Annotated in this window: 55 protein-coding genes, 1 tRNA gene and 1 other RNA gene (1 of these 57 cut by a window edge); 38 read left to right on the top strand and 19 right to left on the bottom strand. The window is 68.9% G+C overall.

What is annotated here, in order from left to right; translation table 11 throughout:
- Positions 1–274, bottom strand: partial view of an iron-sulfur cluster carrier protein ApbC gene (gene apbC, locus LJE69_RS13785; RefSeq protein ID WP_296925984.1) — the start only. The gene continues 818 nt to the left of window position 1, outside the view; the window shows 274 of its 1092 coding nt (coding positions 1–274); it begins with the start codon at positions 272–274; its stop codon lies beyond the left edge, outside the window.
- A gap of 462 nt (positions 275–736) precedes the next feature.
- On the opposite strand from apbC, the gene LJE69_RS13780 reads away from it, so the two are divergent.
- From LJE69_RS13780 to LJE69_RS13765, 4 genes are read left to right on the top strand one after another with little or no spacing between them, the layout of a single operon-like run.
- Positions 737–1375 (top strand): BMC domain-containing protein, encoded by a 639-nt coding sequence (locus LJE69_RS13780; protein ID WP_296925982.1) that lies wholly within the window; start codon positions 737–739, stop codon positions 1373–1375.
- Positions 1376–1411: 36 nt separating this feature from the next.
- Positions 1412–1810 carry an alpha/beta hydrolase gene (locus tag LJE69_RS13775; RefSeq protein WP_296925980.1) on the top strand — a complete coding sequence of 133 codons (399 nt, stop codon included), beginning with the start codon at positions 1412–1414 and terminating at the stop codon, positions 1808–1810.
- Between the two features lie 42 nt (positions 1811–1852).
- Positions 1853–2053, top strand: coding sequence for a hypothetical protein (locus tag LJE69_RS13770; protein ID WP_296925979.1), 201 nt, complete (start codon positions 1853–1855; stop codon positions 2051–2053).
- Between the two features lie 12 nt (positions 2054–2065).
- Complete coding sequence (locus LJE69_RS13765) at positions 2066–2260, top strand: hypothetical protein (RefSeq protein ID WP_296925977.1); 195 nt, start codon at positions 2066–2068, stop codon at positions 2258–2260.
- Between the two features lie 121 nt (positions 2261–2381).
- Here LJE69_RS13765 and LJE69_RS13760 read toward each other — a convergent pair whose 3' ends face one another.
- The 3 genes from LJE69_RS13760 to LJE69_RS13750 form a co-directional block, all read right to left on the bottom strand.
- Entirely contained in the window at positions 2382–3332 is a 951-nt protein-coding gene (locus LJE69_RS13760; protein ID WP_296925975.1) for a sulfurtransferase, read from the bottom strand.
- A gap of 277 nt (positions 3333–3609) precedes the next feature.
- Positions 3610–3861 (bottom strand): DUF6489 family protein, encoded by a 252-nt coding sequence (locus LJE69_RS13755; protein WP_296925973.1) that lies wholly within the window; start codon positions 3859–3861, stop codon positions 3610–3612.
- Positions 3862–3907: 46 nt separating this feature from the next.
- Complete coding sequence (locus LJE69_RS13750; RefSeq protein WP_296925971.1) at positions 3908–4384, bottom strand: hypothetical protein; 477 nt, start codon at positions 4382–4384, stop codon at positions 3908–3910.
- Positions 4385–4734: 350 nt separating this feature from the next.
- Here LJE69_RS13750 and LJE69_RS13745 point away from each other — a divergent pair, with 350 nt between their 5' ends.
- Complete coding sequence (locus LJE69_RS13745; protein ID WP_296925969.1) at positions 4735–5571, top strand: metallophosphoesterase; 837 nt, start codon at positions 4735–4737, stop codon at positions 5569–5571.
- A gap of 317 nt (positions 5572–5888) precedes the next feature.
- On the opposite strand, the gene LJE69_RS13740 is transcribed toward LJE69_RS13745, so the two are convergent.
- Positions 5889–6326, bottom strand: a complete 438-nt coding sequence (locus LJE69_RS13740) for a hypothetical protein (protein ID WP_296925967.1) — start codon at positions 6324–6326, stop codon at positions 5889–5891.
- A gap of 285 nt (positions 6327–6611) precedes the next feature.
- Between LJE69_RS13740 and cfa the strand changes: the two genes are divergently transcribed.
- From cfa to trpC, 8 genes are all read left to right on the top strand, one after another.
- The gene (gene cfa, locus LJE69_RS13735; RefSeq protein ID WP_296925965.1) at positions 6612–7826 is read left to right on the top strand and encodes a cyclopropane fatty acyl phospholipid synthase; all 1215 of its coding nucleotides are present in this window, start codon (positions 6612–6614) and stop codon (positions 7824–7826) included.
- Between the two features lie 105 nt (positions 7827–7931).
- Positions 7932–8810, top strand: coding sequence for an Hsp33 family molecular chaperone HslO (gene hslO, locus LJE69_RS13730; RefSeq protein WP_296925963.1), 879 nt, complete (start codon positions 7932–7934; stop codon positions 8808–8810).
- A 188-nt stretch (positions 8811–8998) separates the two neighbouring features.
- Positions 8999–9601 carry an NAD(P)H:quinone oxidoreductase gene (wrbA, locus tag LJE69_RS13725; RefSeq protein WP_296925961.1) on the top strand — a complete coding sequence of 201 codons (603 nt, stop codon included), beginning with the start codon at positions 8999–9001 and terminating at the stop codon, positions 9599–9601.
- Positions 9602–9692: 91 nt separating this feature from the next.
- A complete protein-coding gene (gene hda, locus LJE69_RS13720; protein ID WP_296925959.1) occupies positions 9693–10496 on the top strand; it encodes a DnaA regulatory inactivator Hda in 804 nt (267 codons plus the stop codon).
- A 160-nt stretch (positions 10497–10656) separates the two neighbouring features.
- Positions 10657–11241 (top strand): aminodeoxychorismate/anthranilate synthase component II, encoded by a 585-nt coding sequence (locus tag LJE69_RS13715; protein WP_296925957.1) that lies wholly within the window; start codon positions 10657–10659, stop codon positions 11239–11241.
- A 107-nt stretch (positions 11242–11348) separates the two neighbouring features.
- The gene (trpD, locus tag LJE69_RS13710) at positions 11349–12380 is read left to right on the top strand and encodes an anthranilate phosphoribosyltransferase (protein WP_296926029.1); all 1032 of its coding nucleotides are present in this window, start codon (positions 11349–11351) and stop codon (positions 12378–12380) included.
- Positions 12377–12865: a hypothetical protein gene (locus LJE69_RS13705; RefSeq protein WP_296925955.1), complete on the top strand. Its 489-nt coding sequence runs from the start codon at positions 12377–12379 to the stop codon at positions 12863–12865. Before trpD ends, LJE69_RS13705 begins: the two co-directional genes overlap by 4 nt.
- A gap of 169 nt (positions 12866–13034) precedes the next feature.
- The gene (gene trpC, locus LJE69_RS13700; RefSeq protein ID WP_296925953.1) at positions 13035–13856 is read left to right on the top strand and encodes an indole-3-glycerol phosphate synthase TrpC; all 822 of its coding nucleotides are present in this window, start codon (positions 13035–13037) and stop codon (positions 13854–13856) included.
- A gap of 115 nt (positions 13857–13971) precedes the next feature.
- On the opposite strand, the gene crp is transcribed toward trpC, so the two are convergent.
- Positions 13972–14622 carry a cAMP-activated global transcriptional regulator CRP gene (crp, locus tag LJE69_RS13695; RefSeq protein WP_296925951.1) on the bottom strand — a complete coding sequence of 217 codons (651 nt, stop codon included), beginning with the start codon at positions 14620–14622 and terminating at the stop codon, positions 13972–13974.
- A 214-nt stretch (positions 14623–14836) separates the two neighbouring features.
- Here crp and LJE69_RS13690 point away from each other — a divergent pair, with 214 nt between their 5' ends.
- From LJE69_RS13690 to speD, 3 genes are all read left to right on the top strand, one after another.
- On the top strand, positions 14837–15253 hold the full coding sequence (locus tag LJE69_RS13690) for an OsmC family protein (protein ID WP_296925949.1): 417 nt from the start codon (positions 14837–14839) through the stop codon (positions 15251–15253).
- Positions 15246–16847 (top strand): hypothetical protein, encoded by a 1602-nt coding sequence (locus tag LJE69_RS13685; RefSeq protein ID WP_296925948.1) that lies wholly within the window; start codon positions 15246–15248, stop codon positions 16845–16847. Before LJE69_RS13690 ends, LJE69_RS13685 begins: the two co-directional genes overlap by 8 nt.
- A gap of 129 nt (positions 16848–16976) precedes the next feature.
- Positions 16977–17810 carry an adenosylmethionine decarboxylase gene (speD, locus tag LJE69_RS13680; protein WP_296925946.1) on the top strand — a complete coding sequence of 278 codons (834 nt, stop codon included), beginning with the start codon at positions 16977–16979 and terminating at the stop codon, positions 17808–17810.
- Between the two features lie 567 nt (positions 17811–18377).
- On the opposite strand, the gene coq7 is transcribed toward speD, so the two are convergent.
- Together coq7 and LJE69_RS13670 are read right to left on the bottom strand one after the other, a co-directional pair.
- A complete protein-coding gene (gene coq7 / locus LJE69_RS13675; RefSeq protein ID WP_296925944.1) occupies positions 18378–19022 on the bottom strand; it encodes a 2-polyprenyl-3-methyl-6-methoxy-1,4-benzoquinone monooxygenase in 645 nt (214 codons plus the stop codon).
- A 263-nt stretch (positions 19023–19285) separates the two neighbouring features.
- Positions 19286–20488 (bottom strand): (Fe-S)-binding protein, encoded by a 1203-nt coding sequence (locus LJE69_RS13670; RefSeq protein ID WP_296925942.1) that lies wholly within the window; start codon positions 20486–20488, stop codon positions 19286–19288.
- 210 nt (positions 20489–20698) lie between these two features.
- On the opposite strand from LJE69_RS13670, the gene LJE69_RS13665 reads away from it, so the two are divergent.
- The 5 genes from LJE69_RS13665 to LJE69_RS13645 all read left to right on the top strand — a co-directional run bounded on the left by LJE69_RS13665 (position 20699) and on the right by LJE69_RS13645 (position 24992).
- Entirely contained in the window at positions 20699–21025 is a 327-nt protein-coding gene (locus LJE69_RS13665) for a (2Fe-2S) ferredoxin domain-containing protein (RefSeq protein ID WP_296925940.1), read from the top strand.
- Positions 21026–21213: 188 nt separating this feature from the next.
- Entirely contained in the window at positions 21214–21642 is a 429-nt protein-coding gene (rplM, locus tag LJE69_RS13660; protein ID WP_296925938.1) for a 50S ribosomal protein L13, read from the top strand.
- 131 nt (positions 21643–21773) lie between these two features.
- A complete protein-coding gene (gene rpsI / locus LJE69_RS13655; protein ID WP_296925936.1) occupies positions 21774–22163 on the top strand; it encodes a 30S ribosomal protein S9 in 390 nt (129 codons plus the stop codon).
- A gap of 199 nt (positions 22164–22362) precedes the next feature.
- Positions 22363–22436, top strand: a tRNA-Gln gene (locus tag LJE69_RS13650).
- An 888-nt stretch (positions 22437–23324) separates the two neighbouring features.
- Positions 23325–24992: a porin gene (locus tag LJE69_RS13645; protein ID WP_296925933.1), complete on the top strand. Its 1668-nt coding sequence runs from the start codon at positions 23325–23327 to the stop codon at positions 24990–24992.
- 546 nt (positions 24993–25538) lie between these two features.
- Here the strand turns inward: LJE69_RS13645 and rpiA are convergent.
- On the bottom strand, positions 25539–26198 hold the full coding sequence (gene rpiA, locus LJE69_RS13640) for a ribose-5-phosphate isomerase RpiA (protein WP_296925931.1): 660 nt from the start codon (positions 26196–26198) through the stop codon (positions 25539–25541).
- A 118-nt stretch (positions 26199–26316) separates the two neighbouring features.
- On the opposite strand from rpiA, the gene ilvA reads away from it, so the two are divergent.
- The gene (gene ilvA / locus LJE69_RS13635) at positions 26317–27855 is read left to right on the top strand and encodes a threonine ammonia-lyase, biosynthetic (RefSeq protein WP_296925929.1); all 1539 of its coding nucleotides are present in this window, start codon (positions 26317–26319) and stop codon (positions 27853–27855) included.
- Between the two features lie 170 nt (positions 27856–28025).
- Here ilvA and LJE69_RS13630 read toward each other — a convergent pair whose 3' ends face one another.
- The 4 genes from LJE69_RS13630 to LJE69_RS13615 all read right to left on the bottom strand — a co-directional run bounded on the left by LJE69_RS13630 (position 28026) and on the right by LJE69_RS13615 (position 29386).
- Entirely contained in the window at positions 28026–28625 is a 600-nt protein-coding gene (locus LJE69_RS13630; protein ID WP_296925927.1) for a 5-formyltetrahydrofolate cyclo-ligase, read from the bottom strand.
- Between the two features lie 31 nt (positions 28626–28656).
- A non-coding RNA gene (gene ssrS, locus LJE69_RS13625) (6S RNA) lies at positions 28657–28840 on the bottom strand.
- 13 nt (positions 28841–28853) lie between these two features.
- A complete protein-coding gene (locus LJE69_RS13620) occupies positions 28854–29180 on the bottom strand; it encodes a cell division protein ZapA (RefSeq protein WP_296925925.1) in 327 nt (108 codons plus the stop codon).
- Positions 29177–29386: a TIGR02449 family protein gene (locus tag LJE69_RS13615; protein ID WP_296925923.1), complete on the bottom strand. Its 210-nt coding sequence runs from the start codon at positions 29384–29386 to the stop codon at positions 29177–29179. The genes LJE69_RS13620 and LJE69_RS13615 overlap by 4 nt, the downstream gene beginning before the upstream one ends.
- 239 nt (positions 29387–29625) lie before the next feature.
- On the opposite strand from LJE69_RS13615, the gene LJE69_RS13610 reads away from it, so the two are divergent.
- The 5 genes from LJE69_RS13610 to LJE69_RS13590 all read left to right on the top strand — a co-directional run bounded on the left by LJE69_RS13610 (position 29626) and on the right by LJE69_RS13590 (position 35017).
- Positions 29626–30195, top strand: coding sequence for a YecA family protein (locus LJE69_RS13610; RefSeq protein ID WP_296925921.1), 570 nt, complete (start codon positions 29626–29628; stop codon positions 30193–30195).
- Between the two features lie 50 nt (positions 30196–30245).
- Complete coding sequence (locus tag LJE69_RS13605; RefSeq protein ID WP_296925920.1) at positions 30246–31583, top strand: aminopeptidase P N-terminal domain-containing protein; 1338 nt, start codon at positions 30246–30248, stop codon at positions 31581–31583.
- Between the two features lie 171 nt (positions 31584–31754).
- Positions 31755–32999 (top strand): 2-octaprenyl-6-methoxyphenyl hydroxylase, encoded by a 1245-nt coding sequence (ubiH, locus tag LJE69_RS13600; RefSeq protein WP_296925918.1) that lies wholly within the window; start codon positions 31755–31757, stop codon positions 32997–32999.
- Positions 33000–33108: 109 nt separating this feature from the next.
- Positions 33109–34350 (top strand): UbiH/UbiF/VisC/COQ6 family ubiquinone biosynthesis hydroxylase, encoded by a 1242-nt coding sequence (locus LJE69_RS13595; protein WP_296925916.1) that lies wholly within the window; start codon positions 33109–33111, stop codon positions 34348–34350.
- 28 nt (positions 34351–34378) lie between these two features.
- The gene (locus tag LJE69_RS13590) at positions 34379–35017 is read left to right on the top strand and encodes a DUF3299 domain-containing protein (RefSeq protein ID WP_296925914.1); all 639 of its coding nucleotides are present in this window, start codon (positions 34379–34381) and stop codon (positions 35015–35017) included.
- A 149-nt stretch (positions 35018–35166) separates the two neighbouring features.
- Here LJE69_RS13590 and LJE69_RS13585 read toward each other — a convergent pair whose 3' ends face one another.
- On the bottom strand, positions 35167–35583 hold the full coding sequence (locus LJE69_RS13585; RefSeq protein ID WP_296925912.1) for a SufE family protein: 417 nt from the start codon (positions 35581–35583) through the stop codon (positions 35167–35169).
- Between the two features lie 301 nt (positions 35584–35884).
- Here LJE69_RS13585 and LJE69_RS13580 point away from each other — a divergent pair, with 301 nt between their 5' ends.
- Positions 35885–36469, top strand: coding sequence for a hemerythrin family protein (locus tag LJE69_RS13580; RefSeq protein ID WP_296925910.1), 585 nt, complete (start codon positions 35885–35887; stop codon positions 36467–36469).
- Positions 36470–36643: 174 nt separating this feature from the next.
- Here LJE69_RS13580 and LJE69_RS13575 read toward each other — a convergent pair whose 3' ends face one another.
- Complete coding sequence (locus LJE69_RS13575) at positions 36644–37960, bottom strand: glycosyltransferase (RefSeq protein WP_296926026.1); 1317 nt, start codon at positions 37958–37960, stop codon at positions 36644–36646.
- 55 nt (positions 37961–38015) lie between these two features.
- Between LJE69_RS13575 and LJE69_RS13570 the strand changes: the two genes are divergently transcribed.
- Positions 38016–38414, top strand: a complete 399-nt coding sequence (locus LJE69_RS13570; protein ID WP_296925909.1) for a hypothetical protein — start codon at positions 38016–38018, stop codon at positions 38412–38414.
- 74 nt (positions 38415–38488) lie between these two features.
- Here the strand turns inward: LJE69_RS13570 and LJE69_RS13565 are convergent, their stop codons facing one another.
- A complete protein-coding gene (locus LJE69_RS13565) occupies positions 38489–40636 on the bottom strand; it encodes a translation factor GTPase family protein (RefSeq protein ID WP_296925907.1) in 2148 nt (715 codons plus the stop codon).
- A gap of 42 nt (positions 40637–40678) precedes the next feature.
- Here LJE69_RS13565 and LJE69_RS13560 point away from each other — a divergent pair, with 42 nt between their 5' ends.
- On the top strand, positions 40679–41644 hold the full coding sequence (locus LJE69_RS13560) for a L,D-transpeptidase family protein (protein ID WP_296925905.1): 966 nt from the start codon (positions 40679–40681) through the stop codon (positions 41642–41644).
- A 483-nt stretch (positions 41645–42127) separates the two neighbouring features.
- On the opposite strand, the gene LJE69_RS13555 is transcribed toward LJE69_RS13560, so the two are convergent.
- Positions 42128–42325 (bottom strand): alanine-zipper protein, encoded by a 198-nt coding sequence (locus LJE69_RS13555; RefSeq protein WP_296925903.1) that lies wholly within the window; start codon positions 42323–42325, stop codon positions 42128–42130.
- 252 nt (positions 42326–42577) lie between these two features.
- Entirely contained in the window at positions 42578–43102 is a 525-nt protein-coding gene (locus LJE69_RS13550) for a TrmH family RNA methyltransferase (protein WP_296925901.1), read from the bottom strand.
- A gap of 276 nt (positions 43103–43378) precedes the next feature.
- On the opposite strand from LJE69_RS13550, the gene LJE69_RS13545 reads away from it, so the two are divergent.
- The 7 genes from LJE69_RS13545 (at position 43379) to LJE69_RS13515 (ending at position 50937) form a co-directional block, all read left to right on the top strand.
- The gene (locus LJE69_RS13545; RefSeq protein ID WP_296925899.1) at positions 43379–43963 is read left to right on the top strand and encodes a chorismate pyruvate-lyase family protein; all 585 of its coding nucleotides are present in this window, start codon (positions 43379–43381) and stop codon (positions 43961–43963) included.
- Positions 43964–43969: 6 nt separating this feature from the next.
- Positions 43970–44695 (top strand): RDD family protein, encoded by a 726-nt coding sequence (locus LJE69_RS13540; protein ID WP_296925897.1) that lies wholly within the window; start codon positions 43970–43972, stop codon positions 44693–44695.
- 178 nt (positions 44696–44873) lie between these two features.
- Positions 44874–45878 carry a stage II sporulation protein M gene (locus tag LJE69_RS13535; RefSeq protein WP_296925895.1) on the top strand — a complete coding sequence of 335 codons (1005 nt, stop codon included), beginning with the start codon at positions 44874–44876 and terminating at the stop codon, positions 45876–45878.
- A 6-nt stretch (positions 45879–45884) separates the two neighbouring features.
- The gene (locus tag LJE69_RS13530; protein WP_296925893.1) at positions 45885–47393 is read left to right on the top strand and encodes a DUF4129 domain-containing protein; all 1509 of its coding nucleotides are present in this window, start codon (positions 45885–45887) and stop codon (positions 47391–47393) included.
- A complete protein-coding gene (locus LJE69_RS13525) occupies positions 47386–48615 on the top strand; it encodes a DUF4350 domain-containing protein (RefSeq protein WP_296925891.1) in 1230 nt (409 codons plus the stop codon). Before LJE69_RS13530 ends, LJE69_RS13525 begins: the two co-directional genes overlap by 8 nt.
- Positions 48612–49598, top strand: coding sequence for a MoxR family ATPase (locus LJE69_RS13520; protein WP_296925890.1), 987 nt, complete (start codon positions 48612–48614; stop codon positions 49596–49598). The genes LJE69_RS13525 and LJE69_RS13520 overlap by 4 nt, the downstream gene beginning before the upstream one ends.
- A 31-nt stretch (positions 49599–49629) precedes the next feature.
- A complete protein-coding gene (locus tag LJE69_RS13515; RefSeq protein WP_296925888.1) occupies positions 49630–50937 on the top strand; it encodes a DUF58 domain-containing protein in 1308 nt (435 codons plus the stop codon).
- Positions 50938–51061: 124 nt separating this feature from the next.
- Here the strand turns inward: LJE69_RS13515 and LJE69_RS13510 are convergent, their stop codons facing one another.
- Positions 51062–51808: a choice-of-anchor E domain-containing protein gene (locus LJE69_RS13510; RefSeq protein ID WP_296925886.1), complete on the bottom strand. Its 747-nt coding sequence runs from the start codon at positions 51806–51808 to the stop codon at positions 51062–51064.
- 472 nt (positions 51809–52280) lie between these two features.
- Between LJE69_RS13510 and prsT the strand changes: the two genes are divergently transcribed.
- Positions 52281–55220, top strand: coding sequence for an XrtA/PEP-CTERM system TPR-repeat protein PrsT (gene prsT, locus LJE69_RS13505; RefSeq protein ID WP_367114680.1), 2940 nt, complete (start codon positions 52281–52283; stop codon positions 55218–55220).
- Positions 55221–55483: the final 263 nt, after the last annotated feature.

Here is a 55483-nt window from a genome sequence, read left to right as displayed (position 1 = left end):
GGGCCTTCTGCACGGAGTGGGACTTGATCTCCCAGTCCACGCTCACGTCCGCGGCGGAGACGCCGTCCACGCCCTCCACCTGCTGCTTGACGGCCTCGGCGATGGCGGCCGCGGCGCCCTTGGCCGGGAAGCCCAGGGTCACCTGGACCTTGACCTGGTCACCCTCGATGTCGATGGACTTGATGGACTTGGTGCTGACGAGATCCCGGCCGAGATGGGGTTCGACATAGGCTTTGATGGCGGCCTCGACGGCCTCTTGGGTGGGTGCGGACATGGGTAACTCCGTTGTCTGTGGGACCGCCCGACGCCGGAACGGTCGGCCGGGCGGGTCGGTTGCATCTTGTCGGCCACCCGCGCGGGGGGGCACAGGTGCGTATATGGTGCGCGCTGAACTGGTATCAGCGAATGCTAATTCAAGGTAGGACGGCCTCGCCCCGGGGCAGCGAGCCTTCGCTGTCGGCTCAGTACCCGGGCTCGTGCGCGGCGACGACTCGATTGCGCCCCGCGTCCCTGGCACACGTCCCGCTCAACGCCGGCGCCGCGCGCCAAGACAGGGACGGCCCACACTGCCCGCAGCGCTGCCTGCCGCTCCGGGCGGCCACCTGGATCGACTGCGCCAGGCGGTGATGCAGATCCAGGTCCCGCTGCGCTCCAGCGATCGACTGTACAATCTGCGCCTGCACATCCGATGTCTGCAACGGAAACCGGCAAGCGACGGCAGCGACGCTGCGACCCTATGATCAAGCTCCGCACCTACATCTACATCGACTCCCTGCAACCTCAACTGGCCGAGTACATGGCCACGGTCTCGCAGGGCTTTCTGCCAATTCCCGGCGACGCCTGCCTCTGGGTGGAGGTCTCGCCCGGCATGGCCATCCACCGACTCACCGACATCGCGCTGAAGGCGACGCGGGTGCACCTGGCCCAGCAGGTGGTCGAGCGCGCCTTCGGCTCCATGGTGATCCACCAGCGCGACCAGAGCGACGTGCTGGAGGCGGGCCGCATCCTGCTGGACAACCTCGGCGCCCGGCAGAACGACCGGCAAAAGTGCCGCGTCGCCTGGAAGGAGATCATCCGCGCCATGACGCCGGACCACACGGTGCTCATCAACCGCCAGAACCGGCGCGGCTCGATGATCCTGCCGGGGCAGAGCATGTTCATCCTGGAAACCGAGCCCGCCGGCTACATCGTCTACGCGGCCAACCAGGCGGAGAAGGCGGCAAACATCACCATCATCGACGTGCGCGCCGTCGGCGCCTTCGGCCGGCTCACCCTGTCCGGCACCGAGGCGGACGTCGACGAGGCCGGCGCCGCCGCGGTGGCGGCCGTGGAGAGTCTGTCCGGACAGGACCGGCCGGTCGTCGCACACCATTAACGAGCGCACCGCCACCCAGGAGAAGCGGGGCAACACATGATCGCCGGTGCATCCCGAATCGTTACGGCAGCGACCGCGGCCTTCGCGCTGACGCTGATTCTTCCGGCCCATTCGGCGGCGCCGCCGCGGGACGCAGTCATCTCGATCGACGGCCAGAACTATCACCTGGAGATTTCGGGGCATGCCGGACCGGCAGTGGTCTTCGAAGCGGGTCTCGGCAACGACCTATCGACCTGGGATCTCGTCGCGGAGCCCATCGCGAAATTCGCGCGGGTCGTGCGTTACGAGCGTCCCGGCTTGGGGAAGAGCCTGCCGATGCTGAGCCACGACCCCGTAACGGCGGGACAGGTCGCCGGCAATCTGCGCAAGCTGCTGAATGCGGCCAAGATCCGCCCGCCCTACATCCTCGTCGGTCATTCGCTCGGCGGTCTCTAAGTCCAGCTGTTCGCGAAGAAATTTCCGAGTGAGGTGTCGGGCGTGGTGCTGCTCGACGCCGCCAGCCCCGATGCGCCTGATGAACTAAAGACCCGCGCCCGGCTCGCGCCCGGCTCCGCGGCATTCCTAGAAGAGCGAGGCATCCCGCAAAGCAACGCGGAGGTCAAAGCCGCCGGACCCTTCCCCGATATTCCGGTGGCAGTGATCGCGGCGACGGATCACGGCCCCTATTTCAGGCAATGAGAGCCCACGCTGATGCGCCTGCAAGAGCAGCTAGCGACGCTGTCGCCGAAAGCGCACCTGATCATTGCCGAGGGCAGTGGACATGACGTGCAGATCGATCGGCCGAAATTGGTCGTCGACGCCGTGGCGCAAATGGTATCAGGCACAGACAAGGCTCCGACTCGTGCACGTGCCCATGGTTCGCAGAAGAAGGACCGCGATCAATAGGGCCACCACCCCTCGTGAACCAACGCCGCGTGGGCCACCTGTGCGCCCCAAGCCAAGCCATTATGCGCTTCGGCCGAATTCCCACTGCCAATGGCTACAGAGGATTCCGGATCGAATTGGTTCAGCAGGCGTCGCAGAGCTCGATCTCGGTGGCGATGGGCAGGTCCTTGCGCTGCGCCCACTCCATCATGGAGCCGTCGTAGAGCTTCGCGTCGTGATTGCCGAGCACGGCGTAGCTCGCGAACCAGGTGAGCGCCGCACGACTGCCGCTGTGGCAGAAGTGTACCTGCGTGCCCTCGGGATCGATGCCGCGCGCCGTAAACAGCTCCCGCAGCGCGCCGGGGCTGCGCATGCGCCCCGAGCCGTCCGCGGTGACCCAATCGTAGGGCAGGTTCCTGGCACCGGGGATGGTGCCCGGACGCTCGTCGTTGTCGCCGGTATAGATGCCGACGAACTCGCCCTCGCTGCGGGCGTCCACCGGCTGCGCGCCCGCCGCGATGAGCGTCTGCACGCCCGCGGCGTCCGGCACCATGTCCGGCCTGAGCTTGGCCTTAAAGAGCGTGGGCGCGCGCCGCTCGGTGCCCTGCACCAGGCGCCTGCCGGCCTTGGCATAGCCCACCAGACCGCCGTCCAGCACGCTCACCGCGTCGTGGCCAAGCACCTTGAAGGTCCAGTACACACGCGCGGCCGATGCGAGGTCGCCGGCACCCTGGCCGGTGGCGGCGATGACCACGTGATCGTCGTCGCCGATGCCGGCCGCGCCGAGCATGGCGGCCAGCCGCGCCGGCGGTGGCAGCATGGACTCCAGCACCGACGGATCCTTGTTGCCCTTGGGCGCGTGCGTGCGCCAGACGGCGTAGGGCAGGTTCACCGAGCCCGGGATATGGAAGCTCTCGAAGGCCTTCGGTGCCTGAAGATCCACCACCACGACATCCTTGCGGTGGGTCTCGAGCCAGGCCACGTCCACCAGCGCCGGCACTTCGCCCGTGGCCGCCACGACCGGCACCGCGGCATCGGCGGCAAGCGGCGCCGCGAGCACCAGCGCGGCGAGCAGAATCCAGGGTCTGATCATGAACTAACTCCCGGCCGCAAAGGGCCAATAGATCATGGTTATCGTCGCGTGGTGGCCGCCTTCGCGGCGATCGCGGCGGGGACGCCGCTGGCCCATCACCCATCGCGGCGCCGACGCCGCCCCCACCGGCACGCGCGGCTGCGCCGTGGGAGCGCCGTCTTCGGCGCGATGTATCCTCGCGAGGCTGATCGCGGCGGGGACGCCGCTCCCACGGGTAAAGGCATTACGCGGCAGCGCCGGCGCGTACGACGGCATTGTTGGGCGCCGGCGGGCAGGATCAGCCCTTGCCGCCGTCCTTGTCCGCGGCACCCAGGCCGGCGGCGAAGAGCTTCTGCATCATCTCCATGCCTTTGATGCTGCTGGCGAGGTAGGGCTGGAAGAGCTGCAAAGGATCGTAGCCCTCCGCGCCCTCGCGCATGCGGGTGCGGATGTCGTCCAGCAGCTGCTGCTGGAAGGCGTCCACGTCCGGCAAGCCCATCAGCTTGCGCAGCTCTTGCGGGGTGATATCGAGGTCGACGTGGATCTTCATGGTGTTTCCTGACGCCTGTGGTACGCCCATCCGCGCTGGTGGGCACTCAGTGACGGCTGGCCCGCGGCGGCAGTTCCTGCGGCAGCGGTTCCTCCACCGCCAGCCCGCGGTGCACGCGGCGGCCGAGCAGCACGCAGGCGCGCTCGAAGGTGCGCTCGGCTTCGCGCAAGTGCCAGTTCCAATCCAGGGGCGCCGCGTTGTTGCGCACGGAGAAGTGCCCGGTGGTGATCACCCGGCCGATCCGCACTTCCACCGCCCAGTCGTGCCAGACGGCGTCCGGCTCCTCCTCGTCGGCGAATTCCTGCTCCACCAGACGCACGGCGGCGCTGCCGGTGTCGTCCATCACCACGAGCTCGGAGAGCACCATGGACTCCTCCACGCAGCTCTCCCAACCCGTGTGCACGCCCGAGGCATTGGCCATCAGCGCGTGCACCAGCAGCGCCGGGGTGATGCGCAGGCTGAGCGGCATGTCCCAGTCGGGATCGGCGGTTTCGGAGAAGGCAGCGGGGTTGTTCTCGGTCATGAGGCAGTGGATCGGGCAAACGATACAGGCGTGGAGAGTGGCGTCGTTTCGAGGTGCGGCCGGCTCCGGCGGCCGGGATAGGTGCGTCAGGGACGCCGCCGTGCGAATGGGCCCAGACACGGCCAACTGAAACGCGCGTGCGGCTTTGGCCCTTGGCCCTTGGCCCTTGGCCCTTGGCCCTTGGCCCTTAGCTTAAACCCCAAGCTACGCCGCTGTCGCCCGACTTGTCCGAACCGTCCCGAGAGTTTGGCACCGTGCCGGCGGCTTTCGCGTAAAGTGCCGCGCTTGCTGCGCCGGCCCCACTCGGCCGACCGAGAACATCAGGTGCGACCAACGCAGGAGCAACAAACATGAAGGTAGCGGTCTTTTCGGACGTGCAGGCGGTAGTGCCGGCGCTCGAGGCGGTCATCGAGCACATCGACGCCTGGCGCCCGGAGCTGGTGATCATGGCCGGCGACCTGGTGAACCGCGGCCCGGACAGCGGCGGTTGCCTCACGCTGTTCGACGCGATGCGCCGCTCCCACGGCTGGCTGCCTGTCAACGGCAACCACGAGGCCTGGGTGCTGCGCTGCGGCGACACCGCGCCCAAGTCCGATGGCGATCGGGACCTCCGCCGCTTCACCGACTGGGCATGGCGCCAGGTGGCCGCGCAGGCCGACCGGCTGCGTGGCTGGCCGGACCACCTTTGTTTGCATCCGCCGGGCGCCGACGCCTGGCTGCATGTGACCCATGGCACCATGGCCGGTAACCGCGACGGCATCACGCCCGGCACCCCGGACGAGTCGCTGCAAGGCAAGCTGCCGGAAGGGGTCGCGTTGTTCGTCTCCGGCCACACCCATCGCACCCATCAGCGCCACACCCAGGGGATGGACGTGGTGAACGTCGGCTCCGTGGGCTCGCCCTTCGACGGCGACGTGCGCGGCAGCTACGGGCGCTTCACCTGGCGCGGCGGGCGCTGGCACACCGAGCTGGTGCGCTTCCCTTACGATCGCGAGCGCGCGGCACGGGACTTCGAAAACTCCGGCTTCCTCGACGAGGGCGGGGCGTTGGCGCGGCTGGTGTACCTGGAATGGCAGCGCGCGGAGCTCCTGATGTCCGGCTGGCGGTGCCGCTACGAGCAGGCAGTGCTGCGCGGCGAGGTGTCGCTGGAGGCGTCGGTGACGCGCTATTTGCGCGACTGCGCCTAGCGCTTCGCTGCGGAAATTTCGAGACTGGGCTCCCTCGTGGTCGCGGTCGTAATCGAATATCCGGACGGTTGCGATCACGATTACGACCACGACCACGACCACGACCACGAAAGCAGAGTTGGGAGAAACGCCGCACTGGCGCAACCGCGCCGAAACGCGACGAACCACTGGTTACCGGTACACAATGGAAATCGGGATCGGGATCGGGATACCGACCAAGATGGCAATCGATGACGCTCCCCGTCCCGATTTCGATCCCGACACGTCTGTCGCCATTGGTCGCACGAAGCTTGGCGCAAGCGCACTGACCCTGCCGGTCAGTTCCACCCCACCACGTCGTAGCCCCGCTCGCTCAGGCAGCGATCAACGTAGCGCTTGAAGGTGTCGCTCGGCTCGCTCGCGCGTGTCGCCCCGCGGATCAGCCCCACCGCGGCGCCGGCGGCCGCACCCGCCGCGGTGCGGTTGCCGATGTCGCTGTAGCCGCGCACTGCACCATAGACGCCGGTGGCGGCACCGCCCATGGCGGCGCCGACGGCCGTGTCCTTGGCCATCTCGCGGCCATTACCGCCGCCAGCGCCCGCCTGCCGGGCCAGGCGGCGGCACTCGTCGATGTCGGCCTGTGCCACGTGACCGCCGCCGTAGACGACGGGCTTTGACGCACAGCCGGCGAGCGCTCCGCCGCCGAGCACGAGCCCGGCGCAAACGAGCCCGACAGCCGCCGCGCGGGACTGCCCGGGAAAGGCGCGATGGACCATGGCGAAGAACTCCATATTGCAGAGAAATGACCGATGAATCGCCCGGCGCATTCGACGACAGGCATAGGAGAACCCGCAAGCATACCCAATACGAAAAAACGGCGGTCGGGCCTTTGCAGGGAGTCGCTTCCCGGATGCCCCTATTGCGTCCGAGAACGGGATGCGTTGTCATCAAACCCCATCGGAAACGAGCCTAAATTGCCCCAAACTTCACTCCTTCGGGGGCGGCGACAACAAAGCTCCATCCATCGGCTGGCCGGGCACTACCCGGCGGGAGTCAAGACCATGGCACAGGTACAGACTCAGCACACCCAGGCATCTCCGGCGCAGCGCGCAGACACCCTACCACCGGGCCGCACCGAACGCCCCTCCGCGGCGCAGCGTTTCGTCGAGGGCCTGCTCGAGCCCGCCGACATCCGCATCAATGGCAACCGCCCCTGGGACATCCAGGTGCACGACACCAGCGTCTACCAGCGGGCGGTGCGCGACGGCTCGCTTGGCTTCGGCGAGGCCTACATGGCCGGCGCCTGGGACAGCGAACAACTGGACGAGACCATCGCGAAGGCGCTCGGCTGCGACCTGGACGACGCCCTGAACCATGAGGCCAAGTTGCACTACGCCTTCCATTGGCTCAAGGAACGCGTCATCAACCGCCAGTCCCGCGCCCGCGCCTTCACCGTCGGCGAGCGCCACTACGACATCGGCAACGATGTCTACGAGGCCATGCTCGACCCCACCATGAGCTATAGCTGCGGCTATTGGGCGGAGGCCGACTCGCTGGAGGCCGCGCAACTCGCCAAGCTCGACCTCATCTGCCGCAAGCTGGAGTTGGCGCCCGGACAACGGCTGCTGGACATCGGCTGCGGCTGGGGGGGCCTCGCCGCCTATGCCGCCGAGCACCACGGCGTCGAGGTGGTGGGCGTCACCGTCTCGCGCAACCAGGTATCGCTGGCCAAGGAGCGCTGCCGAGACCTGCCCGTGGACATCCGGCTCATGGACTATCGCGACCTGCCCAACGCAGTGGGCGGCAGCTTCGACCGCATCGTCTCCGTCGGCATGTTCGAGCACGTCGGCGTGCGCAACTACCCTGCTTACTTCGACGTCGCACGGCAGATGCTCACCGACGACGGGCTTTTCCTGTTGCATACCATCGGCAACACCCGCACTGCCGCCATTACGGATGCCTGGACCGACACCTACATCTTCCCGAACGGAAAGATCCCCTCCGCGCAGGAGATTGCCCGCCACCTGGAGGGCCGGTTCATCATGGAGGACTGGCACAATTTCGGACCGTACTATGACCCAACCCTGATGGCCTGGTGGCAGCGCTTTGACGCGGCCTGGCCGGAGCTACGCGCCAACTACGACGATGTTTTCTACCGCATGTGGAAATACTACCTGCACGCGTCGGCGGGCTTCTTCCGCTCGCGGCAGGGGCAGCTCTGGCAGATCGTCCTGGCCAAGCGCACGCGCTCGGGCGTTTATCGCTCCGTGCGCTGACCACATCCCGACAGTCCCCTGCCGCACCGCGCCCGCCCTGGCGGGCCGGTCAGAGGAGCCGTGCCCGGGCAACCGGCACCCATATGAGTCGCACGAGGCCGCCCGGTGAGCGGACCGCAGCCCGACAGCCTGCACCGTTTTCTGTTCGAGCGCCTGGGCGTGCGCGGCGAGCTGGTGTGCCTGGATGCGGCCTACCAGGCGGTGCTCTCGCGCCATTCCTACCCTGGCCCCGTACAACGCCCATTGGGCGAAGCGCTGGCCTGCGCGCTGCTGCTCACCGCCACGCTCAAGTTCGAGGGCAAGCTGACCCTGCAAGCCCAGGGCAGCGGCCCCATCCGCACCCTGGTGGTGCAGGGCACGCACGAGGGCACGGTGCGCGGCCTCGCCCGCTGGCACGGCGAGGTGCCGCACGGTGACCTGCAACGGCAATTCGGCGCCGGCCACCTGGCGCTGACGCTGGAGCCCAGCCGCGGCGAGCGCTACCAGGGCATCGTGCCGCTGGAGGGCTCGGGGCTGGGCGCCGCCATCGAGACCTACTTCGGCCACTCCGAGCAGTTGCCCACCCGGCTCTGGCTGGCGGTGGACGGCGCCCGGGCCGTGGGACTGATGCTGCAGCGCCTGCCCGGCAGCGTCGAGGATGCCGACGGCTGGAACCGCACCGTCACGCTCGCCGACACCGTGCGGGACCACGAGTTGCTGACCCTGCCGGTGCAGAACCTGCTGCGGCGGCTGTTCCACGAGGAGGACGTGCGACTGTTCGAGCCGGACCCGGTGGCCTTCCGCTGCGGCTGCTCGCGCGGTCGCATCGCCGAGACCCTGCGGGCGCTCGGCCAGCCCGAGATCGACGCCATCATCGCGGAGCAGGGCGACGTGGCCGTGACCTGCGAGTTCTGCAACCGCGACTACCGCTTCGACGCCGTGGACGCCACGGCGCTGTTCAGCGACGCCGTGGTGCCTGCCGGCACACAGGATTCGACCCACTGACCGCACCCGAACGGCCGGCCTCACATCGCCGCCGGAGCCATCGGTCTGCAGGACACGCCACCATTAGCCGCGGCGGCGCGACGCGCGGTATGCTGTGCCGCGCCTGGGCTGCCAGCCCGGTTCCCCACGAATTCGCCCGCCGGCCGCGATGCCCCCGAGCCTCCCGGCAAGCCCCCAGGATGCGCACCATGCCCGAAACCTCGCCTCACGTCCTCGTCCTGTACTACAGCCGCTTCGGTGCCACCGCAGAGATGGCCCGGCAGGTGGCCCGCGGCGTCGAGGAGGCCGGCCTGGAGGCGCGGCTGCGCACGGTGCCGGCGGTGTCCACCGTCTGCGAGGCAGTCGAGGACAGCATCCCGGACAGCGGCGCGCCGTACGCGGAGCTCGACGACCTGCGCGACTGCGCGGCGCTCGCGCTCGGCAGCCCTACCCGCTTCGGCAACATGGCCGCGGCGATGAAGTACTTCCTGGACGGCACCTCGCCGCTCTGGCTGAGCGGCGCCCTCGCCGGCAAGCCCGCCGGCGTGTTCACGTCCACGTCCAGCCTGCACGGTGGGCAGGAGACGACGCTCACCTCCATGATGCTGCCGCTGCTGCACCACGGCATGCTGGTGCTGGGCCTGCCCTACAGCGAGACTGACCTGCTGCACACCGATGCCGGCGGCACGCCCTACGGTCCGTCGCACTTGGCCGGCATCGACAACGACAAGCCGGTGACCGACATCGAGAAGCGCTTGTGCCGCGCGCTCGGGCGGCGCCTCGCCGAGACTGCCGCGACCCTCAACCGCTGAGTCGTCGCCCAGACCTGCTGTACCCAAACTGCTGCACCGATTTGCTGCACCGACTCGCCGCCCTGACCTGCTGCACCGACGCGCCCCACACATGCCCCGACAGCTCGCACAGGACATCGAGGCACCGCCCGCTGCAACAGACGCGGCAGCCGCCGTGCACCCCGGCGCCGCCCAACTCCCGCTGCCGCTGCGCCCACCCGGTGCCGGCGACTTCGACAGCTTCGTCGCCGACGGCAACACAGAGGTGATCGCCATACTGCGCCACTGGGCCAACGACGCCGCGGGCGGCAACGTGCTCCTGCACGGCGAGCCCGGCAGCGGCAAGAGCCACCTGCTGCACGCGGCCTGCCGCGCGGCGCAAGAGACCGGCGCCGCGGTGGGCTTCGTCGCGCTGGACATCGGCACGCTGCCGCCGGCAGTGCTGGACGGCCTGGAGGCGCGCGACGCCGTGGTCATCGACGCGGTGCAGGCCGTCGCTGGGGAACCCGCGTGGGAGCTGGCGCTCTTCAACCTCTACAACGCCCTGCAGCTCAGCGGTGGCCGCCTCTTGCTCGCCGCGCGCGCGCCCGCGGCGCGGCTCGGTCTCGGCCTGCCGGATCTGACCTCGCGGCTCTGCGCCTGCGCCACCTACGCGGTGCACCCGCTGGACGACTCGGGTCATGAGCGCCTGCTGCGCAACGCCGCGGCCGCGCGCGGCATGCGGCTCGACGATGCGACCCTCGCCTACATCCTCAAGTACAGCCAGCGTGATACCGTGGCGCTGTTATCGCTGCTGGAGGCGCTCGACCGCACCTCACTGGCCCGGCGCCGCGCGCCGAACCGCCGCTTGGTGGGAGAGCTGTTGGAACGGCGCCGCGGACAGCGCGGAAGCAAGGCCGACGACGCGGCGCCCTGACACCCACCGGCGTCGACGCCGGCCTGTCCCAAGGGCTCGCGCTGCGCGACAATGGCGGTGGCCGGCCGCCCCCGACGGCACCCCGGCCGGCCAGCGGTCCTACCGCTGACCCAACCGAACAGACCCAACCGAACACCGCCCGAGGCACAGGACCGCACCCATGGTGCTGATGATCGACAACTACGACTCCTTCACCTACAACCTGGTGCAATACCTCGGTGAGCTCGGCGCCGAGGTGCGCGTGCTGCGCAACGACGAGACGAGCGTCGAGGACGCCCTGGCGCTCGCGCCCGAGCGCATCGTCATCTCGCCTGGGCCTTGCACGCCGGATGAGGCCGGCATCTCGGTGGCGCTGATCCGCGCCGCGGCGGGCCGCGTGCCGGTGCTCGGCGTCTGTCTGGGGCATCAGTCCATCGGCCGCGCCTTCGGCGGCGAGATCATCCGGGCGCGCGCGGTGATGCACGGCAAGACCTCGCCCATCCACCACGCCGGCGAGGGCGTCTTCGCCGGCCTCGAGACACCCTTCGAGGCCACCCGTTACCATTCGCTGGTGATCGACGCCGAGCGGCTGCCGCCGGCGCTCGAAGTCACCGCCTGGACCTGCAACGACGACGGCAGCCGCGACGAGATCATGGGCGTGCGCCACCGCGAATTGCCGGTACAGGGCGTTCAGTTCCACCCGGAGTCGATTCTGACCCGGCACGGACACGAGCTGTTAAAGAACTTTCTCACCGATCAAGTCTGAACGAACGGCCCAGTTCCTCGGTCCTAGGCGCTCGTCCCTGCTGCAACAGTGCCGAGGACCAAGCGCCAAGCGCCTCCGCCAGCGACACAACCCCGATGACCACCGGAATCGATATCAAACAAGCCCTAGCCCGCGTCATCGACGGGCACGACCTCAGTAGCGCCGACATGACAGCGTGCATGCGCACCATCATGACCGGCGGCGCGACACCGGCGCAGATCGCAGGCTTCCTGGTGGCGCTCCGGCTCAAGGGCGAGGCGGTGCCGGAGATCGCCGCCGCCGCGGCGGTGATGCGCGAGCTGGCCACCGGTGTCGACATCGGCGACCTGCCCCACGCCATCGACATCGTCGGCACCGGCGGCGATGCGGCCGGCACCTTCAACGTCTCAACTGCCAGCACCTTCGTCGCCGCGGCCGCCGGCTGCCACGTGGCCAAGCACGGCAACCGCTCGGTCTCGTCGAAATCCGGCAGCGCGGACCTGCTCGAGGCCGCCGGGGTCAAGCTCGACTTGACGCCGGAACAAGTGGCCCGCTGCGTACATGAGGTCGGTGTCGGCTTCATGTTCGCGCCGGCCCATCACGGCGCCATGAAGCACGCCATCGGCCCGCGCCGGGAGCTCGGCGTGCGCACGGTCTTCAACGTGCTCGGGCCGCTCACCAACCCGGCCGGCGTGCGGCGACAGGTGTTGGGCGTCTTCGCCGCAGGGCTGCTGGAGCCGCTCGCCGAGGTGCTGAAGAACCTCGGCTCCGAGCACGTGCTGGTGGTCCACGCGGAGGATGGGCTGGACGAGATCAGCATCGCCGCGCCGACCAACGTCGCCGAGCTCAAGGACGGCACCATCCGCCGCCATCGGATCACCCCCGCGGACTTCGGCCTGGCGCAGGCACCGCTGGACGCCATCCGCGTGGACGGCCCGGCGCAAAGCCTGCAACTGGTGCGCGCCGCGCTGTCCGGCGAGCCAGGCCCGGCGCTGGACATCGTGCTGCTGAACGCCGGTGCGGCCATCTACGTCGCGGGCGTCGCCGACAGCCTCGGCAGCGGCATCGACGCCGCGCGCATGGCCATCGCGAGCGGCGCGGCGCTGGGCCGGCTGGAGCGGCTCGCGGCGCTTTCCGCCGAGCTCTGCGGCCCGGCATGAACGCGACGGCGCGCCGTTGCAATGGCTGCACCGCCTGCTGCGACGGCTGGGTGCGCATCCTGGTGCAAGGCTTCGAGGCCAGGCCCGGCCAGCCCTGCCCACACAGCACGGGCTCCGGATGCGACGACTACGCCAACCGCCCGGCCGATCCTTGCGTCAACTTCAACTGCGGTTGGGTCGTGCCTCAGAGCCCATTACCGGATTGGATGAAGCCGGACAAGGCCAAAGTGCTGGTACTTTTCAACAAAACGAACTGGCAAGGCGTGCCGGTGGACCTCGCCCTGCCGGTGGGCCGCCGAATACCGGGGCGCTGTCTGGATTGGCTCAAAGCATTTGCGCAGCGCCAGCGCCGGCTCTTGCTGTATGCCGAGCAGGTCAAGGAGCAAGGCCGCTTCAGCGGCGAGCAATTAATCTACGCATTCGGCCCGCCCGCCTTTCGCGCCGCCATTGCCGAGCAGCAACAGCGCGGCGCCGCCCTTTGGTGAGCCGCGCCACGGCCTTGATCGCTAGTCCGTACCCACTGTGGGAGCGTTGTCCTCGGCGCGATGGGCAGCGCGTCGCGGCGAGGACGCCGCTCCCACGGCAGGAAGCCGCTGGCCGGAGTTATGATCAAGGCCCGCGCCACGGCCTGCCCCCTATTGCCCCTGGAGCACCATGGACACCCCGGACATCCTCAAGCGCATCACCGCCCGCAAGGCGGAAGAGGTCGCCGAGCGCAAGCGCCGGCAGCCGCTCGCAGAGCTGACCACCGCGGTCGAGCAGGCCGGCCCCGGCCGGGGCTTCGCCGACGCGCTCGCGGGCCGGATCGCGGCCGGCCGCGCCGCCGTCATCGCCGAGATCAAGCGCGCGAGCCCGAGCAAGGGTCTCCTGCGCGCCGACTTCCGCCCGGCGGACATCGCCGTCTCCTACGAGCGCGGCGGGGCGGCCTGTCTGTCGGTGCTGACCGACCGGGACTTCTTCCAGGGCGACGACGAGTACCTGATGAGCGCGCGCGCCGCCTGCGCCCTGCCGGTCATCCGCAAGGACTTCGTCATCGACGCTTACCAGATCCATGAGGCGCGGGCCATCGGCGCCGACTGCATCCTGCTCATCGCCGCCTGCCTGGACGACGCCGAGCTGGCCGAGTTCACCGCCACCGCCCACGCGCTGGGCCTGGACGTGCTGCTGGAGGTGCACGACGCCGCGGAACTGGAGCGGGCGCTCGCGGTGCCGGTGCGGCTGGTGGGCATCAACAACCGCAACCTGCGCACCTTCGAGGTCAGCCTCGACACGACGCTCGAACTGCTGGCGTGGGTACCGGACGACCGGCTCCTGGTCACCGAGAGCGGCATCCACACCCGCGCCGATGTGGCCCTGATGCGCGAGCACGGCGTGCACGCCTTCCTGGTGGGAGAATCCTTCATGCGCGCCGCGGACCCGGGCGCGAAGCTGGCCGAGTTGTTTCAGGAGCCAGGAACCAGGAGCAAGGCGCTGTAGGTCGGGCCGACGCAGGAGGCCCGACAAGCAAGCGGTTAGGGCACGTGCGGTGTCGGGCTTCGTTCCTCAGCCCGACCTACGGAGCTAGCCCCTAGCCCATCATTTCGCCCCTCATTCACCGCGTTCCGTAGACGACGATCGTCTTGCCCTTGACGCTGATCTGCTCCTGCTCCTCCAGGGCCTTCAGCACCCGCCCGGCCATCTCCCGCGAGCAGCCCACCATCCGCCCCAGATCCTGGCGGGTGATGCGGATCTGCATGCCGTCGGGGTGGGTCATGGCATCGGGCTGCTTGCACAGATCCAACAGCGCGCCGGCGATGCGGCCGGTGACGTCGACGAAGGCCAGGTCACCCACCTTGCGACTGGTGCGCTGCAAGCGCAACGACAACTGCCGGCCGATGGCGTAGAGGATCGGCAGCGCCTGCTCGCTCAGCTCGCGCTCGAGCACCTGCTCCAGTCGCCGGTAGCTGATCTCGGCGACCCGGCACTTGGTGCGGGTGCGCACGACGACGCTGCGCGTCTTCTGCGGCAGGAACAGGCCCATCTCGCCGATGAACTCGCCGGCGTTGATGTGCGCCAGGGTCAGCTCGCGGTGGTCCTCATCCTCGATGAGCGCGGCCACGGACCCCTCCACCAGGTAGTACAGGGTCTCGGCCGGCTCACCGGCGTGGATGAAGTCCACCCGCTTGTCGTATTGCTTGGTGTGGCAGTAGCTCAGGAACGGCTCCAGCCACTCGGGTTGGGCGGGGGGGACGAATCTTTCCATCTGGCGTCGATCGCTGGTTTCGGTGTGATGGCGCGGCGCCATCCTTGCTTGCGCCGCTTCCGTGGTAGCCTGTCGCCGAGCGCTTTCCCCGGCATCGACCACCTACGGACGCAGTCATGCAAGCCAGTACAAGATACGCGAAAAATCCCCATGCCGCAGCGAGGCAAAGCATCCGACATTTAAATAAGGAAATCACTCATCAGGGAAAGCGCCGATGAAGGCGCGCGTCAAGTGGCTGGAAGGCATGGCCATGGTGGGCGAGTCCGGCAGTGGCCATGCCGTGGTCATGGACGGTCCGCCGGACCTCGGCGGTCGCAACCTGGGCGTGCGGCCCATGGAGATGCTGCTCCTGGGGCTTGGCGGCTGCACCCAATTCGACGTGCTGCTGATCCTGCGCCGCGGCCGCGCCCGGGTGACCGACTGCGTCGTGGAGCTGAGTGCCGAGCGCGCCGAGACCGACCCCAAGGTGTTTACACGCATTCACGTGCACTTCATCGTCACCGGCCATGACCTGCAGCCGAAGCAGGTGCAGCGTGCGATTGCGTTGAGCGCAGAGAAATACTGCTCCGCATCTATCATGCTCGGCGCCGTCGCGGAGGTGACCCACGACTTCGAAATCCGCGATGGCTGAGCGTGCGGCCTTCGACGCCCTGGCCCGGGAATTCTTCTCGGTCTGGTTCCGCTATCGGCCAGAGGCGGCGCTGGCGGCCGCGGTGGGCGACTATGGCAGCCTGCCGGCACCACAATCGGACGACGACCACGCGGCGCTCGGCAGTTGGCTGGAGACGCTCGTAGTCGCGCTGGAGGAGCTGAATCACGACGCGCTGGACCCGGCCCGACGCCTCGACGCGGAACTGCTGTTCGCCCTGGCCGTGGTGGAGCACCGCGAGCTGCTGGAACGCGACTGGCGCCACCGCGACCCGCTGCGCTATCTGCCGCTCACCGAGATCCATCGCCTCACGCTGCTGTGCCCGCTATCTTTGCGCGGCGACCTGTTGGGCCTGCTGACGGCAATCCCTGCACACCTGCGCCTGGCCATGACGCAGCTTACCCCTATGGCGGAGCTGATCCCGCCACCGCTGGTGGCGGCCGCCGTCGAGGCCGCGGAGGTGGGCCCCGGCTACCTGCGCGCGCTCGCCCGCTCGCGCTGGCTGCGCACCCAATGCCACGGCAGCGGGCAGATAGAGGATGCCGCGGAGGCTGCCGCCACCGCGCTGCGCCAGTACGCGTCGGGTCTGCGCAGCGTCATCGCGCCGCGGGCGGCGGGCGCCTGTGGCTGCGGTGCCGAGCACCTGCGGTTCCTGTTGCGCCGGCGGCATCAGCTGACGCTGGCCCCGGCCGACTGTGCCCCGCTGCTTGAGCGGCTCGCGCGTCAGCTCAACGCCACCGCCGGCGCCGAACAAGCACTCCCCGGCACCGCGCCGACGTCCGGCGATGGCATCGGCGCAGAGTGTGCGCGGCAGGAGGCGCTGCTGCGCGCGGCCGAGCTCTTCACCCTGCCCGTCGCGCCGCTGCGCGTCGCGGGCGGCCCGGCCTGTCCGCGGCTCGGCGCCGCCACCGACCAGGCCATGCGACCGCTCGACGCGCGCGAGCTCGGCCTCGATTATGTGCCGGACCTGACGCGAGGTCGCGGCATCCTGTATATCGCCGACGGCACCACTGCCGCCGCTGCGCGAGGCCCCCTGTCACAGCCTGGGCGCTGCCTCGAGCTCGGCTGGGGCGGGCTACACACGCTGACCTTCGCCGGCGGCATGGCGGCACGCTCCCTGCCGCGGTTGCTGGCGGGCGGCACCTCGCTCACCCAAGGCTGGCCGTTGTCTCTGGCGGCCTACGTCTGGCCGGAACAGCCAGAGCTGGTGGAGGCGGTGCGTCGAACCGCCGTCGCGCACGCCCGGCTGGACCTGGATCTGCATCTCGGGCGCGTCGGCCTCGCCGATGCACGCGCCCGCGCCGCCGCGCTGGGCAATGCGGACCAAGTGCTCGCGGCGCTCATCCGCAACCCGGGCGACGCCCTGGCTGCCGTGCTCGGCTGGCAGCTCATCGACGCGGGGCGGCGGCAGCTCACGGCCGGCGACAGTGGACCCGTGGCACTGCGCAAGCTCCACGACGGGCTGCTGGGACAAGGCCCTGTCCCCGCCAGCGTGGCCCTGGCCGGGATGCTCGGCGATGCTGCCGTCAGCGCCCTGCTGAACAATCTCATCACCTCGGCAGACGCCACGGTCTGAAACTCGCCGAGACCGGCTCGGCCGGCGCCGCCGGCACTCCCACAAAACGCCTTGAAAACGCCTCGGAGCAAGCGTAGCTTGCGCGCCTTTCCGCGCCCGCCCATCGGCCGAGAGCAGTCAAGAAGCGCCATGTCCACCATGTCCAAACGGCTCAAGCTGCATGGCTTCAACAACCTGACGAAGTCGCTCAGCTTCAATATCTACGACATCTGCTACACGGACTCCGATGAGCAGCGTGCCGCTTACATCGCCTACATCGACGAGGCGTACAACGCCGAGCGCCTGACCGGCATCCTCACCGACGTCGCGAACATCATCGGCGCCAACGTGCTGAACATTGCACGGCAGGACTACGAGCCACAGGGCGCGTCCGTGACCATGCTGATCGCCGAGGAGCATGCGCCGAACGAGTCGCTGATCAAGTCGGCGACGCCCGGCCCGCTGCCGGACGCGGTCGTGGCGCACCTGGACAAGAGCCACATCACCGTCCACACCTACCCCGAGAGTCACCCGCGCAACGGCATCAGCACCTTCCGCGCGGACATCGACGTGTCCACCTGCGGGGTGATCTCACCGCTGAAGGCGCTCAATTACCTCATCCATGCGCTGGAGTCCGACATCGTCATCATGGACTACCGGGTGCGCGGCTTCACCCGCGACGTGAAAGGACGCAAGCTCTTCATCGACCACAACATCAGCTCCATCCAGAACTACCTGTCGCGGGACACCAAGAACCGGTATCAGATGATCGACGTAAACGTCTACCAGGAGAACCTGTTCCACACCAAGATGGTCGTGGACCAGTTCCACCTGGACGACTACCTGTTCTGCATCGACGTCGACACGCTCTCGGAGAAGGAATACGACCGCATCCAGCGGCTGGTGCGCCGAGAGATGATGGAGATCTTCTACGGGCGCAATCTGAATCGGGACATCGAGGGGTGGAGCGAGCCGAGGAGCTAGGAGATAGGGGCTAGGAAACGATTCAAGAACAACTGAAACGTAGCGGCAGCAGGGTAGATGAAGCGAAGAGACCGTGAGCGTATTGCTCGCAACGCAGAAAACGAGCGCATCGTAGGTCGGGTTAGCGCAGCGTAACCCGACGATGGGCGTCGGTAAGCAGTTGATTGTCGGTTTACGCTATCGCTAACCCGACCTACACCGAATACTTCCACGGTCTCGAAGCGCATCCACCGCAACCAAGACGGCGGATGCGCCTTGCTTATCCGCCCTAGTGTGCTCACGTAGTTTCTGAACCATTACCAGGGATACCAGGAGGCTAGAGACCACCAGTGCCGGGGGCAGCCTGGTACGGGCGCTCCAAGATATAGCGAACACAAGGGCGGAACAGCGCACACGCGGTGAAAGTATCTTGCTCACCGCGTTCGAAAGCGTTCTCTTGTGGGTCAGGCCCACGCAGGAGGCCCGGCCCACAGGCGGTTAGATCGCGCGCGGTGTCGGGCTTCGTTCCTCAGCCCGATCTAAGTGGGCTTGCTGCACAAACTTTAAGCCCTGCCGCGCCCAACGCTTTCAGACCCAGTACGCCCCGCGCGTCATTACCTTCGACACCGCCTTCATCGCGAGCTTGACGGGCGCCGGCAGTTCCGCGCCGCCGGCGGCGTGGGCAACGTCGGCGTGGTGGATCTCGTCCGCCTTCATCTGCTCCAGGATGGCGTGAGTGCGCTGGTCGTCGCCCGGAACCTGCGCCATGTGATCGTCCAGGTGATTCTCCACCTGCCGCTCGGTCTCCACGACAAAGCCGAGGCTCCACTTGTCGCCGGCGAGCCCGGCGATGGCGCCCATCGCGAAGGAGCTCGAGTACCAGAGCGGATTCAGCAGGCTCTTGCGGGCGCCAAGCTCTTCCAGCCGCTGCTCGCACCAGGCCAGATGATCGTTTTCCTCCTGGGCGGAGCGTTCCAGGCTCTCGCGCACCTCGCTGAGGCGCGCCGTCATTGCCTGCCCCTGGTACAAGCCCTGGGCGCAAACCTCGCCCGTATGGTTCACTCGCATCAGCCCCCCGACGTGGCGGCGCTCATCCTCGCCTAAGTCCACGTCCGCGTAGTGCTCGGCGGGGTTGGCACGCTCGGTCACGCGCGGACGGCCGAATACGGTGCGCAGCGCCTGGTCGAAGCCCATCAGTGCGCGGTCGGCGGGGGAGTAATCTCTACTGGTCATCGCTGCTGCTCTGGTCGAATTCGGTCGGGTTTGGAAGTGTTGGCGCCAGGCCGGCAAGCCAAGGGCCAAGGGCCAAGGGCCAAGGGCCGAGGGCCGAGGGCCGAGGGCCAAAGAGAATAGCACCCCGCCACCGCATCGAACCCCCTGGTGCGCTTGCGCCAAATTCCTGCGACCGCTGGCTGTGGACGCTTCGGGATGGAAGATGTCGATAGCGATGTCGATGGACTGGAGGTCGTAGATCCGAGGCAACGCATTTCTAGCTCCTAGTCCCCAGCCCCTGAGATCGCGCGGGCCAGCAGCACCACCGGATGCACGACTTCCACGCCCAGGCCGGCGGCCTCGGCGGCGGCGCCCAGATGGGCGGCGCAGCCGGTGTTGGTCGTCACCAGCCAGCGCGGCCGCAGCCCCGCGAGCGCGACCACCTTGTCCGCCGCAAGCGCAAGTGCGGTCTGCGGCTGGTCGAGCAGGTAGGTGCCGGCGGCACCACAGCAAGTCTCGTTGCCGGGCAGCGGCACCACCTCGAGACCGGGGATGCGCGCCAGCAGTTCGTAGACGGCAACCGTATCCCGCAGCTGGTTGCGATGCGAGCAGGGCTCGTGCACGGCGACCACGCCTTGCAGCGGCCGCAGCGCCAGCGTCGCCGGCCAGGGTATTTCCAACAGGGCGCGGCAAAGCTCGGTGGCATTCAGCGCCGGGCGTAGCTCAGCAACACAGGCGCTGGCAATGCCGACGACGGCTGTATCGCCGAACACCGCGCGGTTCTGCGCGAGCAGCGCGTCAGCGGCGTCCGGGAAGCCGTTGTGCCGATGCATGGCGCCGCAGCAGACCTGTTCCTCGGGCGTCATGGTGGACACGCCGAGCCGCGCCAGCACCAGCCGCGCCGCTGCCATCACATCGGGCTCCAGTGCCTGGGCGACACAGCCGCGAAACAGCGCCACGGACCGCGCTGCGGCAACGCCCGCCGCCGCGGACCGCTCTGTCGGCGGGCGGGGCACGCGCAGGCGCAGCGCGAGCCCGTGCAGCACCGCGAGCCGCGGCCGGCGCAGCAGCCCGGTGATGCGCGCCAGCACGGCGCCACCCAGCCGTCGATAGCCCATCCCCAGCAGCGCCAGCAACGGCAGCCACCGCGGTGCGCTCAGCAGGTCCAGGCGCAGCTTCCGCCACCGGCGCAGCGGCGCCGGCAGCCGCGCCACGCGCGCCGCCCGCGCTGCGTCCATCAGGGTGCCGAACTGCACCAGCGACGGGCAGGCCACCTCGCAGGCGCGGCATTCCAGACAGCCGTCCAGGTGCGCGGCCAACCGCGGATTGTCGGGGAGCTGGCCGGTCACCAGGCCCTGAATCAGCGCGATGCGCCCGCGTGGCGAGTCCGCCTCGTCGCGGCGCAGCCGGAAGGTAGGGCAATGGGGCAGACACAGACCGCACTTAACGCACTGGTCCGCGAGGCGGAGAAGCTCTTGATCGTCCAAAGGTCTGCTGCGCGGGTCGCTACGGCTCGATGGCGGATCGGCGAGGAGTTGGAATGGAACGGACGGCGGCCGGCGCAAGCACGGCGCGCCGCCAACTGTGGCATCGGCACGGACCGATATGGCCGGCGCGTCGATCTCGACTTGGTTCGATGCCCGCCGGACGCCACCTTTCGGCCCTGGCGGTTTCCAGCACCGACGGAGCGCGACAGCATGTCCACACCGGCACCCTATTACAAGTACCACGTCTTCTTCTGCACCAACGTGCGCGCTGATGGCAGCCAGTGCTGCGGCCAGTGCGGCGCCCAGGCGTCGCGCGACTACCTGAAGCGGCGCACCAAGGAGCTCGGCCTGAGCGGACCGGGTGGAGTGCGCATCAACACCGCCGGCTGCCTGGACCGCTGTAGCGAGGGCCCCGTCGCCGTCGTCTACCCGGAGGGCACCTGGTATACGTACGTGGACAACGAGGACGTCGAGGAGATCCTGCAGAGCCATCTCATCGGTGGCGAGCCGGTGGCCCGGCTGCAACTGCCCGGCTGACGCGGTGCGGGGCCAGCGCGCAAGCTGATGCCGATCGCGGCGGGGACGGCGCTCGCACATGCGAGTGCCTCTTGCGCACACCGGCAAGGCGCGGGTATGATGCACGGCTTTCTCGGGGATTCCTTCGAGCGTCGCTCGTCGCCGGCCCCTTTCCAATTTCCCTTCGGCTTCTTCCTGGAGCGACGGACATGAGCACAGAAAGCGCAAAGCCGGCGACGGTACGGCGCGCGTGGTACCTGATCGACGCCGAGGGCAAGACGCTCGGCCGCCTCGCCAGCGAGGTCGCGCGCCGGTTGCGCGGCAAGCACAAGCCACAGTACACGCCCCACGTTGACACCGGCGACTACATGGTCGTCATCAACGCGGAAAAGGTGCGCGTCACCGGCAACAAGCTGGCCGACAAGATGTACTACCGCCACACCGGCTACGTCGGCAATCTCAAGTCGCGTACCCTGCAGCAGATGCTGGACGAGCATCCCGAGCGGGTCATCGAGGCCGCCGTTAAGGGCATGTTGCCACACAACCCCCTCGGCCGGGCGATGTTCAAAAAGCTCAAGGTGTACGCGGGCCCCGAGCATCGCCACCAGGCGCAGCAGCCTCAACCTCTCGAGGTCTGAGCCCGCCCCTCGCTTGAGGTATCACTTGAGGCAACAGCCGTATAAGCTGCTCGAGGCCTAATGCCCGAGCGGACCCGACAGAGACGAACACCGGGCACGACAGGCCCCGAATCGCAACGGACACCGAACCCATGCCGGACTTCCACTACGCCACCGGACGCCGCAAAAGCTCCGCCGCACGCGTGTTTCTCAGCGTCGGCAGCGGCCGTATCACCGTCAACAACCGCGACCTCGACCAGTTCTTCGGCCGCGAGACCGCGCGCATGGTGGTGCGGCAAGCGCTGGACGCCGCCGAGCTCGGCGACCGCATCGATGTGCGCGCCACCGTCAAAGGCGGCGGCACCACCGGCCAGGCCGGAGCCATCCGCCACGGCATCGCCCGGGCGCTGGTGGAATACGATGAGAGCCTGCGCGCAACGCTGCGCCGCGCCGGCTTCCTCACCCGCGATGCACGCGAGGTCGAGCGCAAGAAGGTCGGCCTGCACAAGGCGCGCAAGCGGCCGCAATACTCCAAGCGCTAACAAATGAGGGGCTAAGGGCTAGGAAGAGCTCTCAGGTGGGGTGGACGCGATGGAGATGCTCCCAAACCTGAAAGCTTGGAAGCGGGCGTGCCGGTTGTCAGTGGACATGATCGCAGGCATGATCAAACGCTTCGATGGCTCCGGGCGTCCGGAACCGGAGGCGCCTAGCACCTAGTCCCCAGCGACTAGCACCTGATTTTGGGGGATCGTCTAGCGGCAGGACAACGGACTCTGACTCCGTTAACCTAGGTTCGAATCCTAGTCCCCCAGCCATCTCAAGCCCGCGAATTCGCGGGCTTTTTTGTGCCTACGAAGAAGCGCGTGGAGGCAGCCGAGATCGCAGACGACGCGGGTCGGTCGAAGATGACGGTCGCAGGCGCCTGATTCGCCCAAGAGTTGAACTGTCGCAACACCATATGACGACCGCCGGCTCGTGCTCCTTCGGTTACGCGCTTACACGCATCGCCGCTTCTCGCTGATCGACTACCGGAGGGTCAGAATATCGGACGCTTTTTCGGCATGCAGCACCCCGCCGGCAGGTTACGGCTCGCCGCCGCACTTGTGACGCAGCGGCCGAAGCGCCCTTTCCCCCGATGCTCCAATATCCTCGCGTCACGACGCAACGTTACGCCGCCGGCGATTAGTGTGCAGGGGTGCGGCATTGCGGTGCGTTGCCGAGCGCAGGATTGCGCCGGGCGCAGACTAGTGCACTCATGCGGAAGTGTCGATGCCACTCCCAAGGCCGCCCGTGGCGCTGATCCGTCGCCCTGGAGGGCGACACGGATAAGCGCTGCGAGCGGTCTCGACATTCCGCGCCAGTGCACTCGCTGTCGCGCACGGCCGTCTGATCGTCGGGAGATCCGTTGATCACCTTTCTGACCGCCTCGATACCGACGATGCGCACGGCGCGCAGCAACTCGAAAGAACGCCCGATAGCATGCCACCCTCGCGCACCGCGCTTGCCTCGGCCGGTCCGCCCAGCCCTCGGCCCTCGGCCCTTCCCCGCAAGTGTCACTAAATTGCAACAGCCGCCTTTCCGTGTCTCTTTTTTTCACCCAACCCGTTGCCAACTGTTGCATACTGGTCTAGTATTCTGCTCGCAAGCGATGATTGCGTTGCCTTGCGCGGTCTTTCGTGATTTTCACAACAGCGGAGAGCAGCATGAACAAGAAGCTCCTCAGTTTGGCAGTTGCCGCGGCCGTCGCCGCGCCGACCGCCGCCATGGCAGAGGCCGTTCTGTACGGCAAGCTGAATCAGTCCATCGACTACGCGGACATCAAGAACATCTCGGGCGTAGAGTACTCCACAGTCGACAGCTTCAACGTCACTGGCACGAGCAGTCAGACGACAACGCAAATCTACAGCACCGCGGCAGCAGCCCAAGCCAATGGCGGGCCAGGAAGCACCGGGTACGTTGCGACGGCCGCCAATGTCCCGACATGGTCCAACTACACCGGCGGCACCGTCTACGTGCCGGTAGAGCAACCCGATGGCACGCTTCAGGTTCAAGCAGTCGCTAATGGCCAGTTCCTGGACGGCGTTACCAATACCAACGCCGTTTCGGTGCCCACGGGACAGCCGATCACCTTGATCCGCGTCAACTCCGCCGGCGTTCCTATCGTCGACCGGAACTTGGGCAAGGACTTCAAGGGCTGGGGCGTTTCCGCCAATTCGTACCGCAAGTACACCCTGGTGAACCCGGGCACCGGCCTGGGCAACTACTATGGCGGCACCCACATCAACGATCGTGCCAACCGCATCGGCGTCAAGGGCTCCGAGGATCTGGGCAATGGCCTCAAGGCCATCTACCAGGTGGAGTTCGGCATCAGCCTGTCGTCCGCCGACGACAACATCGTCAGTGGCGACAACGGCATCAGCATGCGCAACAGCTTCGTTGGCCTCGCCAGCGACTACGGCACGGTGCTGGTCGGCCGACACGACACCCCGCTGAAGATCTCCACCGGCAAGCTGGACCTGTTCTCTGACACCATGGCGGACTACAACGGCACCGTCGGCTTCGACGACGTGCGCGCCGACAACGTGGTCGCCTACATCTCGCCGACGTACTCCGGCCTGTCCTTCATGGGTGCCGTCGTCGCCGGTGGTGGTGCCACGGCCGGCTATGGCCTGAACTACGACAACGACTCGCTGGCCAGCGCCTACTCCCTGGCCCTCATCTACAACAACGGCCCGTTCTACGGATCGGCCGCCTATGAAGTGATCAGCAACGAGAACTTCATGGACAGCGCGGTGTCCGACGCCGGCAACGCCCAGTGCCTCAACGCCGACGGCACTTCGACCCTGGGTTGCGCCTACGTTGATGAGGACTACAACAAGTGGCGTCTCGGCCTCGGCCTGCTGGACTGGAACGGCTTCACGCTGACGGCTGTCTACGAGCAGCAGAACGACCTGCCCGGCGGGCAGACGCGCACCGCGACGGGCTTCATCGACCCGGACGGCAACGTGACTTTCGCCGGTGTGTCGGGCATCAAGAAGCAGCAGCTCTGGCAGGTGCAGGCCGGCTACAGCTTCGGCAACAACATGATCAAGGCCATGTACGGCTCCGTGAACCGCGACGCTGGCAAGGCCCTCGCCAACCTGCGTAGCGAGACCGTTGCCATCAACAACATCGGCGGCCTGGCCAGCGGCCTGCGCAAGGACCTCGAAGGCGACCGCAGCACCTGGGCGGTGGGGTTCGACCACAACTTCAGCAAGCGCACCAGCGTGTACGCCCTGTACACCGCGGTCGACGACGACTTCAACGGCAACCCGCTCTATCCGGGGGTCGATTGGAGCGGCTTCTCGCTGGGCGTGATCCACGCGTTCTAATCATCGCCTGCCGCATTCGACCCGATGGAGCGGGTCGGTCAACGGGGCCTTCGGGCCCCGTTTTTTGTTGGGCGCAGGCTGACGCGTCAGCCTCGCGAACAGTCGGATTACAGTGCTCTAACCCGGCCTACAGCTACGCACGGCCGCAGCCAGCGGTAGGTCGGGTTAGCGATAGCGTAACCCGACCATCAACGGCTGACCGACGCCCAGCGTCGGGTTACGCTGCGCTAACCCGACCTACGCCGAATACTTTCACAGTCTCGAAGCGCATCCACCGCAGCCAAGATGGCGGATGCGCTTCGCTTATCCGCCCGGTGCTCACTGGGCGACGCCTCGCTGCGAGGATCTTGCGTCATCTTGCGCAAGCCGATCGCGGCAGAGACGCCGTTCCCACGGGGAGAGTAGCGACGCTGTGGGAGCGCCGTCCTCGGCGCGATCGGGCGGTTGCTGGGGCGATCGCGGCGGGGACGCCGCTCCCACGGGTCTGTGCATCTTCACGACTACCGACGGGCGTCCATTGCCACCTTCCTCCACCAAAATAGGGCTTCAGGAACGCTCCAAGGTCCGGGGTCCGCCCTCGGCGCCCAGAATCAGCACATCCGCCCCACGCAGCGCGAACAGGCCGCAGGTGACCACGCCGGCGAGGTTGTTGATCTGCTGCTCGAGCTTCATGGGCTCCATGATCTGCAGCCCCTGCACGTCCAGGATCACGTTGCCGTTGTCGGTGACAAAGCCTTCGCGCCACACGGGCGTGCCGCCGAGCTTGACCAACTGCCGGGCCACCAGGCTGCGCGCCATGGGGATCACCTCCACGGGCAGCGGGAAGGCGCCCAGCACATCCACCAGCTTGGACTCGTCGGCGATACAGACGAAGCGCTCGCTGGCGGCGGCAACGATCTTCTCGCGCGTCAGCGCGCCACCACCGCCCTTGATCAGCGAGAGGCTCCGGTTGGACTCGTCGGCGCCGTCCACGTACAGCGCGAGATCACCCACCGCGTTGAGATCGAGCACCGGAATACCGTGCTGCTTGAGGCGCACCGTGGACGCCTCGGAGCTGGACACCGCACCCTCGATGCGGGCCTTGACGGTGGCGAGGCAGTCGATGAAGTGGTTCACCGTGGAGCCGGTGCCGACGCCGATGACGCCGCCCTCGACGTATTGCAGTGCCGCCTCGGCGGCCTGCTTCTTCAGCGCATCCTGGTCCATGACAGGGTCCTCTGTTGGGTTGTTGCAACAATCCTCATGATAACAGAGGCAAGGCTCGCCCTCGGGGCGTATCCTGTTGTGTTTGGGTGAAGTTACACGCCAGAACACAGTCGGAGCCATGCCGCAAACCTACATCGAGCGCATCCTGCGGGCGCGCGTCTACGACGTCGCCACCGAGTCGCCGCTGACGCATGCCAAACTGCTGTCGAAGCGACTCGGCAACGAAGTGTGGCTAAAGCGCGAAGACCTGCAGCCGGTGTTCTCGTTCAAGCTGCGCGGCGCCTACAACAAGCTCAGGCACCTGAGCCCGGAGGTCCGCGCCCGCGGCGTCATCGCCGCCTCCGCCGGCAACCATGCCCAAGGCGTCTCCATGGGTGCGGCCAGGCTCGGCTGTGATGCCACCATCGTCATGCCCCGCACGACGCCCGCCATCAAGGTGGATGCGGTGCGCGGCTGGGGCGCAAAAGCGGTGCTGCACGGCGATTCCTTCGACGAGGCAGCCGCGCACGCCGAGGCCCTGGTGGAGGAGCGTGGACTGACCTTCATCCACCCCTTCGACGACCCGGACGTCATCGCCGGCCAAGGCACCATCGCCATGGAGATCCTGCGCCAGCACCCGGAGCCGCCGGCGGCCATCTTCGTGCCGGTCGGCGGCGGCGGGCTCATCGCCGGCGTTGCGGCCTATGTGAAGTACGTGCATCCGCAGGTGCGCGTCATCGGCGTCGAGCCCGAGGACGCGCCGACGCTGCACGCCGCGCTGGCGGCGGACCGACGGGTGACCCTCGGCGAGGTGGGCCTGTTCGCCGACGGCGTTGCAGTGAAACAGATCGGCAAAGAGACCTTCCGCATCGCGCGGGAGATGGTGGACGAGGTGGTGCTGGTGAGCACCGACGAGATCTGCGCCGCCATCAAGGACATCTTCGATGACACCCGCGGCATCGCGGAGCCCGCCGGCGCGCTCGCCGTCGCCGGACTCAAGCGCTGGGTGGCGCGCGAGGCCGCCGAGGGCCTGAGCCTGGTGGCCATCGAGAGCGGCGCCAACATTAATTTCGACCGGCTGCGCCACGTGGCCGAGCGCGCCGAGCTGGGCGAGGGCCGCGAGGCCTTGTTCGCGGTAGGCATTCCCGAGCGCCCGGGCAGCTTCCTGGCTTTCTGCCGGGCGCTGGGCAAGCGGCAGATCACCGAATTCAACTACCGCTACGCGGACCGCCAGCAGGCCTATGTGTTCGTCGGCGTCGAGCTGCCGGGCGGTGCGGCCGCCCGCGCCGAGCTCGCGCAGCGGCTCGAGGCCAAGGGCTTCTCGGTGCTGGACATGAGCGACAACGAGGCCGCCAAGCTCCACATCCGCTTCATGGTCGGCGGCCACGCGGGCGGCGTGGAGGAAGAGCGGCTGATCCGCTTCGAGTTTCCGGAGCGCCCGGGGGCGCTGCTGAACTTCCTCTCCGGCCTCGGCCGGCGCTGGAACATCAGCCTGTTCCACTACCGCAACCACGGCGCCGCTTACGGCCGCGTGCTGATGGGCATCCAGGTGCCGGCCGGGCAGCAGGCGGAGTTCTATCGGCTGCTGACGGGACTCGGTTACGGGTTCGCCGACGAGTCGGACAATCCGGCCTATCAGCTCTTCGCCAGCGCCGGCGCTGGCAACGCGCCACCGTAGGCTGTGGGAGCGGCGTTCCCGCCGCGATCACTCACGCGAGCGCCCATCGCGCCGGGGACGGCGCTCCCACGGTGCGGCCTTCTCCCCCGTGGGAGCGGCGTCTTCGCCGCGAGCGCTTGCGCGTACCGCCATCGCGCCGGAGATGGCGCTCCCACGGCGTTCCCACGGCCTCAGCCTTCGCGCAGATACACGGCCGCCTCGGTCACCACCGCATCCACGGGCACGTCCCAGGGCTGCGCCGCCAGCCGCTCCACGCGCTGGCACTCGTGCGCGACGCCCAGCAGCAGCGGGCGGCGCCAATGCCGCCGCCGGCGCAAGCCCGCGAGGCTGCGATCATAGTAGCCGGCGCCCATGCCCAGGCGGTTGCACTCGGCATCGAAGCCCACCAGCGGCATCAGCACCAAGTCCAGGCCATGCAGCGGCTGGATGGCGCGCCGGCGTTGCCGGGGCTCCGGGATGCCGAAACGGTTCGCCCGCAGCGGCCATCCCGGCTCGTGGCGCACGAACCAGAGCCGCCCCCGCGCGTGGCCCCGCAGCACCGGCAGATACCAGCACCGCCCGCGGGCGGGCAATCGGCGGAGCAGATCGAGCACGTCCGGCTCGCCATCGGCGGCCACGTAGAGGGCGATGCGCCGAGCCCGGCGCACCGCGCGCAGCCGCAGCAGACGGCGCACAATGGCGGCGGCGTTGGCGCGCTGGCGGCGCTCATCCAGGGCGCGCCGGGCAGCGCGCAGACGGCGGCGCAGCGCGCGCGGACTTTCGGCGCTCACGGACAAAGGGGGGCGGACAAAAAAAGGAGGGACATCCCCCGCCTGTAGCGATGCAGCCGTCGTTCTTGAACCAGGCGGTTCAAGGGGGAACGCGGGTCGGGGCCTCAGGCTTTCCGCTCAGGGCGGACATGCACACCGGCTCCCGGGATGCGTCCCCGGGGTATGCATTAGGCTCAAGAATATACCCAGGCCGCTGTCGGATACCGCAGGGGATGTCTCGGCAAGAGGCTATACGGATTCGCGCGGGCCGTCCACCCCGGCCGTCGCTTCATCGTCGCCCACAACCGCGTCGACGCGCTGCTGCAACCGCACCAGCCGCCCGCGATCGAGCTCGGCGCGGCTGCCGCGCTGCAGCATGTCGTAGATGACGTTCAGCGCCGCCATCACGGCGATACGATCGGCGCCGATGACACGGCCGTTCTGGCGCACCTCGCGCATGCGTCTGTCCAGCATGCGGGCGCACGACACCAAGGCCTGCTCCTCGCCGGGCGCACAGGCGATGCGGTAATCCTTGTCCAGAATCTGGACAGTGACCGGAATGGACTCGTCGCTCACAGTTGTTCCTCCATCGCCTTCAGCCGCGCCACCATTGCCTCGACCTTGCTGCGGGCCAGCTCGGTCTTTTCGATCAGGTCCGCACGCTCGGCCACGAGATGCTCCTGGCTCGCGCGCAGGGACGCGTTCTCGTCCCGCAGCCGCTCGAGCTGGCGGAGCAAGCGGTCCACTTGTCGTTCCAACCGATCGAGATCGAATTCACCCATAGCGGCTTCCAGCGTGCGCGGCCGTGCCAGTTCTGCGCCCGCACTATAAGAGGGGGTCGGCAGCGGGTCAATTGACAGCGTTGATTGCCCGATACGCCGCCCGAGCCCCGCGGATTCGCCGTCGGTCCCCTCGACGCCCCATAATATGGTCTGAGCGGGCTGTCCGCACACAATGCTCGGCCTTCAAGCCAGGGAACGCCCTAACCTACTGTCGGTACAAGCCTGGATACTGCCATTCGATGACCACGCCCCGAAGTCCCAACACGCCCGCGCCCGACCACGACGAGCTGGAGCGGCTGCTGGCCCCCTGTGCACTGTCCTGCTCCGCCGCGGAGGCCCATGGCATTTACTGCGGCCTGCTGGCCAGCGGCACCGATGCCCCACGCGCACGCTGGCTCGGGGAGCTGACGCCCGGCGATGCCGCGGCGCACACCGACGCGGAGACCGCGGCGCTCGACGACGCGCTGAATGCGCTGGCCAAGGCCACCGATGCGGCGCTAGCCGATGCAGAGCAGGCATTTCACCCGCTGCTGCCGAACGAGGACCGCCCGCTGCGCGAGCGCGCCGCCGCGGTGCACGGCTGGACCCGCGGGCTGCTCTACGGCCTCGGCATCGCCAACCTGGACGCCGCCAGGCTCGCGCCGGAGACGCGCGAGGTGCTGGACGACCTGATGGAAATCACCCGCATGGACCTGGACGACCTCGACGACAGCGCCGAGAACGAGGCGGCGCTCGCCGAGGTGCTGGAATTCCTGCGCGTCGCGGCGTTGCTGCTACGCGAACAAGACACGCCCGCCAAGCGCCCCTGAGACCCACGCCCGAATACAGTCCTCAGCCACCAATCCCGATGCACGCCCCAATGCCAGCCAAGACCGCCAAGGAGCTCAAGCACCGCCGCCGCGAGGTGGCCCGCGCCATCGGCGCGGACGCCGTGCTCATCGTGCCCGCCGCGCGGGAGGTCACCCGCAACCGCGACGTGCACTTTCCCTTCCGCCAGGACAGCGACTTCACTTGGCTCACCGGCTTTCCGGAGCCGGACGCGGTGGCCGTGCTGGCGCCCAAGCACAAGGACGGCGAGTTCGTGCTCTTCTGCCGCCCGCGAGACCCGGAGCGTGAGGTCTGGGACGGCTACAGGTACGGCACCGAGGGGGCGGTGGAGCAGTTCGGCGCCGACGCGGCACACCCGCTGGCGGAGCTGGACGAGAAGCTGCCCGAGCTGCTGGCGGACCGCAAGCGCATCCACTACCCACTCGGCGTGGATGACGACTTCGACCTCCGCGTCATGCGCTGGCTGCGGGCCGTGCGCGCCAAGGCCCGCAAGGGCGTCAGCGCACCCACGGAGCTGGTCACATCCGACGGCGTGCTGCACGAGCAGAGGCTCATCAAGCGCCCGAGCGAGCTCGCCACCATGCGCCGCGCCGCGCGCATCTCGGCGGGCGCGCACTGCCGGCTGATGCAGACCTGCAAGCCGGGCATGATCGAGCAGGCGCTGGAGGCGGTCTTCCTCAGCGCCTGCGCCGAGCAAGGCGCGCGCTTCCAGGCCTATCCACCCATCGTCGGCGGCGGCGCCAACGCCTGCGTGCTGCACTACGTGGACAACGCCGCCGAGCTGGCCGACGGCGACCTGGTGCTGGTGGACGCCGGCTGCGAGCTGGATGGCTACGCCTCCGACATCACCCGCACCTTCCCGGTCAACGGCCGCTTCAGCACGCCCCAGCGCACGCTCTACGAGCTGGTGCTGCAGGCCCAGCTCGCCGCCATCGACGCCGTCAAGCCCGGCAAGCGCTGGGACGCCCCGCACAACGCGGCGCTGAAGGTGCTGACCAGCGGGCTGGTGGAGCTGGGCTTCATCGACGGCAAGGCCGAGGACGTGGCGCAGCTCATCAAGGACGAGCAGTACAAGCCCTTCTACATGCACCGCACCGGACACTGGCTCGGCATGGATGTGCACGATGTCGGCAGGTACAAGTGCGACGGCAAATGGCGCATGCTGGAGCCCGGCATGACCCTCACCGTGGAGCCGGGGCTCTATGTCGCACCGGACGCCGCGGTGCCGGCCGAGTACCGTGGCATCGGCATCCGCATCGAGGACGACGTACTGGTGACCGAGGACGGCCACGAGGTGCTCTCGCGCGACGCGCCCAAGGAGGTCGACGCCATCGAGCAGCTGATGGCCCGGGGCCAGGCGCCACGATGAGCACGGGCCGCGCCGTCCGTGCCGCGCCGCCTGCGACGCGGCGGCCGCCGCCCGCGGCCGCACGTCCGGACCGTGCGGGTCACAATTGTGCCATTCGGCCCCATGTTCGGCCCCACCATCGGCCCACCCGGCCGTTGCACCCTTATCGCCCCAGGCCGGAGCAGTAAGCCCATGCAGGACTATGATCTCGTCATCATCGGCGGCGGTCTCGTCGGCGGCAGCCTCGCCTGTGCGCTGCGCGGCAGCGGACTGCGCATCGCCGTGGTAGAGGCCGCCACCCCGGCGCATCCCACGCCCGGCGCCGCCCCGCCGCCGGCGCAGTACGACGAGCGCGTCATCGCGCTGTCGCTCGGCAGCCGGCGAATCTTCGACGGCATCGGCATCTGGCCGGCCATGGCCGGCGCCAGCGAGCCCATCCGCCAGGTGCACGTGTCCGACCGCGGGCACTGCGGCTTCGCGCACCTGGACGCCGCCGACGAGGGCGTCGAGGCGCTCGGCTACGTGACCCCGGCGCGGGCCATCGGCATGGCCATCGAGGGCTGCCTGCAAGGCGCCGATGGCGTGGAGCTACTGCGCCCGGCGCGCCTCGCCGGACTGCACGTCGAGCCGCATCACGCCGACCTTGAAGTGGCCGTCGACGGCGTGTCGCGGCTGCTGCGCACGCGCCTGGTGGTGGCCGCGGACGGCGGCGACTCGGGAGTGCGCAAGCGCCTTAAGCTCGGCGTGCACGACCGCCCCTACGGCTACGCCGCCATTATCTCCACCGTCACGCCCGCGCAGCCGCGGCCGGGCGTCGCCTACGAGCGCTTCACCGACTCCGGCCCACTCGCCATGCTGCCCATGACCGAGGGACGCTGGTCGGTGGTCTGGACCGCCCACGAGCGCGACGTGCCCGCCATCCTGACGCTCGACGACGATGCCTTCCTGGCCGAGCTCGGGCGGCGCTTCGGCGCTCGCCTCGGGCGGCTCGAGCGGCCCGCCCGGCGCATCGCCTACCCGCTGCGCCTGACGCTGGCCAAGCAGATCACGCGGCCGCGGGTCGCGCTGGTGGGCAACGCCGCCCATACCCTGCACCCCGTTGCGGGTCAGGGCTTCAATCTCGGTCTGCGCGACGTCGCCGAGCTCGCCGACCTGCTGGTGGACGCCCATGTCACCGGCCGCGACCCGGGCGGTCCCGCCGTACTGAACGGCTATCGCCAGCGCCGCCAGGGCGACCAGCGCAGCGTCGCGCTGGCGACCGACACCCTGGCCCGGGTCTTCGTCAATCCGTTCCCGCCGCTGCGCGCCGCGCGCGACCTCGGCATGCTGGCCCTGGACGTCTGCCCCACCGCCCGGCACGCGCTGGCGCGGCGCTTCATGGGGCTGCACGGACGCCTGCCGCGGCTGGCGCGGGGATTGGCTGCCGCTGCGCGGTAGGGCGATGGGGAAGGGCCGAGGGCCGAGCAGCCGCGCCAGGTTCCTGGTCCTCGGCCCTCGGTCCTCGGCTCCAAAAGCTTTGACAACCGATTTCGCCTCAATAAGAAACATGTCCCAAGAGCCCCAAAATTTCGACCTGGTCATCCTCGGCGGCGGCATGGTGGGCGCCGCGCTCGCCTGCGCCTGCGGGGGCCGGGGCTGGCGCATCGCCGTGCTGGACAGCGCACCACCGCAGCGTGACTGGCCCACCGGCGAGGTGGACCTGCGGGTGTCCGCGCTGAGCCGCGCGAGCCAGCGCATGCTGGAGCGCCTCGGTGCCTGGCCGCGCATGCTGGAGCTGGGCGTGAGCGTCTACCGCGAGATGCATGTCTGGGACGCCGTCGGCGGCGCGTCCATCCACTTCGACAGTGCCGAGCTCGGCGAGCCGGACCTCGGCCACATCGTCGAGAACCGGGTCACCCGGCTCGCGCTGTGGGAGCTGCTGGAGGCGGCCGACGACGTGACGCTGCTGTGCCCGGCGCAGGTGGAGGTGCTGAGCATCAACGAGTCCGGCGCACGCGTGGTGCTCGCCGATGGGACGGAGCTGGATGCCCGCCTGGTGGTGGGCGCCGACGGCCGCGACTCCCTGGTGCGCACCGTGCTCGGCATCGCCACCGGCGGCTGGGGCTACGATCAGCGCGCCATCGTCTGCAACGTGGAGCCCGCCCATTGGCACCGGGAGACCGCCTGGCAGCGCTTCCTGCCGACCGGGCCGCTGGCCTTCCTGCCACTGGCGGACGGGCGCTGCTCCATCGTCTGGTCTGCCGACGAGGGCCGCGCCGAGGAACTGCTGGCGCTCGACGACGCGGCCTTCATCGACGAGCTGGAGCGCGCCTACCAGGAGCGGCTCGGGCCGATCCTGTCCGTGGGCCCACGCGCCGCCTTCCCGCTGCGGCTCCAGTACGCCAAGAGCTACGTGCGCCCCCGCGCCGCCCTGGTGGGCGATGCCGCCCACGCCATCCACCCGCTGGCGGGCCAGGGCGTGAACCTGGGCTTTCTGGACGTGGCCGCGCTCGACGACGCGCTGGAACACGCCCGCCTGCATCACCGGGACATCGGCGGCGTCGCGACCCTGCGCCGCTACGAGCGCGCCCGCCGCGGCGACAACCTGCTCATGCTCGGCGCCATGGACGCCTTCAAGCGCACCTTCGGCAACCGCATCCCACCGCTGGTGGCGGCGCGTAACCTGGGGCTGTTGGCGGCGGACCACATCAGCCCGCTGAAGCGTGCCTTCATGCGCGAGGCGCTGGGGCTGGGTGACGAGCTGCCGCCCCTGGTCCGCGCCGACCCGACCGCGGACACCGCTCCCTGAGCACCAGCACACCGGCCGAGACGCGCACGTGGCCATCCTGCCCTTCCCCCGCACCCGCCGTCATCTGCCGCTGGCGGTCGCACTGCTCCCGTCGCTGCTGCTTGGCGGCTGCGGCGGTGACAACGGAGATACCGACCGATCCGGTGCCGCGCCCCGCGGCGGTCCCGGCGAGCCGACGCCCGAGGCGCTCGCGGCGGCGCAGGACCTCGGCACCAAGCTGGCGTGGGACGACCTCATACCGGCCGGCTGGCACCCGAGCAAGCCCTTCGAAGGGGCCGACGTCGACGACATCAGCGACGACGACCCGCGCGCCGACACGCTGTTCAGCGAACTGCGCGAGCAGTGGGCCAAGGCGCCCGTGGTGAAGGCGCTGGACGGACGCAGCGTGCGGTTGTCGGGCCTCGTGATCCCGCTGACGGCGGACGCCACCGAGCTGCGCGAATTCCTCCTGGTGCCCTACTTCGGTGCCTGCATCCACGTGCCGCCGCCACCAGCCAACCAGACCGTCCATGTGGTCACCCGCGCAGGGCGCCCCTACCACGGCGAGTTGTTCGACACCGTCTGGGTCAAGGGCACCATGCACGTAGCGCGCTTCCGCAACGACCGCGGCGACGCCGGCTACCGCATCGACGCCGTCAGCGTGAGCCACGACCCACAGGACGGCTGAGCACCTGCCGCCTGACGGCACGCCCATCGCGCCGGGGACGGCGCTCCCACGCTACAGCCGCCCGCTTCGTGGGAGCGGTGTCTTCGCCGCGATCAGCCGCGCACACGCACGACGCGCCGGGGACGGTGCCCCCAGAAGGGCAGCCGCCCTCAGCGCCCGCGCAGCCCGCGGGCGATCTGGAACACGCGCTCGATGAAATGCTCCATGCCGATACGGCGGCTCGGGCTCAGGTGCTCGGCGAGGCCGGTCTTGGCAATGTATTCGCGCGGGTCGGTGTCCAGCACGTCATCCGGCGTCTTGCGCTGGAAGGGCACCAGGAGCAGCGCCACCAGGCCCCGCACCAGCGGCGTCTCGGCGTCGGCGCGGTACTCGATCACCGGCGGGTCAGCGTCGGTCAGGCTGCCGGTGAGCCAGGTCCTGGTATTGCAGCCCTTCACCAGGCTCGTCTCCGTCTTCTCGCTCTCGGCCACCGGCAGGAGCTCGCGGCTCAGGTCGCCGATGAACTCGTAGCGAGCCTCCCAGGTGTCCAGGAGCTCGAAGGCATCGAGGACGTCTTTGCTGTTCATCGCTTGCCCTCCAGGGGTCATGGGCAACATTCAGCGGCCACTGCACAACGCACGCCGCCGCGTGTCAATCTCTGCCCGCGTGACGCCCGGCGCAGCGTACCGGGATTTCGATACCGCTCGCGACCGGCCGTGCTGTCATCCACTGGGATTACAATCTGCATTGGTAAAAACCATGAGACTCATCTACAATTTCCGCTAGGTCACGTCCTCCGGGCGCTCGGGCGGGACCGGTCCCGGCGGCGATCGCCTGCCAGCACGCCGCGGCATCCGCCCCCGCACGCCCCAAACCGGAGATCGACGCATGGCATTCGTCAACACCGTTTCGGATTTCGCCGCGGCCCCGAGCGGCTCTTCCCCAGCAACGGCGCCGGCGGCAACCCCCCAACCGACACTGCCGCCCCCACCGTTCTTCCGCTGGCGCGAGCAGTGGTGCGTCGGTATCGACGCGCTGGATCGTGACCGCCGGGTGCTGGCGGCCATCCTGAACCACATCGCGCTGCGCTTCGGCGAGCGCGGCGACGCCGCCAACATCGACGAGATCTCGGCCGAACGGCACCGCGGCGCGCCGTCGGCCCTGCACTACTGGCTGGACGCCCTGCGCGAGCGGGCGCGGCAGCACTTCGCGCGTGAAGAGTCACTGATGCGCGCCGCGCACTACCCGGACGTGGCCGAGCACGCGGGCGAGCACGCGCTGATGCTGGCAGAATACACGGCGTTAGTGCGCGACATTGTCGCCCGCGGCGAGGAACGGCTGCGCCTCGCGGACCTGGAGGCACTGAAGCAGTGGTTCATTGGCCATGCGCTCGACATGGACAAGCGCCTCGGCCGCTATCTGCGCGAGAACGGCATCAGCGCATTGCGCCCCCGCGTTCAAAGCCACGCCTGATGCCCGTACCCCGAGGCTGAGAGGCTATTGCTGGAGGAAGGCGGCCGAAGCCGCACCGCCCGGCGGGAAGCCCGGCGGAGGCCGCCTGCCCGCCCGCGACTCTATTACGCGACGTTTTCGTTGTTTTTGAACCGGTTCTAAGCGCAGATCCGCTGCACCGGCACCCACCACGGCTCATTGCGCGGCGGTGCGCGGCGTGGGCTCGTCCTCCAATGCCCCCTCCTCGTCCCCGGTGTCTGGTTCCAGACTCCGCACCGCCGCCGCATGCCCCGCACCCTTCACCGCCCGCAGGCGCGGCGGCTGCGGCCTGCACTGCGCCGTAGCCTGATCGGACCCCACCGGCTCCGTGCACACCCGCTCATAGAGTCCGAGCATGCGCTCGGCCATGACCTGTGCCGACCAGCGCTGCGCGTACGGCCGCGCGCGAGCCCTGAGGATGGACTGCAAATCGGCATCAGTAAGCAAACGGACGGTCTTGGCGGCGAAGTCCTGCTCGTCGTCCGCGGCGATGAGACAGCCCTCGCCGTCGCGTAGCACCTCGCGGGTGCCCATCTCCGCCGTGGCCACCACGGGCGTGCCGAGCGCAAGGGACTCCAGCAGCACGAGTCCCTGGGTCTCGGTGCGCGAGGCGAACACGAGGGCATCCGCGGCCGCGTAGCAGCCCTCCAGCGACCCATCGCGGTCCAGATAGCCCAGGAAGCGAACACTGTCGCCAAGGTCCAACCGCCTTGCGAGATCCTCCAGTTGCCGCCGCGCCGGCCCTTCGCCCGCAATGGCCAGCAGCACGTCCGGCACCGCGGCGCGCACCTGCGCCAGCATGCGCAGCAGGAAGTCGCAGTTCTTCTCGAACGCGAGCCGGCCGACGTAGATCAGCAATGGGCGTTCGTCAGCGATGCCGTGGCGACGCCGAAAGCCCGGCCCGTCGCCGCGGTGAAACTTGTCCAGGTCGATCCCGGTGGGCACGATCTCCGCGGGCGTGCGCACGCCATAGCGGAGGAGCACCTCCAGCATCGCCTCGGACGGCACCGCCAGCGCGTCCACGTCGCCGCACTGCGCCGCGGAGAAGTGCCGTGCCACGAAGCGCATCCAGGACCCGGGCACGAAGCGCACGTACTTATCGAGGTATTGCTCGAAGAATGTATGATAACTGGCCACCACCGGCACCCCGAGCCTGCGCGCCAGCGCCTGCCCCGCGTAGTGGGCGATGAAGGGCGTATGGATGTGCACCAGGTCGAAGCCGGCGGCCGAGAGCCGCGCGTGGTGCTTGCGGATTCGGCCCCAGCGGATGATCCGGTCCTCGGGGTCGAACGGAAAATACCGCGACGGCAGCCGGATGACCTCGAAGGGCTCGGGCTCCTCCTGCCCGTAGTCCGGCGCCAGCAGGGTCACATCGTGGCCCAGGCCGATGAATTCCCGCCCAAAGGTCTGGATGGACGTGGAGACACCGTTGACCCGCGGGAAATAGACATCGGAAATCATCAACACGCGCATGAGTCGCACCACGCGGCCGTGCCGCGCTTCCAAGCCGTTGGAGAACAACCTTCCCATGGTACCAGCACCGCCGCCGCACAAGCGGCTCAAGCGCTCGCGCGTTGCTTTCAGCGCATCATATGTACTCCTCGCCCTGCTCGCGACCAGCACCCTCGGCAGTGCGGCGCCCGCCGTCAAGCGCAACCTGTGGGGCTACGGCGTGCGCAGCTGCGATACTTATTTGGCGGCGGTGAAGGACGCAGGCGACGGCAACCCGGCCGAGCTGCAACGCTACGAGGACTGGCTCACCGGCTTCGTCTCGGGGCTGAACCTGGCCCTCGGCGAGAGCGTGCTGCGCGGCTCGGGGCTTCAGGCGGCCATGCGCGGCACCCAGGACTACTGCCGCAAGCACGGCGACCAAGACTTCTTCAACGCGGCCATGGATCACGTGCGCGGGCTGAGCGGGATGCGCTGAGCCCTGCCGGACGCCACCGCACCGCTGAACCCTGGCGACATATCGCTGACGGACCGCGTGGGCCACGGCCGCCATCACGCGCTGCTGCCGGTGGCTTCCCGATCGAACCGCGCAAACTGCATGCTGAACTGCCCGCGCCCTTGGGTGAGACTGCGCAGCTCGGTGGCATAGCCGAGCAGCCGAGCCAGCGCCACCTCGCAGGCGACGACGGCGTTGCCGTCGCTGGTGTCTGTGGCCTGGATGGCGGCCTGGCGCTGTTGCAGGTCGCCGAGGACGGCGCCCAGGTTCTCGTCCGGCACGACCACCTCGACGCGCATCACGGGCTGGAGGGTGCAGGGGCCGGCCGCGGCCAATGCCTTGCCGAGGGCGCGGGCCGCGGCGGCGGCGAGGGCATCCGGCGTGCTCTGCTGGCCGAACAGCTCCACCTGCGTGAGCCGGACTTCGACGTCCTCCACCGGCGTGCCGTGCAGCGGCCCGGCGGCCAGCGCCTGGATGAGGCCGCGGCGCAGCGCCTCCTGCTGCTCGGCGGTCAGCTCGGTGCCGTCGGGCAGGACCTTTGGGGTCAGGGTCAGGCTGTTGCCGGCGCCGCGGGCGGCGGGACGTACCTGCAAGCCGGCGCCGGCGGTGAGCTCCGGCTGCTTGCCGTCCGGGCTCGGCGGGCGGGTGTAAAGAAATTCGACAGTCGTCGCGGCGGTGACGCTCTCGCGCAAGGCCACGGCCGGCCGGCCGCTGCGCACGGCGACGCCGAACTCCCGTTCCAGGCGCTCCAGCACGATCTGCAGGTGCAGCTCGCCCATGCCGCGCAGGAGCCGCTGGCCGGTGTCCAGATCCTCGGCGACGGCGAGGGTGGGGTCTTCCTGCGTGACCTTGTCCAGGGCCTCCAGCAGCCGCTCCTCGTCGGTGCCGGCGCCGGGCTCGATGGCCAGGCTCAGCACCGGCTGGCGCGCCTCGATGCGCTCCAGCAGCAGCAGGTGGCCGGGGTCGCAAAGGGTATCGCCGGTGCCGGCGTGGCGCAGCCCCGCCAGCAGCACGATCTGACCGGGCTCGGCCACGTCCAGGCGCTGCTTGCGGCCGGCGTCGGTGTCGAAGATGCGTGCGACATGCTCGGTGACGGTGCGCCCGTCGATGGCGACGAAACTCACCGGATCGCCCGGCTTGAGCCGATTGCGGTAGACCCGCGCGAAGCAGTGCCGGCGCCCGTCCCAGAGCTGGACCTTGAACACCAGCGCCGCCAGCGGCCCAGTGTCGCCGAGCACGACCTCTTCGGTGTTGCTCTGCGTGCCCCCCGCCATGTTCCCGTCGGGGCCACCGTCCGGCAGCCGTGCCAGCGCCGGCGGGCGGTCCAGCGGCGCCGGCAGCAGGTCCACGACGGCATCCAGCACCGGCTGCACGCCGATGTTGCGCAGCGCGCTGCCGGCCAGGCACGGGAAGATGGCGCCGGCGAGCGTGCCCTTGCGCAGCGCCGCCGTCACCGCCGCGGGGTCCGGCTCCTCGCCGGCCAGCACCTGGTCTGCCAGCGCCTCGTCGGCGTCGGCGGCGGCCAGCAGCAGGGTCTCGTGCAAGGGGGCGTAGCGCTCCCACAGAGGCGCCGGGCAGGGCTCGGTGGTGACCGCTTCGCCCTGCTCGCCGCCGAAGCGGATCAGGGTACGGTGCAGCAGGTGTACGACGGCGTGCTCCTCGGCACCCTGCGCGTCGAACACGGGCGCGGTGAGCGCCACGGGCGTGACGCCGAGCTTGTTGCGGATGCTGTCCAGACAACGCTCGAAATCGGCGCCGGGCCGGTCCATCTTGTTGACGAAGAAGAGCACCGGCAGGCCGAAGTGGCAGCGTTGCCGCCACACCGTCTCGGTCTGAGGCTCCACGCCGCGCACGCCGTCCAGGACGATGATTACCCCATCGAGCACGCGCATGGAGCGCTCCACCTCGATGGTAAAATCCACGTGGCCGGGTGTGTCCACCACTTGCAGCTCGTGCTCGCGCCAGGGCGCCTTGGTGACGGCTGCCGTGATGGTGATGCCGTGCTGCTGCTCCTCCACCATCCAGTCCATGTGGGCAGCGCCGTCGTGTACCTCGCCGATCTTGTGCGAGGCGCCGGTGTAGAAGAGCATGCGCTCGGTGAGCGTGGTCTTGCCGGCGTCCACGTGCGCCGCGACGCCGATGTTGCGCACCGCAGAAAGCTTTGTGGGGCTGCCGCCGGTCTTGGGCTTGGGGTGGCGGCTCATCGAATTGAACAACGAATGATATGCATCGACGGAGAAGAATCCATGGGTGAGCGAGCTCTACGCGCGGCAACCACGAGCGTGCACCGCGGCCTGCTGCTGATGTCTGCATTGCTGCCGGCCCTGGCCGCGCAGCCGGCCGCCGCGAGCACCGAGGTGTTCCGCATCAGCCAAGGGGACAGTGTCATCGGCACGCCCTTCTATGTAAAGACCAGCGCCGACCAGACGCTGCTCGACATCGGCCGGCACTTCGGCTCCGGCTACGACGAGATGCAACAGGCCAATCCCAACGTGGACATGTGGGTGCCCGGCGATGGCAAGGATGTGCTGGTGCCGAACTTCCACGTGCTGCCGGACGCCCCGCGCGAGGGCCTGGTGATGAACCTGGCCGAGAAGCGGCTCTACTTCTACCGCTCGCCCACCGAGGTGGAGGTGTTCTCGGTGGGTGTGGGCCGCGACGGCTGGGAGACGCCGGTGGGCACCTACTCCATCGTCGAGAAGATCAAGGACCCCACCTGGACGCCGCCGCCTTCGATCCGCAAGGAGCACGCCGAGAAGGGCGATCCGCTGCCCGACGTGGTCCCTGCGGGGCCGGACAATCCACTCGGCGCCTTCGCGATGCGCCTCAGCAACCCGAGCTACCTCATCCACGGCACCAACAAGCCCTGGGGCGTCGGCATGCCCGTCAGCCACGGCTGCACGCGCATGTATCCCGAGGACATCGCGGCGCTGTTCCCGCAGGTCGAGAAGGGCACTCCGGTGCGCATCGTCGACCAGCCATACAAGGTGGGCTGGCGCGGTGATGAGCTCTACCTGGAGGTCAACCTGGCCCAGGGCGAGTCACCGCGCTCCGCAAAACAGGTGATCCCGGCCACTATCGCCAACGCCAACGGCGTGGTGGTGGACTGGAACGAGGTACAGCGGGCGCTACAGAACAATTCCGGTCTGCCGCGGCTGGTCGGCGGCCGTGAGGGCGGAAAGAGCTGGCATAAGCTGGACAACGTGTTCTGAAGCCGGCCCAGTGCCGGCCGATCATCCCGGCGCGGCAATTGCGCCACGTCGGGCGTGCGGTGAAGACGTGTCCTGCTGACCGCCGCCCGCTGCCAGCGCGTTGCAGTGGCGGCCAAAATATAAGGGCTTCACCCCGCGCATCCCGCGAAAGACCGAGACCCGATTAAACAGTTATTCCATGACGCATTGATCAGGGAAACTCTGTCCGCGATCACCCGGCGGATAATTCGGATGAAAGCCAGTATGCCGGCGAAGCCAACGCGCTGTCAGCGCAGCGCAGGGCGAGCGGTCAGGGATCGGCAGCGCAGGGGGACAGCGGCGAGGAGGAATACTGGAAAGGAGTGGTGGATGAAACGGAGAGAAGATCCGCATATGACCGGCTGAAGCGATCGGCCCCCGTGATCGGCTGGCGTCAGTGGCTCCAACAACCGGCCGCCCGCGCAAATGCGAGGGCGGCCGGGCCGAAACCAAGCAGCGAGCCGCTTACTTGGCCATGATGCGCTGATACATACGGTTGATGCGCTCCTCGTTGGCCTCGCAGCACGACTGAGCCGCGTTGGCCGCGTCCATCGCGGCCTGAGCCATGTCACGAGCCTCCTGGTCGGTAGCGCAGCCACCGAGCAGCGAAGCGCCCAGCAGCGCAGCGGCGGACAGGGAAGCGAGCTTCACGATCTTGGTCATAGCGGATTCTCCGTTTGAGTTTGCCGATCGGCACATGGTTTATAGCACAGGACAAGGGTCGGTCCGAACCCTCGCGCGCAAATGTTAGCAGAATAGAACAGCGTCGTGCCGCAACAACGTCCACGGGTATGGGGGCCCTGAACGCCCGCTGCAAGGCGCTTTGGAGGCCATGATAGACGCCGCTCGGCTCGCCCCCGCCGACGCCGATCGGCACTGATGCCACAGGTTTTGTAACAGTCACGCAACACTGGCTCAGGACATTCCGGCGTGCTGTCGGAAATACTCGTACATTGCGATACTGGCGGCGATACTCACGTTCAGACTCTGCATGCCACCCCATTGGGCGATGCTGAGCGCCGGCAACGCCTCGGCAGCGGCACTCAGGCCGAACTCCTCGTGACCGAGCACCAGGGCGCAGCGGCGCGGCAACCGCGCGCCCTGCAACGCCGGCCCACCGCCCGCGACCATGCGAAACACGGCATAATCCGCGGCCGCGAGCAGACGCATACTCTCGTCGAACTGCTCGAAGAGCCTCGCCGGCACGACACGCATGGCGCCCTTCGCCGGCGCCGGGTCGAAGGGGCCGATGCCGATCAGGTGCAGTTCCCGCACGCCGAACGCCTGCGCCGAGCGAAAGATCTTTGCCACGTTGAATCCCGGCTTAAGATGATCGAGCACCAGGATCAACTCACCAGGACCTGGCAGCGCCGACAGGTTGCGCCGGCGTTCGCGCTCGTAGCGCGCCAGCGCATCCATGTGGCGGCGACGTCTGCTCATGTGATGCCTCGGGCGCTGAATTCCGGATCGAAGCCCCGATTGTCCACGCAGCGGATCAGTCGTGGCCAGCCGCGGCGAGCGCCGCCAGCGCAACGCCAGCGCGCCCGGGCCGGGCCGGATCACCGCCAGAGGTCCGCGGCCGCGGTGCCAGGGCAATTCTCGCCCCAGTCTGTATACAGATCGGCACCCAGGCCGGTACCCAAACCGGCACCGAGCCCCGCCCGGCCCCGGCTCCCAATCATCAAGACGCATCCTTCCAGAGCAATGCACTGAACCATGGTGGAACGCTACTACCGCAAAACCGCCCTCCAGGGCGGACGAACACCTTTCCGCTGCGAGGGCTTCGTGCGCGGCGGGACCATCGACAACGGCACCGGACAGCCCGTGGCCATCGACTCCCTGCCGCCCTTCCTGCGCGCGCTGCTGGTCACCGACGGCACCGTCACCAAGATCATCGAGGCCTATTTCTGGGAGCCGGTGGTGGTGGACACGCTCCGCCAGGAGTTCGTCGTGGCCGCGGATGAAATCCCCTGGATCCACATTGCCGGCGGCGAGCGCATCATGCTGCGCCGCGCCCGGCTGCGCGGCGCGGACAGCGGCAGCCTGTTCGCTCACGCGTTCTCGGTCATCCGCACGGAGCTGATTCCGGCGCAGTTCCGCAAGCGGCTCATCGACCGGGAGATCGGCATCGGCGCCCTAATCCGCGACAGCGGCCTGGAGAGCTACCGCGAGGTGATGGAGGTGGGTATCGAGCCGGACGCCGACACCGACGACGCCGCGTTCCGCACCTACCGCATCATCATCGCCGGCGAGCCGGTGATCCTGATCACCGAGACCTTCCCGCTGTCACGGTACCGCTGAGCGACTATGCAGGCGTCGGCCCCGGACGTCGCCCACGACACCGGCGCGCGCATCGCCATCGACACCTTGCGGCAGTTCGAGACGCCGGAGGGGATCGAGATCGCGCTGCGACTCGCCGGGCCGGTGCCGCGGGCGGCGGCCTTCGTCATCGACGTCCTGATCCGCATCGGCCTGTACCTGGTGCTGCTGCAACTGTTGAACCTGGCCGGTGTCGGCATGGGCCTGCTGCTGCTCGCGCTGTTCGCGCTGGAGTGGCTGTACCCGGTGTTCTTCGAGCTGCGCAGCGGTGCGACTCCCGGCAAGCGGGCCATGGGCCTGGTGGTGGTGCACGCGGACGGCACCCCGGTGGGGGCATCCGCGTCGCTACTGCGCAACTTGCTGCGCGCGGTGGACTTCCTGCCGGTGCTCTACGGGTTCGGACTGGTGGCGATGCTGGTGGACCGGGATTTCCGGCGCCTAGGCGACCTGGCCGCCGGCACGCTGGTGATTCACCGCGACACCGCGGTCATGGCCCCAGCCCTGCCGGCGCGGCCACCACTCGCGCCACCCGGGCCGCTGGACGTCGACACGCAACAGGCGATACTGGCCTTCGCCGAGCGCGGCGGCGCGCTCTCCCCGGCCCGCCAGGCGGAGCTCGCCGCCCTGGCGGGCTTGAGCGTCCCCGGCAGCGCCGACCCGGCGGCGACGCTGCTCGGTATCGCCAACTGGATCAGCCGAGGCAAGTCTGATTAGCGCCGAGACCCATGAGATTGGGCAAGTATTGGATGTAGGTCGGGTTAGCGCAGCGTAACCCGACGCTGGGCGCCAGTCAGGGCGCGAGTAAGCCATTGATTGTCGGGTTACGCTATCGCTAACCCGACCTACGATGCCCGCGATTTCGGCGTTGCGAGCAATATATGCCCGGTCTCCCATGCGACAGCAACCCTTCGAGCAGGCCCACGCGGCCACCTGGCGTCGTCTGGAGGCACTGCTCACCGCCCTGGAAGGCAACCGCCGCCCGCCGCCGACCGCGCCCGTGCAGCGCCTGCCGCGGCTGCTGCGCAGCGTCAGCGCGCACTACGCCATCGCCCACGCGCGCGGCTACAGCCCCGGCCTGGTGGCGCGGCTGCACACGCTGGTCCGCCGCGGCTATCGCCAACTACACCAGCCCAGGCAGCGCTGGCCCGGGCACGTGCTGCGATTCGTCACCGCCGGCTTCCCGCGCGCCGTGCGCCGCCACGCGGCCCTGTTCTGGCTGGCGTGCGCGCTGTTCTTCGGCCCCATGCTCGCCATGGGATTCGCCTGCACCGCGGACCCGACCTTGATCCACAGCCTGCTGGACGGCGAGCAGGTGTCGCAATACGAGTCCATGTACGACCCGACGAGCACCAGGCTGGGGCGCACGCCGGAACACCAGGCGGACGACGACGTGATGATGTTCGGCTACTACGTCTGGAACAACGTCGGCATTGCGCTTCGGACCTTCGCCTGGGGGCTCGTGGCAGGGGTCGGCAGTGTCTTCGTGCTGGCGATGAACGGGCTGACGATCGGCGCAGTGGCCGGGCATGTGACCCAGCTCGGGTTCGGCAGGCCGTTCTGGTCCTTCGTCAGCGGCCATGCCAGCCTGGAGCTCACGGCCATTGCCATCGCGGGTGCCGCCGGCCTGCTGCTGGGCAGCGCCCTGATCGCACCCGGGCGCCAATCGCGCACCGCCGCGCTGCGCGCGAACGCGAGGGAAGCCGTGCCGCTGGTGCTGGGCGCGACGCTGATGCTGGTGCTGGCGGCGGTGGTGGAGGCGTTCTGGTCCGGCAACACGGCGGTCCCGCCGCCGGTCAAGTACGCCGTCGGCGCCACCGGCTGGCTGCTGGTGGCCGCCTACCTGGGGCTCGCCGGCCGCGGCGGGGCCAACGCGCAGAAGGCGCAAGAGGACACCTGATCACGCATGGACCCGAGCCGCATCACCGCCACCATCCGTCCACGCAGCGCCTGGGAGAGCATCGACCTCGGCTTCGCGCTGGCACGCACCTGGTTTCTGCCGCTATGGCTCTGCTGGTGGGTCGCCGCGGCCCCCCTGGCACTGGCGACGCTGCTCCCGCTGCATCGGCGCCCGGAGCTCTGGTTGTTGCCGCTGTGGTGGTGCAAGCCCGCTTTCGAGGCGCTGCCGCTGTACTGGTTGAGCCGCGCGCTGTTCGGCGAGCGGCTGCCCGTGGCCACGGCGGCGAGGCGGCTGCCGCAGGCGCTGCCGCCGCGGCTCTGGCCGCAGCTCCTGTGGCGGCGCATCGGCGTCAGCCGCGCTTTCAGCATGCCGGTGACGCTGCTGGAGGCGCCCAAGGGCGCGGCGCGGCGGGCACGTCTGCGGGTGCTGGGCACCAGCGCCGCCGGCTGGCTCACCATCATCTGCGCGCACCTGGAGACGGTGCTGTGGCTGTCGGCGTCGTTGCTGCTGGCGTTTCTGCTACCCGAGGGTATCCCCCGGCTCGACCTGGCGGCGCTCGCGGTGGATAGCGCGTCCATGGCCGACTGGATCGGCAGCCTCTTGATACTGGGGGCGCTGTCGGTCATGGCGCCGTTCTACGTCGCCGCCGGCTTCGCCCTCTATCTCGGCCGGCGCACCCACCTGGAGGCCTGGGACCTGGAGCTGGCGTTCCGCCGCGGGCGTGCGCGCCGCGAGCAGACCCGCCGTGGGCATGGGCGCCGCGGCGCGCCTGCGGCGGCGGCCGTGCTGCTCGTTGCGCTGGCGCTGGTGGTGCCGCTGCCGCCCGCACAGGCGCTCACACCCGAGGAGAGGCTCACACCCGAGGAAGCGCACACCGCCATCGACGCCGTGCTCGCCGAGCCCGACTTCGGCGGCACCCGCCAGGAGTGGACCTGGGTCTACGTGGGCAACTTGGCGGACGCGTCCGACGACGACAGCGGCGACGGCCCGGCCTTGCCCGACTGGCTGATCCAGGCGGTCGCCGTCACCGTCAAGTGGCTACTGCTGCTCGCCGCCGCGACGGCCCTGGCCCTGCTTGCCCTGCGCCTGCTACGGGACCTGCGCGCCCGCGCCCACCGCCGACGCGAGCCACCTCCCCAACAGCCGGTCCAGCAGCCGGCGCAGGCGCAGGCCCGCCGGGGTGGCACTCACACGGCGCTGCCGCTAGACATCCCGGGCGCGGTGCGCGAGCGCCTCGCGGCCGGCGATTCACGTGGCGCGCTGGCCCTGCTCTACCGGGCGCAGATCGCGCAGCTACGCGACGCCGGACTGGACCTGCCCGACAGCGCCACGGAGGAGGAATGCCTCGCCGCCGCCGGCAGGAGGGCGCGGCCGGAGCAGGCGGCGTGGCTCACGCGCCTCGTGCGGCTGTGGCAGGGCGTCGCCTATGGGCACCGGCGCCCGGACCCGGCGGCCCTGGAATCACTGCTGGCCGATCGGGCTACCCTGATGCAGGGCCGGCGTGGCGATGCCTGAGCGGCCTCACCCGGCTCGCGCCGGCGCACGCCACCCTGGCAACCCGGGCGGGGCCTGGGTGCTCACGGCAGTCGGCGTGGTGCTCGCCGCCGGATTCTGGCTCTGGTTCGACGCCAACTTCGAGCGCCAACTGCAAGCAGTCCCCGGGGAGGCGTCGGCGGCCGCACGGCGCAACCCGTTCCTGGCCGCCGAGCGCTTCCTGATCCGTATCGGCATCGATGCCCGCGGCGCGACCGGCGTCGGGCTTCTGCGCACGCCGCCCGATACCGCCGACATGCTGGTCGTCGATGGGCTGCCGGTACTCAACGCGACGCGGCGCCGGGCCCTACGCGACTGGCTCGCCGCCGGCGGCCGGATGCTGGTGGAAGCCGCACACCCGCGCACGCCGGACCAGGCGGCGCGGCCCGAGGTCTTTCTCGACGATATCGGTGCCGCGCTCCGGCACGCCGAGGACGCGGCCGGCAGCGCGGAGGCCGTCGCCGAGCTCCGGGTCGACGGCTATCCGCAATCGGTGCGCGTCGGCTTTCATCCAGGCTGGTACCTCGAGGACGTCGATGGCAGCGCGGTGGGCAACGCCGTCGCCGACGGCAAGGCCCGGCTGCTGCAATACCGCGTCGGCGACGGCCTGCTGTACGTGGTGAGCGACAGCCTCTGGCTCGGCAACGACGCCATCGGCGAGCACGACAACGCCCTGCTGCTAGCACTGCTGGCGAGCGGCCGCGACACCGTCTGGCTGTTGCACGATGTCTCGGTGCCGGGGCTGGCGGTGCTGCTCTGGCGCGCGGCGCCGGCGGCCATCATCGCCGCGGCCGTGCTGGCGGCAATGCTGGTGTGGCACCTCGGTGCGCGGCTCGGACCGCTGCTGCCGGCGGCGCCGGCCGGCCGGCGCGACCTGCTGGAGCACCTGCAGGCGGCGGGCAACTTTGTCTGGCGCCTCGGCCGCGGTGGACTGTTGGTGCAGCAGACCAGATGCCGGGTCGAGCGCCGCTGGCTCGGGCGCCACCCACCGCTGCGCGAGCTCGACCACACCGGCCGCGCCCGGCGCATCGCCGAGCTGAGCGGGCTGGAGCCGGCGGCAGTCCGCTCGGCCCTCTACGGCCCCGTCGGCGACGCCGCCCGGCTGGTAAGCATCACCGCCACGCTGCAGCGCCTGGCGTCGCCCCATCCAGCTCCCGCACAGACGCGTCACCGGACCGAAAGACAGACAAAGGCAGGATCATGACGACCACCCAGCCGCCCCACGAAGAGCACCTCGCCGCCGCCCGCACCACCCTGAACCGCATCGAGACCGAGGTCAATCGCGCGGTGCTCGGCCAGCGCCAGGTGGTGCGGGAGGTCGTGGTGGCCCTGGCCGCCGCCGGCCACGTGCTGCTGGAGGGCCTGCCGGGCATGGGCAAGACGCTCCTGGTGCGGGCGCTGGCGCAGGCCCTTGGCGGGCGCTTCGCGCGCATCCAGTTCACGCCGGACCTGATGCCGAGCGACATCACCGGCCACGCCATCTTCGACCTCAAGAGCGAGCGCTTCCACATCCGCCGCGGCCCCATCTTCTGCAACGTGCTGCTCGGCGACGAGATCAACCGCGCGCCGGCCAAGACCCAGGCGGCGATGCTGGAGGCGATGCAGGAGCAGCAAGTGACCATCGAGGGCGAGTCGCTGCCGCTCGAGCCGCCGTTCCTGGTGCTCGCCACCCAGAACCCCATCGAGCAGGAAGGCACCTATCCGCTGCCGCTGGCGCAGCTGGACCGCTTCCTGCTCAAGTCCCACATCGACTATCCGAGCGCCGACGATGAGCTGGCCGTGGTACGGGAGGTCACCGCCGGGTCCGTCGGCGACGGTCTGGACCTGTCGGCCGTAAGGACGGTCATGACGCCGGAACAGGTGCTCCAGGTGCAGGCCACCGCCGCCGCGCTGACCCTGGACGACGCCGTGCTCGGCTACGCCCTGCGCCTGGTGCGGGCCACCCGCGACTGGCAGGGGCTGGACAGCGGCGCCGGCACCCGCGCCGCCATCGCGCTGGTGCGCGCCGGGCGCGGCCACGCCCTGCTGGCCGGCAACGGCTTCGTCACGCCGGACGACGTGAAGTCCGTGGCCCCTGCGGTGCTGCGGCACCGCGTCCGGCTCGGCGCCGAGCTGGAAATCGAAGGCTACCGCGCCGACGACGTGCTGGCCGAGATCCTGGCCGGCGTCGACGCGCCACGAGGCTGACGATGGCCTCGCCGGATAACGGGCGGCCGGTGTGACCCCGCGGCGGCCGCTGCTGCTCGCCCTCGCCGGCTGGACCGGGCTGGGCCTCGGCTGCGCCTGGCTGCCGGCGCTGCTGCCCGTCTGGCAGGCGGCGGGCCTGGTGCTGGCCGGGCTCGCCGCGGCGGACCTGTGGCTGCTGCGCGCCACGCCGGTGCCGGCGGTGCGGCGCGCGGTCGCCGGCATCCTGCCGCAGCGGGTCTGGTGCGACGTGCGGCTGCACCTGACCAACCCGGGAGCGCGGCCGTTGCGGCTGGACCTGCACGACCTGCACCCGGACGACGCCGAGCCGCGCGGGCTCCCGGCGATGCTGTCCCTGCCAGCGCACGGCGACGCAACGCTCGACTACCGACTGCGCGCACCCACCCGTGGCGTGCGCCCGTTCGCCGGCTGTGATCTGCGGCTGCATTCGCCGCTCGGTCTCTGGGGCCGGCGCCGGCGTACCGGCCCGGCGCAGGAGGTCCACGTCTATCCGAACTTTGCCGAGATCGGCCACTACACCCTGCTTGCCACCAGCGACCACCTGGCGGGCCTCGGCGTGCGTCGGCAGCGCAGGCGCGGCACTGGGGCCGAGTTCCACCAGTTGCGGGAATACCGCCGTGGCGACACGCTGCGCCAGATCGACTGGAAGGCCACTTCCCGCGTGCGCAAGCCCATCACCCGGGAGTACCAGGAGGAGCGCGACCAGCGGCTGGTGTTCCTGCTCGATTGCGGCCGGCGCATGCGCCACCGCGACCGCGCCGGCCACGCGCACCTGGACGAGGCCCTGAACGCCATGCTGCTGCTGGCCTACGTGGCGGTGCGCCAGGGCGATGCCGTGGGCCTGCTCACCTATGGCGGCGACGCGCGCTGGCTACCGCCGCGCCGCTCGCCGGACACGGTGCAACGGCTGTTGCAGACGGTGTTCGACCTGCAACCGTCGCTGACGGTGGCCGACCCGCTCGCCGCTGCACAGACGCTGTTGCAGCGCCAGCCCCGGCGCGCGCTGGTGGTGTTCCTGACCAACAGCCGCGACGAGGACCACCCGGAGTTGCTGCGCGCGGTGCAGGTGCTGCGCCGCCGCCACTTGGTGCTGGTGGCGGACCTGCGCGAGGCATCGCTGGACGCGGCCCTGGCCGAGCCGGTGCGCTCCGAGGCCGCGGCACTGCGCTTCCACGCCGTGCACGGCTACCTGGAGGACCGCCGGCACCAGCACGAGCGACTCAGGCACCTCGGCACCCGCGTGCTGGATCTGCGCCCCGACCAACTGCCGGCCGCGTTACTCAACGCCTATGGGGACATCAAGCGCGCCGCATTGCTGTGAGCGGCGCGGGCTGGTAAGAGAAGATTCGGCTGTCGCAGCCGTTCGCCGACGGCTCGCGCGCTGTCGGGCGCGCCAAAAAAAACCCGGCACGAGGCCGGGGACTTGTCGCGTTCAGCGCGGCGGCTCAGCGACGCGCCAGTCGGCGGCGCGCGAAGCCGGCGCCGAGTAGGCCGCCACCCATCAGCAGCACGGTGCCGGGCACCGGCACATCGGTCGGCACGTACTCGTAGACGAGGCTGAGCTGCCCCTCGGCATTGGGCGCAGAGAAGGCACCACGGACGCCAGAGACGACCTGGATATCGAGAATGGCATTGATGTCGAAGGTGAAGTCGATCTTCCCGCCGTTATCGCCATTGTGGTAGGTGTTCAGCACGAACGATTGGGTGCTGACGCTCTGCGTATCGCTGTCGGTATCGTTGCCACCGGTAAATTGCCCGTAGTCAGCTAGACCGGTCGCGTTGAAGACAGCGGTATTGTCGCCGGTGGTGGCATCCAGGTTGAACGTATCGGTGGCGCTGACTGTAAGAATGCTGCTGCCGCTGAAGATGTTGCCCGACAGGGCCGAATTCAGCATCGACGCGCCGGTAACGCTGCCCAGCACACCCTCGACACCGAGCTCGACATCGACGCTGGCGGTTGTGGGCGAGTCGTTATCGGCCTCCAGCTGGCCCCCGATCGAGCTCAAGGTCAAGCTCCAGGTGGCACCGACCAGGGTGCCGAGACTGTCGTTGAACTCGTCAAACTGACCCGAGGCGAGGAAGTCGGGCACATCGTTGGCGATGGTAAAGACCTGTGGCGTCGTAAAGGCTGCTTGGGCCGCCAGCGGTGCGGCGAGCGCTGCTGCGAAGGCGGTGCGAGCGATGATGTTCATACTTGAAGCAACTCTTGTTGGGGGTTTCTCTAACAGGGACTTAGCCGTGCGCGGCGCGTCGTTCTCCAGTCGGCTGGAGATCGCGTTGTCGGCGTATCCGTAGGCCGAAGGCAAACGCTTCCCTTGCCCCATGCAGACGTCATACCAAAAATTAAAATACAATAAAAAACATAATCTTAAACATCCATGACTCTTTCATGACCACAGTTTTGACAGCCATTTGTAACGCGTTCTTTACAGTTCCGATGCCCCGATAACGAACGCGTTTCTCTCAATGTTCGCCAGGCAAAGGGACTACGGATTGGCAAGTTTCTGACCCTGTTTGCTTTTTCGCCTGCGGCCGCGATCCCACACGGCCTGCGAGCGAGTGTAAAATTCTGCACACATCCCGCCCGATTCATCTGGTCGCGGCGCCTCGGGCCAGCTCAGAGGCAGCGCGCCTCTCGGCCGGCCCTGACGGCCCCCGTTTCCAATGGCCGCGCAACGCCGGCCGCCCGCGACGAACGCCGGGCTGGTCGAACAGCGCCCATTCCGATGCGAGCCGGACGCTGTCAGGCGTCGCGGGGAACCCAGGGTGTTGCCATCAGGCAAGCCCGGATATCATCGCCATCCCCGCTCCCGGCCTCTGGAGCGCCACCACCGAGCGCACATGAAAGCGAATTCTCTGCGATCTCTCGCGACGGCGATGCTGCTTGCGGCGCCCGCCGTCTGCGCGGCCTCCGACCTCACCGAGAGCGAGGCGCTCTGGCAACAGGGCGACACCGCGACCGCCATCAATCACGCCAAGGACTGCTTGCAACTAGACCCCGGCGACATCGACGCCAAGGCCTTATTGGGCCGGATCTACGTGGACGCGGGTCGTCCGGCGCTGGCCGAGCAGGAACTGCGCGCCGCCATTGGGCTTGGCGCAGACGCGGACACGTTGCTGGAGCCGCTCGCGGACGCCTTGCTGGCACAGGGAAAGGCAAGTGCGATCCTGGACCTTGTGGGCACCATCGACGCCGACAGCGACGCCAAGCGCGCGCTGGTGCACACGCTCACCGGCGACGTCCTGATGGCGCAAAGCGAGCCCTCCGAGGCGGTTCTGGAGTACTCCCGGGCACTGGCGCTGGACGCGACCCTGGAGCGGGCAATGCTCGGTCTATCCGCCGCCAACCAGGCGGTTGGCAACACGGCGGCGGCGCGGGCAGCCGTGGACGAGGCGTTGCTGAACAACACCGCGTCCGGCGACGCCTACGAGCGCCTGGGTGATCTCGAGCTCTCCCGCAACACAACGGCTGCGGCGGTCGATGCGTATCGGAAGGCGTTGCTACTCACGCGCGCCAAGTGGCGACTGCACTACAAGCTCGCCCTTGCGCTCATCGCAAACGGCGATCCGGGCGCCGCTGCCAAGCACGTCGAGACGCTCAAGTCCGTGACCCCGACGCAGCCGCCGCTGCTGATGGCCCGTGGCTCGCTGCATTTGGCGCAAGGCGAGGCGAAGGCCGCACTGAACGACTTCGAGGCCTACCTGCGCCTCCTGCCGGACAACACGAAGGCGCTGCATCTCGCCGGCGTTGCAGCGGTGCAGGCGGGCCTGCCCGAAAAGGCTCGGGAATACTGGCGGCGCTTTCTCGCCATACGCCCGCAAGCCACCGAAGTGAAGGCGTTGCTGGGCCGGCTCGACCTCGCGTCCCGCAACTATCGAGCCGTCATCGAGCAGTACGAAGCGCTGCGCGGCGCGGCAACCGCTGATCCGGTGCTGCTGCGCATGCTCGCGGAAGCCTATGCCGGCGAGCAACGCTGGGACGACGCGGTCGCGACCCTGAGGCAAGCCAGAAACAAGCGCCCGGACGATCCGCGCATCGCCTTCCAGCTGGCGTCCTTCCTGTTCAGGAAGGGAGATCTCGCCGACGCACAACGGGTCGTCACGGACGGACTGACCCTGGCCCCGGACAATTGGAACGCGCAGATCCTATTGGCGGAGATCCAGATCGCGCGTGATGACGCCGATGCCGCCGTCACGCTCGCGCGTCAACTGGTCGACCAGCGGGGCGCGGACGCACAACTGTTGACGTTGCTGGGGCGGGCGCTGCTCGCTGCGGGTAGCCCCAAAGAGGCCCGGGCAGCGCTGCAACAGGCACTGGAGCTTTCACCCGGGATGCCGGAGGCGGCCTTCAACCTGGCGCAGGCCGCCATGACGACGGGCGATACCGATCAGGCAGCGCAGTACCTGGGGCAGGTGCTGGCGGTTGACCCCAACAACGTCGAAGCCACCATGGCCATGGCCCGCCTGGAGCGCACCACGGGTCACCTGGACGACGCCATCAAGCGGCTCGAGCGGCTGCTCGGCAAACGGCCCGACGCCCTCCAGGTGCGACTGGCGCTGGCGCTGGCTGATCTCGCTCGCAACCGCATCGACGACGGGCTGCGTGTCGTGCGCGCCGCCACCGGACCGGATGCACAGGATCAGAACCTGATCCTCCTGGAGGGCCGCCTGGAGTTGGCGGCCGGCCGGCCGAACGCGGCGGTTGAGGCATTCGAGCACCTGGCCCAGCGCTACCCGGAATCGGCGGACGCACACTATTTCCTCGCATCCGCCTTGGCCCGGGTCGGCAATCCGTTGCAGGCACGGAAAGAGTTCTTGGCCGGGCTGGAGATAGATCCCAACCGGCCGCAGGCTGCGAAGGTCTTCGCGAAGGTCGCGCGCGCCATGCCGGACCGGCAGGGCATTGACGACCTGCTCGCGGCGGCGGGGGATCACATCGCGGACGGCACACAGATTTCCCAGATGCGCGTGACTGCCGCCCTGCTGGCTGGCGACCAGGAAGAGGCGATTCGCCTGCTGAAACAGTTGCGGCGGAACCAGCCAGAGGACGCCGGCTACGTGCACGAGCTGCTCGCCGCCTATGCATCCGCAAACCGCGGCGAAGACGCCTCGAAGCTCGCCAAAGACTGGCTTGCGGATCATCCGGACGATGCCGATGCATGGGAGTGGCTGGGCCATATCCGACTGCGCCGGCAAGATCGCCGGGAGGCGACGGCCAGTTATCGGCAGGCACTCGCACGGGACCCCAACCGCCCCATGGCGAACAACAACCTCGCCATGCTGCTGCTGGCTGATGGCGATGCCCGATCCGCGTTGGCGCTTGCCCAGACGGCGCATCGGCAGCTGCCGGACAATGCCGACATCGCCGATACGCTCGGCACTGCGCTGTTGGCAACAGGACAAACGCAGCAAGCGCTGGCGGTTCTGCAGACAGCGCACGAGCGCAGCCCGGCCAATGCCTCAATCGCTTACCGTTATGCCAAGGCGCTGGTACGCTCGGGAGATATCGCGGACGCCCGGACGCTGTTGCAAACGATTCTGCCACAGAGCTTCGCCGAAAGAGACGAAGCGCTGGCGCTGTTACGCTCACTGCCAGACTCTTAACGCGCCACCATCCCGCGCAAAGCGGTCCCGGCACAGAACCGCCTCCTGACGCATCGCCCGGGCGCGCCTCGCTCCGTTTTGGGCGTTCAAGGCCTCGCGTCGGTCACAGGGGTCAAGGCAACCGTGCAGGACCACCCTGCAACAGATTGGCCGATTTGCGCTACCGGCCTGTGCGGCGTCGCCCTAGTGCAGCGTTTCTCCCAACGTTGCTTTCGTCGTCGTGGTCGTGGTCGTGGTCGTGGTCGAGTATCCGGCCACGACCA

Source organism: Thiohalocapsa sp., from assembly GCF_022340605.1.
Taxonomy (GTDB): Bacteria; Pseudomonadota; Gammaproteobacteria; order Chromatiales; family Chromatiaceae; genus Thiohalocapsa.
This window is presented reverse-complemented; position numbering and strand designations above follow the sequence as displayed.

Excerpts from the sequence above, each read along its gene's own strand:
- LJE69_RS13780 (WP_296925982.1), top strand. The coding sequence starts at position 737 with ATGATCAAGCTCCGCACCTACATCTACATCGACTCCCTGCAACCTCAA.
- LJE69_RS13775 (WP_296925980.1), top strand. The coding sequence starts at position 1,412 with ATGATCGCCGGTGCATCCCGAATCGTTACGGCAGCGACCGCGGCCTTC.
- LJE69_RS13765 (WP_296925977.1), top strand. The coding sequence starts at position 2,066 with ATGCGCCTGCAAGAGCAGCTAGCGACGCTGTCGCCGAAAGCGCACCTG.
- LJE69_RS13760 (WP_296925975.1), bottom strand. The coding sequence starts at position 3,332 with ATGATCAGACCCTGGATTCTGCTCGCCGCGCTGGTGCTCGCGGCGCCG.
- LJE69_RS13755 (WP_296925973.1), bottom strand. The coding sequence starts at position 3,861 with ATGAAGATCCACGTCGACCTCGATATCACCCCGCAAGAGCTGCGCAAG.
- LJE69_RS13750 (WP_296925971.1), bottom strand. The coding sequence starts at position 4,384 with ATGACCGAGAACAACCCCGCTGCCTTCTCCGAAACCGCCGATCCCGAC.
- LJE69_RS13745 (WP_296925969.1), top strand. The coding sequence starts at position 4,735 with ATGAAGGTAGCGGTCTTTTCGGACGTGCAGGCGGTAGTGCCGGCGCTC.
- LJE69_RS13740 (WP_296925967.1), bottom strand. The coding sequence starts at position 6,326 with ATGGTCCATCGCGCCTTTCCCGGGCAGTCCCGCGCGGCGGCTGTCGGG.
- cfa (WP_296925965.1), top strand. The coding sequence starts at position 6,612 with ATGGCACAGGTACAGACTCAGCACACCCAGGCATCTCCGGCGCAGCGC.
- wrbA (WP_296925961.1), top strand. The coding sequence starts at position 8,999 with ATGCCCGAAACCTCGCCTCACGTCCTCGTCCTGTACTACAGCCGCTTC.
- hda (WP_296925959.1), top strand. The coding sequence starts at position 9,693 with ATGCCCCGACAGCTCGCACAGGACATCGAGGCACCGCCCGCTGCAACA.
- LJE69_RS13715 (WP_296925957.1), top strand. The coding sequence starts at position 10,657 with ATGGTGCTGATGATCGACAACTACGACTCCTTCACCTACAACCTGGTG.
- LJE69_RS13705 (WP_296925955.1), top strand. The coding sequence starts at position 12,377 with ATGAACGCGACGGCGCGCCGTTGCAATGGCTGCACCGCCTGCTGCGAC.
- trpC (WP_296925953.1), top strand. The coding sequence starts at position 13,035 with ATGGACACCCCGGACATCCTCAAGCGCATCACCGCCCGCAAGGCGGAA.
- crp (WP_296925951.1), bottom strand. The coding sequence starts at position 14,622 with ATGGAAAGATTCGTCCCCCCCGCCCAACCCGAGTGGCTGGAGCCGTTC.
- LJE69_RS13690 (WP_296925949.1), top strand. The coding sequence starts at position 14,837 with ATGAAGGCGCGCGTCAAGTGGCTGGAAGGCATGGCCATGGTGGGCGAG.
- LJE69_RS13685 (WP_296925948.1), top strand. The coding sequence starts at position 15,246 with ATGGCTGAGCGTGCGGCCTTCGACGCCCTGGCCCGGGAATTCTTCTCG.
- speD (WP_296925946.1), top strand. The coding sequence starts at position 16,977 with ATGTCCACCATGTCCAAACGGCTCAAGCTGCATGGCTTCAACAACCTG.
- coq7 (WP_296925944.1), bottom strand. The coding sequence starts at position 19,022 with ATGACCAGTAGAGATTACTCCCCCGCCGACCGCGCACTGATGGGCTTC.
- LJE69_RS13665 (WP_296925940.1), top strand. The coding sequence starts at position 20,699 with ATGTCCACACCGGCACCCTATTACAAGTACCACGTCTTCTTCTGCACC.
- rplM (WP_296925938.1), top strand. The coding sequence starts at position 21,214 with ATGAGCACAGAAAGCGCAAAGCCGGCGACGGTACGGCGCGCGTGGTAC.
- rpsI (WP_296925936.1), top strand. The coding sequence starts at position 21,774 with ATGCCGGACTTCCACTACGCCACCGGACGCCGCAAAAGCTCCGCCGCA.
- LJE69_RS13645 (WP_296925933.1), top strand. The coding sequence starts at position 23,325 with ATGAACAAGAAGCTCCTCAGTTTGGCAGTTGCCGCGGCCGTCGCCGCG.
- rpiA (WP_296925931.1), bottom strand. The coding sequence starts at position 26,198 with ATGGACCAGGATGCGCTGAAGAAGCAGGCCGCCGAGGCGGCACTGCAA.
- ilvA (WP_296925929.1), top strand. The coding sequence starts at position 26,317 with ATGCCGCAAACCTACATCGAGCGCATCCTGCGGGCGCGCGTCTACGAC.
- LJE69_RS13615 (WP_296925923.1), bottom strand. The coding sequence starts at position 29,386 with ATGGGTGAATTCGATCTCGATCGGTTGGAACGACAAGTGGACCGCTTG.
- LJE69_RS13610 (WP_296925921.1), top strand. The coding sequence starts at position 29,626 with ATGACCACGCCCCGAAGTCCCAACACGCCCGCGCCCGACCACGACGAG.
- LJE69_RS13605 (WP_296925920.1), top strand. The coding sequence starts at position 30,246 with ATGCCAGCCAAGACCGCCAAGGAGCTCAAGCACCGCCGCCGCGAGGTG.
- ubiH (WP_296925918.1), top strand. The coding sequence starts at position 31,755 with ATGCAGGACTATGATCTCGTCATCATCGGCGGCGGTCTCGTCGGCGGC.
- LJE69_RS13595 (WP_296925916.1), top strand. The coding sequence starts at position 33,109 with ATGTCCCAAGAGCCCCAAAATTTCGACCTGGTCATCCTCGGCGGCGGC.
- LJE69_RS13585 (WP_296925912.1), bottom strand. The coding sequence starts at position 35,583 with ATGAACAGCAAAGACGTCCTCGATGCCTTCGAGCTCCTGGACACCTGG.
- LJE69_RS13580 (WP_296925910.1), top strand. The coding sequence starts at position 35,885 with ATGGCATTCGTCAACACCGTTTCGGATTTCGCCGCGGCCCCGAGCGGC.
- LJE69_RS13575 (WP_296926026.1), bottom strand. The coding sequence starts at position 37,960 with ATGCGCGTGTTGATGATTTCCGATGTCTATTTCCCGCGGGTCAACGGT.
- LJE69_RS13570 (WP_296925909.1), top strand. The coding sequence starts at position 38,016 with ATGGTACCAGCACCGCCGCCGCACAAGCGGCTCAAGCGCTCGCGCGTT.
- LJE69_RS13565 (WP_296925907.1), bottom strand. The coding sequence starts at position 40,636 with ATGAGCCGCCACCCCAAGCCCAAGACCGGCGGCAGCCCCACAAAGCTT.
- LJE69_RS13560 (WP_296925905.1), top strand. The coding sequence starts at position 40,679 with ATGGGTGAGCGAGCTCTACGCGCGGCAACCACGAGCGTGCACCGCGGC.
- LJE69_RS13555 (WP_296925903.1), bottom strand. The coding sequence starts at position 42,325 with ATGACCAAGATCGTGAAGCTCGCTTCCCTGTCCGCCGCTGCGCTGCTG.
- LJE69_RS13550 (WP_296925901.1), bottom strand. The coding sequence starts at position 43,102 with ATGAGCAGACGTCGCCGCCACATGGATGCGCTGGCGCGCTACGAGCGC.
- LJE69_RS13545 (WP_296925899.1), top strand. The coding sequence starts at position 43,379 with ATGGTGGAACGCTACTACCGCAAAACCGCCCTCCAGGGCGGACGAACA.
- LJE69_RS13540 (WP_296925897.1), top strand. The coding sequence starts at position 43,970 with ATGCAGGCGTCGGCCCCGGACGTCGCCCACGACACCGGCGCGCGCATC.
- LJE69_RS13535 (WP_296925895.1), top strand. The coding sequence starts at position 44,874 with ATGCGACAGCAACCCTTCGAGCAGGCCCACGCGGCCACCTGGCGTCGT.
- LJE69_RS13530 (WP_296925893.1), top strand. The coding sequence starts at position 45,885 with ATGGACCCGAGCCGCATCACCGCCACCATCCGTCCACGCAGCGCCTGG.
- LJE69_RS13525 (WP_296925891.1), top strand. The coding sequence starts at position 47,386 with ATGCCTGAGCGGCCTCACCCGGCTCGCGCCGGCGCACGCCACCCTGGC.
- LJE69_RS13520 (WP_296925890.1), top strand. The coding sequence starts at position 48,612 with ATGACGACCACCCAGCCGCCCCACGAAGAGCACCTCGCCGCCGCCCGC.
- LJE69_RS13510 (WP_296925886.1), bottom strand. The coding sequence starts at position 51,808 with ATGAACATCATCGCTCGCACCGCCTTCGCAGCAGCGCTCGCCGCACCG.
- prsT (WP_367114680.1), top strand. The coding sequence starts at position 52,281 with ATGGCCGCGCAACGCCGGCCGCCCGCGACGAACGCCGGGCTGGTCGAA.